General features: G+C 62.4%; 58 protein-coding genes and 1 tRNA gene. 28 read left to right on the forward strand and 31 right to left on the reverse strand.

The window, feature by feature from the left end; translation table 11 throughout:
• Positions 1–141: 141 nt before the first annotated feature.
• Positions 142–690 (reverse strand): flavodoxin family protein, encoded by a 549-nt coding sequence (locus ACFOKJ_RS11605; protein ID WP_390279738.1) that lies wholly within the window; start codon positions 688–690, stop codon positions 142–144.
• Between the two features lie 230 nt (positions 691–920).
• Between ACFOKJ_RS11605 and ACFOKJ_RS11610 the strand changes: the two genes are divergently transcribed.
• Positions 921–1,811 carry a LysR family transcriptional regulator gene (locus ACFOKJ_RS11610; RefSeq protein ID WP_390279739.1) on the forward strand — a complete coding sequence of 297 codons (891 nt, stop codon included), beginning with the start codon at positions 921–923 and terminating at the stop codon, positions 1,809–1,811.
• Positions 1,812–1,816: 5 nt separating this feature from the next.
• Positions 1,817–2,488 carry a hypothetical protein gene (locus ACFOKJ_RS11615; protein ID WP_390279741.1) on the forward strand — a complete coding sequence of 224 codons (672 nt, stop codon included), beginning with the start codon at positions 1,817–1,819 and terminating at the stop codon, positions 2,486–2,488.
• Between the two features lie 54 nt (positions 2,489–2,542).
• Here the strand turns inward: ACFOKJ_RS11615 and ACFOKJ_RS11620 are convergent, their stop codons facing one another.
• The gene (locus tag ACFOKJ_RS11620) at positions 2,543–3,112 is read right to left on the reverse strand and encodes a phasin family protein (RefSeq protein ID WP_390279743.1); all 570 of its coding nucleotides are present in this window, start codon (positions 3,110–3,112) and stop codon (positions 2,543–2,545) included.
• 370 nt (positions 3,113–3,482) lie between these two features.
• Between ACFOKJ_RS11620 and minC the strand changes: the two genes are divergently transcribed.
• From minC to ACFOKJ_RS11640, 4 genes are read left to right on the forward strand one after another with little or no spacing between them, the layout of a single operon-like run.
• Complete coding sequence (minC, locus tag ACFOKJ_RS11625) at positions 3,483–4,211, forward strand: septum site-determining protein MinC (protein WP_390279745.1); 729 nt, start codon at positions 3,483–3,485, stop codon at positions 4,209–4,211.
• 27 nt (positions 4,212–4,238) lie between these two features.
• Positions 4,239–5,051: a septum site-determining protein MinD gene (gene minD / locus ACFOKJ_RS11630; RefSeq protein WP_390279746.1), complete on the forward strand. Its 813-nt coding sequence runs from the start codon at positions 4,239–4,241 to the stop codon at positions 5,049–5,051.
• Positions 5,052–5,054: 3 nt separating this feature from the next.
• A complete protein-coding gene (minE, locus tag ACFOKJ_RS11635; protein ID WP_088966615.1) occupies positions 5,055–5,312 on the forward strand; it encodes a cell division topological specificity factor MinE in 258 nt (85 codons plus the stop codon).
• Positions 5,313–5,316: 4 nt separating this feature from the next.
• Positions 5,317–6,255 (forward strand): hydrogen peroxide-inducible genes activator, encoded by a 939-nt coding sequence (locus tag ACFOKJ_RS11640; protein ID WP_390279747.1) that lies wholly within the window; start codon positions 5,317–5,319, stop codon positions 6,253–6,255.
• A gap of 150 nt (positions 6,256–6,405) precedes the next feature.
• On the opposite strand, the gene ACFOKJ_RS11645 is transcribed toward ACFOKJ_RS11640, so the two are convergent.
• On the reverse strand, positions 6,406–7,557 hold the full coding sequence (locus ACFOKJ_RS11645) for an aminotransferase-like domain-containing protein (RefSeq protein WP_390279749.1): 1,152 nt from the start codon (positions 7,555–7,557) through the stop codon (positions 6,406–6,408).
• Between the two features lie 78 nt (positions 7,558–7,635).
• Between ACFOKJ_RS11645 and ACFOKJ_RS11650 the strand changes: the two genes are divergently transcribed.
• The gene (locus tag ACFOKJ_RS11650) at positions 7,636–8,079 is read left to right on the forward strand and encodes a MarR family winged helix-turn-helix transcriptional regulator (protein WP_390279751.1); all 444 of its coding nucleotides are present in this window, start codon (positions 7,636–7,638) and stop codon (positions 8,077–8,079) included.
• 100 nt (positions 8,080–8,179) lie between these two features.
• Here the strand turns inward: ACFOKJ_RS11650 and greB are convergent, their stop codons facing one another.
• The 13 genes from greB to ACFOKJ_RS11715 form a co-directional block, all read right to left on the reverse strand.
• On the reverse strand, positions 8,180–8,737 hold the full coding sequence (gene greB, locus ACFOKJ_RS11655) for a transcription elongation factor GreB (RefSeq protein ID WP_390279753.1): 558 nt from the start codon (positions 8,735–8,737) through the stop codon (positions 8,180–8,182).
• 235 nt (positions 8,738–8,972) lie between these two features.
• Positions 8,973–10,052 (reverse strand): 23S rRNA pseudouridine(2605) synthase RluB, encoded by a 1,080-nt coding sequence (gene rluB / locus ACFOKJ_RS11660; protein WP_390279874.1) that lies wholly within the window; start codon positions 10,050–10,052, stop codon positions 8,973–8,975.
• Between the two features lie 273 nt (positions 10,053–10,325).
• Positions 10,326–10,937 carry an SMC-Scp complex subunit ScpB gene (gene scpB / locus ACFOKJ_RS11665; protein ID WP_390279755.1) on the reverse strand — a complete coding sequence of 204 codons (612 nt, stop codon included), beginning with the start codon at positions 10,935–10,937 and terminating at the stop codon, positions 10,326–10,328.
• 90 nt (positions 10,938–11,027) lie between these two features.
• Complete coding sequence (locus ACFOKJ_RS11670) at positions 11,028–11,351, reverse strand: YnfA family protein (RefSeq protein ID WP_390279757.1); 324 nt, start codon at positions 11,349–11,351, stop codon at positions 11,028–11,030.
• A gap of 2 nt (positions 11,352–11,353) precedes the next feature.
• Positions 11,354–12,175, reverse strand: a complete 822-nt coding sequence (locus tag ACFOKJ_RS11675) for a segregation and condensation protein A (protein WP_390279759.1) — start codon at positions 12,173–12,175, stop codon at positions 11,354–11,356.
• Positions 12,176–12,597: 422 nt separating this feature from the next.
• On the reverse strand, positions 12,598–13,794 hold the full coding sequence (locus tag ACFOKJ_RS11680) for a tryptophan--tRNA ligase (RefSeq protein ID WP_390279761.1): 1,197 nt from the start codon (positions 13,792–13,794) through the stop codon (positions 12,598–12,600).
• A 27-nt stretch (positions 13,795–13,821) separates the two neighbouring features.
• Positions 13,822–14,460, reverse strand: coding sequence for a site-2 protease family protein (locus ACFOKJ_RS11685; protein ID WP_390279763.1), 639 nt, complete (start codon positions 14,458–14,460; stop codon positions 13,822–13,824).
• Between the two features lie 13 nt (positions 14,461–14,473).
• Positions 14,474–15,094: an L-threonylcarbamoyladenylate synthase gene (locus ACFOKJ_RS11690; protein ID WP_390279765.1), complete on the reverse strand. Its 621-nt coding sequence runs from the start codon at positions 15,092–15,094 to the stop codon at positions 14,474–14,476.
• 2 nt (positions 15,095–15,096) lie between these two features.
• Positions 15,097–15,975, reverse strand: coding sequence for a 3',5'-nucleoside bisphosphate phosphatase (locus tag ACFOKJ_RS11695; RefSeq protein ID WP_390279767.1), 879 nt, complete (start codon positions 15,973–15,975; stop codon positions 15,097–15,099).
• A 1-nt stretch (position 15,976) separates the two neighbouring features.
• Positions 15,977–16,180 carry an oxidoreductase-like domain-containing protein gene (locus ACFOKJ_RS11700; protein WP_390279769.1) on the reverse strand — a complete coding sequence of 68 codons (204 nt, stop codon included), beginning with the start codon at positions 16,178–16,180 and terminating at the stop codon, positions 15,977–15,979.
• Positions 16,177–16,392 carry an RNA-binding S4 domain-containing protein gene (locus tag ACFOKJ_RS11705; protein ID WP_390279771.1) on the reverse strand — a complete coding sequence of 72 codons (216 nt, stop codon included), beginning with the start codon at positions 16,390–16,392 and terminating at the stop codon, positions 16,177–16,179. The genes ACFOKJ_RS11700 and ACFOKJ_RS11705 overlap by 4 nt, the downstream gene beginning before the upstream one ends.
• A 238-nt stretch (positions 16,393–16,630) precedes the next feature.
• Positions 16,631–17,188, reverse strand: coding sequence for an AAA family ATPase (locus ACFOKJ_RS11710; RefSeq protein WP_390279774.1), 558 nt, complete (start codon positions 17,186–17,188; stop codon positions 16,631–16,633).
• A gap of 420 nt (positions 17,189–17,608) precedes the next feature.
• Positions 17,609–18,607 (reverse strand): asparaginase, encoded by a 999-nt coding sequence (locus tag ACFOKJ_RS11715; protein ID WP_390279776.1) that lies wholly within the window; start codon positions 18,605–18,607, stop codon positions 17,609–17,611.
• A 221-nt stretch (positions 18,608–18,828) separates the two neighbouring features.
• Between ACFOKJ_RS11715 and ACFOKJ_RS11720 the strand changes: the two genes are divergently transcribed.
• A tRNA-Gly gene (locus ACFOKJ_RS11720) sits at positions 18,829–18,902 on the forward strand.
• Positions 18,903–19,034: 132 nt separating this feature from the next.
• Positions 19,035–21,215 (forward strand): AsmA family protein, encoded by a 2,181-nt coding sequence (locus tag ACFOKJ_RS11725; RefSeq protein ID WP_390279778.1) that lies wholly within the window; start codon positions 19,035–19,037, stop codon positions 21,213–21,215.
• 122 nt (positions 21,216–21,337) lie between these two features.
• On the opposite strand, the gene ACFOKJ_RS11730 is transcribed toward ACFOKJ_RS11725, so the two are convergent.
• A complete protein-coding gene (locus ACFOKJ_RS11730; protein WP_390279780.1) occupies positions 21,338–23,308 on the reverse strand; it encodes a cation:proton antiporter domain-containing protein in 1,971 nt (656 codons plus the stop codon).
• Positions 23,309–23,400: 92 nt separating this feature from the next.
• On the opposite strand from ACFOKJ_RS11730, the gene ACFOKJ_RS11735 reads away from it, so the two are divergent.
• From ACFOKJ_RS11735 to ACFOKJ_RS11805, 15 genes are all read left to right on the forward strand, one after another.
• Entirely contained in the window at positions 23,401–24,381 is a 981-nt protein-coding gene (locus ACFOKJ_RS11735; RefSeq protein WP_390279782.1) for a KpsF/GutQ family sugar-phosphate isomerase, read from the forward strand.
• A 10-nt stretch (positions 24,382–24,391) separates the two neighbouring features.
• Positions 24,392–24,916, forward strand: a complete 525-nt coding sequence (locus ACFOKJ_RS11740; RefSeq protein ID WP_390279784.1) for a KdsC family phosphatase — start codon at positions 24,392–24,394, stop codon at positions 24,914–24,916.
• Positions 24,913–25,479, forward strand: a complete 567-nt coding sequence (gene lptC / locus ACFOKJ_RS11745; RefSeq protein ID WP_390279786.1) for an LPS export ABC transporter periplasmic protein LptC — start codon at positions 24,913–24,915, stop codon at positions 25,477–25,479. The genes ACFOKJ_RS11740 and lptC overlap by 4 nt, the downstream gene beginning before the upstream one ends.
• Positions 25,469–25,990, forward strand: a complete 522-nt coding sequence (gene lptA / locus ACFOKJ_RS11750) for a lipopolysaccharide transport periplasmic protein LptA (RefSeq protein ID WP_390279788.1) — start codon at positions 25,469–25,471, stop codon at positions 25,988–25,990. Before lptC ends, lptA begins: the two co-directional genes overlap by 11 nt.
• The gene (gene lptB, locus ACFOKJ_RS11755; RefSeq protein ID WP_390279790.1) at positions 25,987–26,715 is read left to right on the forward strand and encodes an LPS export ABC transporter ATP-binding protein; all 729 of its coding nucleotides are present in this window, start codon (positions 25,987–25,989) and stop codon (positions 26,713–26,715) included. The genes lptA and lptB overlap by 4 nt, the downstream gene beginning before the upstream one ends.
• Positions 26,716–26,721: 6 nt before the next feature.
• Positions 26,722–28,146, forward strand: coding sequence for an RNA polymerase factor sigma-54 (locus ACFOKJ_RS11760; RefSeq protein ID WP_390279792.1), 1,425 nt, complete (start codon positions 26,722–26,724; stop codon positions 28,144–28,146).
• A gap of 65 nt (positions 28,147–28,211) precedes the next feature.
• Positions 28,212–28,541, forward strand: a complete 330-nt coding sequence (gene hpf, locus ACFOKJ_RS11765; RefSeq protein WP_390279795.1) for a ribosome hibernation-promoting factor, HPF/YfiA family — start codon at positions 28,212–28,214, stop codon at positions 28,539–28,541.
• A 131-nt stretch (positions 28,542–28,672) separates the two neighbouring features.
• Positions 28,673–29,131 carry a PTS sugar transporter subunit IIA gene (locus ACFOKJ_RS11770; RefSeq protein WP_390279797.1) on the forward strand — a complete coding sequence of 153 codons (459 nt, stop codon included), beginning with the start codon at positions 28,673–28,675 and terminating at the stop codon, positions 29,129–29,131.
• Positions 29,124–30,080 (forward strand): HPr(Ser) kinase/phosphatase, encoded by a 957-nt coding sequence (hprK, locus tag ACFOKJ_RS11775; protein WP_390279799.1) that lies wholly within the window; start codon positions 29,124–29,126, stop codon positions 30,078–30,080. Before ACFOKJ_RS11770 ends, hprK begins: the two co-directional genes overlap by 8 nt.
• Positions 30,061–30,918, forward strand: coding sequence for an RNase adapter RapZ (rapZ, locus tag ACFOKJ_RS11780; protein WP_390279801.1), 858 nt, complete (start codon positions 30,061–30,063; stop codon positions 30,916–30,918). Before hprK ends, rapZ begins: the two co-directional genes overlap by 20 nt.
• Complete coding sequence (locus tag ACFOKJ_RS11785; RefSeq protein ID WP_390279803.1) at positions 30,915–31,289, forward strand: NusG domain II-containing protein; 375 nt, start codon at positions 30,915–30,917, stop codon at positions 31,287–31,289. The genes rapZ and ACFOKJ_RS11785 overlap by 4 nt, the downstream gene beginning before the upstream one ends.
• Positions 31,270–31,794 (forward strand): Gx transporter family protein, encoded by a 525-nt coding sequence (locus tag ACFOKJ_RS11790; protein WP_390279805.1) that lies wholly within the window; start codon positions 31,270–31,272, stop codon positions 31,792–31,794. The genes ACFOKJ_RS11785 and ACFOKJ_RS11790 overlap by 20 nt, the downstream gene beginning before the upstream one ends.
• Positions 31,784–32,398 (forward strand): flavin prenyltransferase UbiX, encoded by a 615-nt coding sequence (locus ACFOKJ_RS11795; protein ID WP_390279807.1) that lies wholly within the window; start codon positions 31,784–31,786, stop codon positions 32,396–32,398. The genes ACFOKJ_RS11790 and ACFOKJ_RS11795 overlap by 11 nt, the downstream gene beginning before the upstream one ends.
• Positions 32,395–33,882 carry an NAD(P)H-hydrate dehydratase gene (locus ACFOKJ_RS11800; RefSeq protein ID WP_390279809.1) on the forward strand — a complete coding sequence of 496 codons (1,488 nt, stop codon included), beginning with the start codon at positions 32,395–32,397 and terminating at the stop codon, positions 33,880–33,882. Before ACFOKJ_RS11795 ends, ACFOKJ_RS11800 begins: the two co-directional genes overlap by 4 nt.
• Positions 33,879–34,787 (forward strand): DMT family transporter, encoded by a 909-nt coding sequence (locus ACFOKJ_RS11805; protein WP_390279811.1) that lies wholly within the window; start codon positions 33,879–33,881, stop codon positions 34,785–34,787. The genes ACFOKJ_RS11800 and ACFOKJ_RS11805 overlap by 4 nt, the downstream gene beginning before the upstream one ends.
• 70 nt (positions 34,788–34,857) lie before the next feature.
• Here the strand turns inward: ACFOKJ_RS11805 and ispH are convergent, their stop codons facing one another.
• The 8 genes from ispH to ACFOKJ_RS11845 form a co-directional block, all read right to left on the reverse strand.
• The gene (ispH, locus tag ACFOKJ_RS11810) at positions 34,858–35,808 is read right to left on the reverse strand and encodes a 4-hydroxy-3-methylbut-2-enyl diphosphate reductase (protein WP_390279813.1); all 951 of its coding nucleotides are present in this window, start codon (positions 35,806–35,808) and stop codon (positions 34,858–34,860) included.
• Between the two features lie 88 nt (positions 35,809–35,896).
• Complete coding sequence (lspA, locus tag ACFOKJ_RS11815; RefSeq protein WP_390279815.1) at positions 35,897–36,406, reverse strand: signal peptidase II; 510 nt, start codon at positions 36,404–36,406, stop codon at positions 35,897–35,899.
• Positions 36,399–39,182 (reverse strand): isoleucine--tRNA ligase, encoded by a 2,784-nt coding sequence (gene ileS / locus ACFOKJ_RS11820; RefSeq protein ID WP_390279817.1) that lies wholly within the window; start codon positions 39,180–39,182, stop codon positions 36,399–36,401. Before ileS ends, lspA begins: the two co-directional genes overlap by 8 nt.
• Entirely contained in the window at positions 39,179–40,114 is a 936-nt protein-coding gene (locus tag ACFOKJ_RS11825; protein WP_390279819.1) for a bifunctional riboflavin kinase/FAD synthetase, read from the reverse strand. Before ACFOKJ_RS11825 ends, ileS begins: the two co-directional genes overlap by 4 nt.
• Positions 40,115–40,238: 124 nt before the next feature.
• Entirely contained in the window at positions 40,239–40,895 is a 657-nt protein-coding gene (locus tag ACFOKJ_RS11830) for an OmpA family protein (protein WP_390279821.1), read from the reverse strand.
• 243 nt (positions 40,896–41,138) lie between these two features.
• Positions 41,139–41,633: a DUF934 domain-containing protein gene (locus ACFOKJ_RS11835; protein ID WP_390279823.1), complete on the reverse strand. Its 495-nt coding sequence runs from the start codon at positions 41,631–41,633 to the stop codon at positions 41,139–41,141.
• Complete coding sequence (locus tag ACFOKJ_RS11840) at positions 41,617–43,275, reverse strand: nitrite/sulfite reductase (RefSeq protein ID WP_390279825.1); 1,659 nt, start codon at positions 43,273–43,275, stop codon at positions 41,617–41,619. The genes ACFOKJ_RS11835 and ACFOKJ_RS11840 overlap by 17 nt, the downstream gene beginning before the upstream one ends.
• Positions 43,276–43,335: 60 nt before the next feature.
• Positions 43,336–44,040, reverse strand: coding sequence for a phosphoadenylyl-sulfate reductase (locus tag ACFOKJ_RS11845; protein WP_390279827.1), 705 nt, complete (start codon positions 44,038–44,040; stop codon positions 43,336–43,338).
• Positions 44,041–44,149: 109 nt separating this feature from the next.
• On the opposite strand from ACFOKJ_RS11845, the gene cysB reads away from it, so the two are divergent.
• Positions 44,150–45,088, forward strand: coding sequence for an HTH-type transcriptional regulator CysB (gene cysB, locus ACFOKJ_RS11850; RefSeq protein ID WP_390279829.1), 939 nt, complete (start codon positions 44,150–44,152; stop codon positions 45,086–45,088).
• Positions 45,089–45,176: 88 nt separating this feature from the next.
• On the opposite strand, the gene fabG is transcribed toward cysB, so the two are convergent.
• Both fabG and ACFOKJ_RS11860 read right to left on the reverse strand, forming a co-directional pair.
• A complete protein-coding gene (gene fabG / locus ACFOKJ_RS11855; protein WP_390279831.1) occupies positions 45,177–45,917 on the reverse strand; it encodes a 3-oxoacyl-ACP reductase FabG in 741 nt (246 codons plus the stop codon).
• 301 nt (positions 45,918–46,218) lie between these two features.
• Positions 46,219–47,850: an ABC-F family ATPase gene (locus tag ACFOKJ_RS11860; RefSeq protein WP_390279833.1), complete on the reverse strand. Its 1,632-nt coding sequence runs from the start codon at positions 47,848–47,850 to the stop codon at positions 46,219–46,221.
• A 170-nt stretch (positions 47,851–48,020) separates the two neighbouring features.
• Here ACFOKJ_RS11860 and dapA point away from each other — a divergent pair, with 170 nt between their 5' ends.
• Both dapA and bamC read left to right on the forward strand, forming a co-directional pair.
• The gene (dapA, locus tag ACFOKJ_RS11865) at positions 48,021–48,896 is read left to right on the forward strand and encodes a 4-hydroxy-tetrahydrodipicolinate synthase (RefSeq protein ID WP_390279835.1); all 876 of its coding nucleotides are present in this window, start codon (positions 48,021–48,023) and stop codon (positions 48,894–48,896) included.
• Between the two features lie 16 nt (positions 48,897–48,912).
• A complete protein-coding gene (gene bamC / locus ACFOKJ_RS11870) occupies positions 48,913–50,037 on the forward strand; it encodes an outer membrane protein assembly factor BamC (RefSeq protein ID WP_390279837.1) in 1,125 nt (374 codons plus the stop codon).
• A 588-nt stretch (positions 50,038–50,625) separates the two neighbouring features.
• Here bamC and ACFOKJ_RS11875 read toward each other — a convergent pair.
• A complete protein-coding gene (locus ACFOKJ_RS11875) occupies positions 50,626–51,756 on the reverse strand; it encodes a ribosomal protein uL16 3-hydroxylase (protein WP_390279840.1) in 1,131 nt (376 codons plus the stop codon).
• Between the two features lie 136 nt (positions 51,757–51,892).
• Here ACFOKJ_RS11875 and ACFOKJ_RS11880 point away from each other — a divergent pair, with 136 nt between their 5' ends.
• The gene (locus ACFOKJ_RS11880) at positions 51,893–52,372 is read left to right on the forward strand and encodes an FKBP-type peptidyl-prolyl cis-trans isomerase (RefSeq protein WP_390279842.1); all 480 of its coding nucleotides are present in this window, start codon (positions 51,893–51,895) and stop codon (positions 52,370–52,372) included.
• 28 nt (positions 52,373–52,400) lie between these two features.
• Here the strand turns inward: ACFOKJ_RS11880 and ACFOKJ_RS11885 are convergent, their stop codons facing one another.
• The 3 genes from ACFOKJ_RS11885 to mgtE are packed head-to-tail and all read right to left on the reverse strand — an operon-like array spanning position 52,401 to position 55,381.
• Positions 52,401–53,120 (reverse strand): phosphatase PAP2 family protein, encoded by a 720-nt coding sequence (locus ACFOKJ_RS11885; protein ID WP_390279844.1) that lies wholly within the window; start codon positions 53,118–53,120, stop codon positions 52,401–52,403.
• Positions 53,120–53,935 carry a peptide chain release factor N(5)-glutamine methyltransferase gene (gene prmC, locus ACFOKJ_RS11890; protein ID WP_390279846.1) on the reverse strand — a complete coding sequence of 272 codons (816 nt, stop codon included), beginning with the start codon at positions 53,933–53,935 and terminating at the stop codon, positions 53,120–53,122. The genes ACFOKJ_RS11885 and prmC overlap by 1 nt, the downstream gene beginning before the upstream one ends.
• A 3-nt stretch (positions 53,936–53,938) precedes the next feature.
• Complete coding sequence (gene mgtE, locus ACFOKJ_RS11895; RefSeq protein WP_390279848.1) at positions 53,939–55,381, reverse strand: magnesium transporter; 1,443 nt, start codon at positions 55,379–55,381, stop codon at positions 53,939–53,941.
• Between the last annotated feature and the right edge of the window lie 170 nt (positions 55,382–55,551).

Raw genomic sequence — 55,551 nt, forward strand, 5'->3', positions numbered from 1 at the left:
GCTTCCAAAACAACGGCGGGGGCGTGAATGCCCCCGCGTTGTGAAAAAGCTGCCATCCCGTTACCCAACCAAACAGGTTCGATCTGCTAAGTGAACGGCATTAGGAGCATGCTCCGGCTTTTTTATGGCTTGCAACCAAGCTTACTTGGCGAATCGGCCGGCAGTCTGCGCCACGCGGGCGCCGAACAGGCGGGCGGACTCGAGGTCGGATGCATCCGGGGTGACCTCGGCCGGCGCGTTGTCGGTGCGGGTCATCAGGCCCAGCGAGCTGCCGTAGCGGTTGATCTGCGTACCGGTAACTCCGCCCGGCAACAGGCCGGTACCCACCCAGATCATGCTGTGCTGGGCAGCAAAGATCGACAGCTGCTGCAGGGTATTGAGCTTGTCACCGCTGGGGCTGTTGGATACGGTAAAACCGGCTGCGATCTTGTCTTTCCAGCCCTGGGTGTACCAGATCTTGGAACTGGCATCCATGAAGGCCTTGAAGCCGGCGGACACACTGCCCATGTAAGTCGGCGCGCCAAAGATGATGGCGTCGAATGCCAGCAACTCTTCCAGGCGCTCGCTGGCATCCTCGGCATTGAACAGTGCGACTTCGGCGAATTCGCGCGCACCGGCAGCGACTTCTTCCGCCACCTTGGCGGTATGGCCATAACCACTGTGATACACCACGGCAAGCTTGGTACTCATTCAATAATCCTTATATAACGATAGAACGAAGGCATAGCTGGCTTGCGGCCAACACGGAACCCACACGGCAATGCTGGCTTTAATTCAAAAAAACTGGATGCCGCACCAGTCGCCACACAAGCGGCAATCTGGCTAGCATCCTTGCCAAAAACCACTGTTGCGCAGTATAAAAACGTGCCTTCCGTATTCACAGCAGAACATTTTGATTTTTATTTTCAGAAAATCTGACAATGAAATTGACCCTTGATTCCCTGATGGTGCTGGATGCCATCGACCGTCGTGGCAGCTTTGCCGCTGCGGCCGAGGAGCTGTACCGCGTGCCATCTGCCATTACCTACAGCGTGCAGAAGCTGGAACAGGACCTGAATGTGCAGCTGTTCGACCGCAGTGGGCACAAGGCCAGGCTGACCTCGGCCGGAGAGCTGCTGCTGAAGGAGGGCCGCACGCTGCTGGATTCCGCGGCAATGGTGGAAAGCCGGGTCAAGACCCATGCCACCGGCTGGGAAGGTCAGCTGCGCATCGCCATGTCCGATCTGCTGCGTTTCGACGACATGCTGCAACTGGTCAGCGAATTCGACGCCCTGGGCGCCGATACCGAGTTGCGGCTGAGTCGCGAGGTGTTCGGCGGCACCTGGGACGCGCTGGTGGACAACCGTGCCGACCTGGTGATCGGCGCCACCGAAAACAGCCAGGGCGGCGTGTTTCACAGCAAGCCGATGGGCAAGGTGCAGTTCGTGTTTTGCGTGGCGCCGGACCACCCGCTGGCCGGCATGGAAGAGCCGATTCCGCAGCATGTGGTGCGCCGCTACCGGGTAGCGGTGGCTGCCGACACCTCGCGCAACCTGCCACCGCGCAGCATCTCGATACAGGAAGGTCAGCCACGGCTGACGGTGGCCAGCGTGGAGGACAAGATCGCCGCCCAGCGCGCCGGCCTGGGTATCGGCTATCTGCCGCTTTGCCGTATCCACGAGGATCTGGCCAGCGGGCGGCTGGTACTCAAGGAAGTAGAGGAAAAGCGCTCGCAGGTAGCGCTGCATTACGCCTGGAAGGAAAGCCAGCCCGGCCAGGCGCTAAGCTGGTTCATCAAGCGTCTGCAAAGCTTCGACTGGCACCTCAACTGACGTCAATGGCCAGCGACTCCAACTACCGTCATGCCCTGCTGCAGCGCCTGTCCGGCACTGCGCTGACGGTACGTGCCCCGGCTCGCAGCCACTGCCTGCTATGGCAGCAGCTGCGCATCCACTGCGGCACCATGCCGCTGGCAAAGCCCCCGCGCCTGCGGCCGGATCTGGAAATCAACAGCCCGTGGCAACCTCCAGCGGGAAATGGCGGCTTTGCGCTGCTGGTGGCCGGTAGCCGCCCCGCCCTGGAGCAGGCGCAGCCCTTGCTGGATGCGCTGGCGGTACAGCCTGGCGCCTGGTTGTACTGCGGGCCGCTGGGCGCCGCCAGTTTCTGCCGCCGGGTATTCGATGTGCTGTTCTACCTCACCGGCCCGCTACTGCTGCAACAAGCGCCGGGCAGCAGCCAGCCGCTAGACTGGCCCGCCCTGCTGCAACAGCAACAGCAATTGCTTACCCAGTTGGCCGCACTCTGCCGCGACTACCTGCAACAACAGGGAGCGGTAGCGATTGGCGAAGCAGAACAATGGCAGCTGCTTGCCGAATTCCAGCAGCCGCCTGCGCAGCAACAGCACTTTGCCCTCAATCTGGCGCAGTTGCTGCTGCTGGCCAACAATCTTGGCGAGAATGCGCGCCAGTTGCTGGAAACGGCCCTGGCCAGCATGCGCGCCCAGGCCTGAGACAAACGACAAAAAAGCCCGCCGAAGCGGGCTTTTTCATGACGACGATGGCAATCAGGCTGCCGGAGTCGCGGCCTTGCGTGCACGGCTGACAGCAGCAGTGGCAGCATTGGCGGAGGTTTTGGCGGCTTCCACGCTGGCTTCGGCGAAATCGCTGCCAACTTTCTTGGCGGTCTTGGACGCGGTTTCGAAAGCGGCATTGCCGGAGTTCACCAGGTTCTTCAGCACCTGCACGGCGGATTCGGAACCAGCCGGAGCGTGCTTGGCCAGACGGTCCAGCGCTTCCAGCACTTGCTTGTTGGTTTCGGCAACCTGCTCTTCCACGAAGGAAGTCAGCTCGGTCTGGGTAGCCACGGTGGCATCGTACACTTCACGAGCGGTAGCCAGAGTCTTGTCCAGATTCGGCTGCACCAGGCCTGCCTGGAATTCGGCCAGGCTCTTCGGATCCTTGATGCCGGTCAGCTGTTTCACGGTTTCAGCGTTTTCAGCCAGCACCTTGCGGGTGATTTCCAGCTGCAGGCTGGTCAGGCGTTCGGCGCTGGCCAGCATGATGGACGACAGACGAACGGCTTTGTCGAACTGGGCCTGACCGAAAGCGGACAATTCTTGTACGTTGGTAAACATGGAGTTAATCCTTTTCAGTTAATGAGAACTCAGCAGCAAAACCGTTGGTTCCTAATCGTTATACCTGCATGTTGCGTCGCAACAATTCGCATCATATATTGCAGCGCAGCAATGTCAAGTAGATTAGCAGCAACGGCGACCTAAGTGACTATTTTTGCAACAGCTTTGCCAACTCTGCAGCCTGCTGATGACAGCACCATGACAAACACCGCAATGTTGCTACGCAGTAGCGCGGCACTGTCGCGAAGCACGCAGTCGCGCGGATATGGCAACGATATGGATAAAACCGGCCGGGTCGCGTTGAAAGCACCAGGGCAAAGCTATACACTCGCCGTCATAAATTAAATCTATCTGTTAGCGAATTCCCACAATGAGCCACGCGGCCAACCTTTTTGATATCAAATCCGCCAGCCTGGACCTGCTGGCCATCCTGCTGCGCAGCAGCGACTGCGATGCACTGGCCGCCGCACTGGAGACCCGCTTTGGCAGCAAGGTGGACAGTAGCCAGAGCGAAGCCTTCCTGCTGGACCTGGACAGCATCGAGCAGCCTCTGACACTGGATCTGGCCCGCATCTGCGCACTGTTTCGCGCCAAGGGCATCGTGATCATCGCGCTGCGCCACCGCCAGCATGCAGTGGCGGCGCTGGCGCGCCAGCATGGCCTGGCTTTTGTCAGCAGCACCAGCAGCCCGCGCCAGAGCGAGTTGCCGATGGAAGCCCCGCCCCCCACTGCCACGGCAGCCCCGGAGACCGCCCCGCTAGCGGCCAATACCATGGTGATCGACCGCCCGGTACGTGCCGGCCAGCAGATCTACGCCAAGGGTGGCGACCTGGTGGTACTGGCCATGGTCAATGTCGGCGCCGAACTGATCGCCGATGGCAGCATCCATGTCTATGCCCCGCTGCGCGGCCGTGCGCTGGCCGGCGCCCGCGGCAACACACAGGCCCGTATCTTCGTGCAGAGCATGGAGGCCGAACTGGTCTCCATCGCCGGTGTGTACCGCACCATCGAACAGGCCCTGCCCGACAGCATCCAGGGCAAACCGGCACAGATTTACCTTGAGAACGAGCGCCTCGTGATGAGCGCGCTCGGTGCATAAGAACTCGCAAGTTAAGGAATCACCATCGTGGCAAAAATCATTGTTATTACTTCCGGCAAGGGCGGCGTAGGCAAGACCACCACCAGCGCCAGCTTTTCCTCTGGCCTGGCGCTGCGCGGTCACAAGACCGTGGTGATCGACTTTGACGTCGGCCTGCGCAACCTGGACCTGATCATGGGCTGCGAGCGCCGCGTGGTATATGACCTGATCAACGTGATCAATGGCGAAGCCAGCCTCAACCAGACCCTGATCAAGGACAAGCACTGCGACAACCTGTTCGTGATCCCGGCCTCGCAGACCCGCGACAAGGACTCGCTGACCGAGGAAGGCGTGGAGAAGGTACTGAAGGAGCTGGCCGACATGGGCTTCGAGTACATCATCTGCGACTCGCCGGCCGGTATCGAGAAAGGTGCGCTGCTGGCGCTGCTGTTCGCCGACGAGGCCATCGTGGTCACCAACCCGGAAGTTTCCTCGGTGCGCGACTCCGACCGCATCCTCGGCATTCTCGCTTCCAAATCGCGCCGCGCCATCGAAGGCCGCGAGCCGGTGAAGGAGCATCTGCTGCTGACCCGCTATGCACCGGGCCGCGTGGAAAAAGGCGAAATGCTGTCGGTGGATGACGTGAAGGAAATCCTGCGCGTCAACCTGATCGGCGTGATCCCGGAATCGCAGGCCATCCTGCAGGCTTCCAACTCCGGTACCCCGGTAATTCACCAGAAAGGTACCGACGCCGCTGAAGCCTATGGCGATGTGGTAGCGCGTTTCCTGGGCGAAACCCGCCCGATGCGCTTCCTCGAAGCCGAGAAAGTCGGTTTCCTCAAGCGTCTGTTCGGAGGCTAAGCCATGTCCCTCATCGATATGCTGTTTGGCAAACGCCAGAAAACCGCCTCCATCGCCCGCGAACGGCTGCAGATCATCCTGGCGCACGAGCGCAACGGCCGCAGCGCCCCGGACTATCTGCCGGCACTGCAGCGCGAACTGATGGAAGTGATCTCCAAGTACGTGGCGGTAAACCTGGACGACATCAAGGTACAGGTGGAGCGTCAGGACGACTTCGAAGTACTGGAAGTCAACATCGTGCTGCCGGAGCACCAGCGCTGACATCATGACCCTGACCGAATTGCGTTACATCGTGGCCGTGGCGCGGGAGCGCCATTTCGGCCGCGCCGCCCAGAGCTGCTTTGTCAGCCAGCCCACGCTGTCCATTGCCATCAAGAAACTGGAAGACGAACTGGGGGTGACCCTGTTCGAGCGTGGCGGTCAGGAAGTGGCGGTCACCGAGATCGGCGAGCGCATCATCGAGCAGTCGCAGCGCGTGCTGGAAGAAGCCGAACTGGTGAAACGCCTGGCCGGCGAGCACCAGAACGAGCTGGCCGGGCCGCTGAAACTGGGGGTGATCTTCACCATCAGCCCCTATCTGCTGCCCAGGCTGATTCCGGCACTGCGCATCCTGGCGCCGGACATGCCGCTGATCCTGGAAGAAAACTACACCGCGCGGCTGGCTGAGATGCTCAAGCGCGGCGAGGTGGACGCCATTATCGTGGCCGACCCGTTCGAAGAACCGGGCACCGAAGCCTACCCGCTGTACGACGAGAAATTCGTGGTGGCCACGCCCAAGGGGCATGAGTGGGAGAAGCGCAAGCTGGTGCGCCCGGAAGAGCTGCGCGACCAGAGCGTGCTGCTGCTGGCGCAGGGCAACTGCTTCCGCGACCAGGTGCTGCAGGCCTGCAACGAGGTGAGCAACCGCCAGCACCAGTCCGGCAGCCTGGCATCCATGGTGCAGGGCAGCTCGCTCAACACCATCCGCCACATGGTGGCCAGCGGCATGGGCATCACCGTGCTGCCGCAAACCTCGGTAGCGCCTGGCGACGAGAATCTGCTGTCGGTGATTCCGTTTGCCGAGCCGGCGCCACAGCGCCGCGTGTTGCTGGTGACCCGTCGGCAGTTCTTCCGCAAGAAGGCAATCCAGACCCTGCAGCAGGCGGTGTTCCGCTCCGGGTTGGGTGGCGTGACCATGCTGGAGGACGAGGCCGCGCTGGCCTGAGTGCCCTGCCAACGTTGAGCGCAACAAACAAAAAAGCCACCTTGCGGTGGCTTTTTTTGTGTAGGGCGGAAGCCGCACAGCGGCGTTCCGCCACATGCAGCCATCTTATCGACGGAACGCCCTGGCAAGCCGGGGCTTCCGCCCTACATCTCAGGCAGCGCGGATCACGCTGGCCAGGCGGGCGATGCCCTCCTCGATGCGCTCCGGCGATGCGTGGCTGAAGTTCAGGCGCAGGTGGCCAAGCCCCTGCTCCGGATTGGCGTAGAACGCCTCGCCCGGCATGAAGGCCACATTGTGCTGTTCGAGCGCCACTTTCAGTAGCGGGCGGGTGTCGCGCGGCTGTTTCAGCGTCAGCCAGAAGAACAGGCCACCCTGCGGCACCAGCCAGTCAGCGATATCGCCGAAATGTTTTTCCAGCGCGGCCTGCATCGCATCGCGGCCAACCTTGTAGCTCAGCTGCAGCTGTTTGAGATGATCCAGGTACTCGCCGCTTTGCAGCCAGCGGGTGTTGAACCACTGACCCAGACGGTTGGTGTGCAAGTCGGCAGCCTGTTTCAGGCGCACGAAATACGGGATCAGGTCCTTGCTGGCCACCAGGTAGCCGATGCGCAGGCCCGGCGCCAGCGTCTTGGAGAACGAACCGCAGTACACCCACGGTGCGTTCTTCAGGTGCGTTACCAGCGGCTTGGGCGCATCGCCGTCGTAAGACAGCGCACGGTATGGGTCATCCTCGATTACCGGCAGCTTGGCGGCATCGATCACCGCGGCCAGCTGCTGGCGGGTGGCCTCGGTATAACAGGCGCCGGACGGATTCTGGAAAGTCGGGATCAGGTAGGCCAGCTTGGCCTTGCTGGCGGCAATGGCTTGCTGCAGCGTGTCGGCAGACAGCTGGCCATCGTTCTGCTGCTGTACGGTGGTGATGTCGGCACCAAACAGCTTGAACACCTGCAGCGCGGCCAGGTAGGTCGGGCCTTCGGTAATCACCGGTGTGCCCGGATCGATGAACAGCTTGGCGGCCAGATCCAGCGCCTGCTGCGAACCGGACAGCACCAGTACCTGGGAGGCTTCCACATTCAGGTCGATACGCGCCAGTTCCTCTACCACGGCGGCGCGGAACTCCGGCTCGCCCTCACTGGTGCCGTATTGCGCCAGATGCGGCGGCACGCCGGAAAAATCCAGCTCGGGCAGACAAGAGGCGGCCGGCAGGCCACCGGCAAAGGAAATCACTTCCGGACGCTGCGCGGCGGCAAGAATCTCGCGAATCAGCGAGCCGGACAGACGTTCGACGCGTTCGGAAAACATGGTACTCTCCTTGGCTGACAGGTATGTTATAAGTCAAATTGTTTGACCAATCTAACGTCGATTGACGCAAACGTCAATATGCAAACTCAACTCTCCAACACCCTGCTGCGCGATGCGATGAAAGCCTTCTTTCACGCCTATCTCGCCTTTACCGACAAGCCGGACGAAATGCTGGCCAAACGTGGCCTGGCGCGCGTGCATCACCGCATCCTGTTCTTCGTGGCGCTGCATCCGGGGCTGTCGGTGAAAGACCTGCTCGGCTATCTGGATGTGACCAAACAGGCCATCAACATCCCGCTGCGACAGCTGATGGAAATGGGCCTGATCGCCGCCGGCACCGCCGCGCACGACAAGCGGGTGAAGGAGCTGCGACTGACCGAGGAAGGCCGCAAGCTGGAAGAAGCGCTGCACCGCGAGCAGGCCAAGCTGCTGATGCTGGCATTTGCCGAAGCCGGCGAGGACGCCACCCGCGGCTGGCTGGCGGTGAACCAGGCCATGGCCAAACACGCTATCGCGCCCTAAAACGCCTTGCGGCCAACGCTAAGGTTGGCCGCAAACAACAATAGCCCGGTAATTCCCGAACAGCCATGAAAATCCCGTCTTCCAGGCAAGCCGGCGTTTTTCATTCAATGCGCTGATAGCGCACCTCCAGCACCTCGATCTCCTCTTCCCCCTGCGGCCCTCGGAAATACACGGTATCGCCCTCGCGCGACTTCAGCAGCGTGCGCGCAATCGGCGAGATCCAGCTGATATGGCCCTTGGCCAGGTCGATCTCGTCCACGCCGACAATCGACAGCAACTGCTCGCTGCCATCGCCGCGGAGGATCAGCACCGTGGCGGAGAAGAACACCTGGTCGGTGGCTTCGCGCAGTTCCGGGTCCACTACCTCGGCGATTTCCAGCCGCTTGGTGAGAAAGCGGATGCGGCGGTCGATCTCGCGCAAGCGGCGCTTGCCGTACAGGTAGTCGCCGTTTTCCGAGCGGTCGCCATTGCTGGCCGCCCAGTTCACCACCTGGGTCATGTGCGGACGCTCTTCCTTCACCAGATGGTTCAGTTCCTGCCGCAGGCGGTGCCAGCCGGCCGGGGTGATGTAGTTCTTGCTGGCAGTCGGCAGACGCTGCTCGGCAGGCAGATCGTCTTCCTGCTCGTCATCGGATTCGCGGGTAAATGCCTTGCTCATCGTGCTTCCTTCCACACCACGGTATCTCCGCGGTCTACAAACAAAACGCCCCCAGCTTTTATCGTAGCTGGGGGCGTTTAGTGTAACGGGCACCTCGAAAAACTCCAGCTTTCGTCGCGACACTGCGTTGCTCGCGAAAAATTTCTCCTTACATATCAAACATATGCTGCGTCAAAATTTTTCGTTCGCGCCTTGTCTCGCTTAGAAATCCGGGTTTTTCGAGGCACCCTAACGCTTAGCGGGCGCGCTTGCCGCCGCGAGCCGGCAGTTCCTGGCCGGTAGCCGACAGCCCGGCCCACTTCATTACCGCGGCCACTTCCGCCTCGTTCAGCTCGTAGTACTGGCCGCGCTTCAGACGCGGTGGCAGCCCAATATTGCCGAAGCGCACGCGGATCAGGCGGCTGACGGTGAGACCGAAGTGTTCGAACATGCGACGCACTTCGCGGTTGCGGCCTTCGCGGATCACCACGTTGTACCAGCGGTTGGCGCCATCTTCCGCGCCGCCCTTCTCGCTAACGCGTTGGAACACCGCCGGGCCGTCTTCCAGCTCCACGCCCTTGGTCATCTCGGTCATCTGCTCGCGGGTCAGCTCGCCCAGCACGCGCACCGAGTATTCGCGGTCGAACTCGAAGCTCGGGTGCATCATGCGGTTGGCCAGTTCGCCACTGGTGGTGATCAGCAGCAGGCCGGAGGTGTTCACGTCCAGGCGACCAATGGCCACCCAGCGGCTGGATTTGGCCTGCGGCAGGCGGTCGAACACGGTAACACGGCCTTCCGGGTCATCGCGGGTAACGATTTCGCCTTCCTGCTTGTGGTACATGATGACGCGCGGCAGGCGGTCGGCCCACTTGAGCTTGATGTTGTCGCCCTTCACCACCACGCGATCACGCGGGCCTACCTTGTCGCCGATGCTGGCACGCTTGCCATTGACGGTAACAAAACCGGCCTCGATCCATTCTTCCATCTCGCGGCGCGAACCCACGCCAGAGGCAGCCAGCGCCTTCTGCAGGCGGATCGGCTCGATATCGTCCAGGTCGACGCGAGTTTCGCGCAGGCGCTGCGAACGGTCCACCACGTTCTGATTGGGCGCGCGCAGTGCCAGCTTCTTGGCGCGCGGCACCTTGGCGTGCGGCTTGGCACTGGCCGGGCTATCGCCAGGGCTGCGACGGGCCTGGCCGAACTCGCGGCTCGGCTGCTCGCTGGCAGCGGCCGGCATGGCGGCATTCTTGTTGCCGTAGCGGCGTTCGTGCTGCACCGGGGCCGGGGCAGTGGCGCCATCGGCGCGGCGACGCTTGTCGCTGCGCTCCTGCGGCAACTCGCGGCCAGCGTTGGCCGCAGGCTTGGCGCGCGGCGTTGCCGGGGCATTCAGCGGGCTGAGTGCGCGCGGGCCACGCGGGGCCTGCGGTTTACGGGACTGGCCGGACTCCTGGCCACGGACACGCGCCAGCGGCTGGCGCGAATTGTTGCGTTGTCCTTTAGACATTTGCTTGCTTCTTCCTGATTAGAGGCACCACGAAAACCGGGGACATCACTGTCAATGCCGGGTTGTCCGTGGCGCCCAAAGGGGTGGCGCATGCCGGAAGGCGCTCTAGCCTTCTTCTTCCACCCGGGGCGCCTCATCCACGAGGGGCTCTTCGTCGTCCCTTGCCGCAGGCGTTTCCGCGATCACCAGCGTGGCCAGTTCCGCCAGCGGCGGCAGGTCGCGCAGGGTGGCAAAACCCAGATCGTCGAGAAATTTGTGCGTGGTCGCATACAGACCGGGACGGCCGGGCACATCCTTGTGCCCGATGACTTCGATCCAGCCCCGCTCCAGCAGGGTCTGCATCACGCTGGTGGACACCGATACGCCACGTATGGCTTCGATGTCGCCGCGCGTTACCGGCTGTTTATAGGCAATAATGGCCAGCGTTTCCATCACCGCCCGCGAGTAACGCGGCGGTTTTTCCGGGGTCAGCCGGTTGAGGTAGGGGGTGAACTCGGCGCGGGCGCGAAAGCGCCAGCCGGAGGCGAGCTTGACCAGCTCGATACCCCTGCCCTTCCAGGCCTGCTGTATCTCGTCCAGGATGTCGTTGATCAGCGCCGCCTTCACGTCCTCGGTGAACAGCTTTTTCAGCTGATGCACGGTCAGCGGCTCCTGCGCGGTAAGCAGCGCAGTTTCCAGCACGATCTTGAGGTAGGAAAGGTCGGTAATGGTCGACATGACAGCCCCGGTACGGGCGCAGCAAAACGGAAGGTGCGGATTTTACATGATTTTTTGCCAGCTAGCTGACCTGTGCGCAGGCAAAAGCAACTAGGTGCGTGGCGCAAACATGATCACCGCCATCCCCGCCAGACACAGCGCCACGCCGCCGACATCCCACACCGTTGGCCGCACGCCGTCCACCCACCACAGCCACAGCAAGGCCACGCTGACATACACCCCGCCGTAGGCGGCGTAGATGCGGCCGGAGGCATCCGGGTGCAGGGTAAGCAACCAGGCGAACAGCGCCAGGCTGGCCGCTGCCGGCAACAGCAACCAGGGCGAGCCATCCCGCTTCAGCCACAGCCACGGCAGGTAGCAACCGAGGATTTCGGCGCAGGCGGTAACGGCAAACAGCAGCAAGGTACGCAGCATGTTCACACCAGCGCCAGCCGCACGTAGATCGGCTGGTAGGGCTCGTCCTGGCTGACGCGGATCATGCCCTCCTTCACCAGCTCCAGCACGGCGATGAAGTTCACCACCAGGTGCGGCACACCCTTGTGGATATCGAACAGCTCCTCGAAGGCCACGTAGTCGCGGCCATCCAGGTAGCGAACGATCCAGCTCATCTGCTCGCGTACCGACAGCTCGTCTTTTTCCACTTTGTGGTGACGGTTGTGCTTGGCACGCGACAGGATGGCCAGCCAGGCCTGGCGCAGGTCCAGCGGGCTGACTTCCGGCAGCCGCGTTTCCGCCGACTGCTCCACCAGCACCGCCAGCCAGGCGAAATCGCGGTCGGCCTGCGGCAGCTTGTCCAGCTCCAGCGCCGCCAGCTTCATCTGCTCGTACTCCAGCAGCCGGCGCACCAGCTCGGCACGCGGGTCGTCCGGGTCTTCCGCGCCGTCTTCCAGCGGCGGGCGCGGCAGCAACAACCGCGACTTGATCTCGATCAGCAGCGCCGCCATCAGCAGGTATTCCGCCGCCAGCTCCAGCCGCCCGCCGCGCATGGCGTCGACATAGCCCATGTACTGCGCGGTGACCTCGGCCATCGGGATGTTGAGCACGTCCAGGTTCTGCTTGCGGATCAGGTACAGCAGCAGATCCAGCGGGCCTTCGAAGCTCTCCAGGATCACCTGCAGCGCATCCGGCGGAATGAACAGATCCTGCGGCACTTCCAGCACCGGCTGGCCGAACACGTGCGCAATCGGCACGCCGGCAGGCAGTTCGGGCGGGGTGAGCTGGAAATCGGGATCGGTCATGGTGATTCTGGGCAAAAACTAAGCGTGGAGACTTTACCGTAGATACTGTCTTGGTGGTCACGCTGACAAAGCATGCGGCCAACGTTGTGAAGCGCCAGACTGCCCTACGGGGAGCGCCGGTCAAAACGGTGTTCGCCAGGTTTTAAGACGGCACTTGAGCCGTTTGACGTTAGCAAACGGCGAATTGCCGGCGCCTGGCGAATGCCTTTTTGGCCGGGGTTTCGCGGACCATTAGGGCGAGCGGGGTCGCGAGGGGGCGGCGGTACGCCCCCTGGCCCGTCCGCCGGGCGGAACCGGCAACTTCAAACAGCATCCGCGCAGCGGATACAAAACCAGACGCGGTAAACGTTGGGCTTCGCTACGCTCAACCCAACCTACGTGTGACAGGCAGTGCCCACCCGAGGCCCTAGCGGACAGCAGGCTTAATACCCCAGCCCCATCGCCTCGCGCACATCGTTCATGGTGGCGCGGGCCACTTGCTCGGCGCGGGCGTTGCCATCGGCCAGGATGTCCTGCACCAGCTTGGGGTTGGTCAGGTATTTCTCGGCGCGCTCGAACATCGGCTGCTGCTCGCGCACCACCGCGTCGATTACCGGCTGCTTGCAATCCAGGCAGCCGATGCCGGCGCTGGTACAGCCGGCCTTCACCCATTCCTTGGTCTCGCCGCTGCTGTACACCTCGTGCAGCTGCCATACCGGGCATTTTTCCGGGTTGCCGGCGTCGGTGCGGCGCACGCGCGCCGGGTCGGTGGGCATGCCACGGATCTTCTTGGACACCACTTCCGGCGCTTCGCGCATGGTGATGGTGTTGTTGTAAGACTTGGACATCTTGTGGCCGTCCAGCCCCGGCATCTTGGAAGCGGCGGTGAGCTTGGCCTCGCACTCCGGCAGGATGGTCTTGCCCTTGTTTTCCAGCCAGCCCATCAGCCGTTCACGGTCGGCGGCGCCCAGGTTCTGACTGCCGGCCAGGATCTCGTGCGCCTGTGCCAGCGCCTCGGCGTGACCGTCCTGCAGGTAGGCGGTGCGCAGCTGTTCGAACTGCTTGCCGGCCTTGCCGATCTTCTTCACCGCGGCTTTCGCCAGTTCCTCGAAGTTCGGCTCGCGGCCGAACATGTGATTGAAGCGGCGTGCCACTTCGCGGGTGAGTTCGATGTGCGGTACCTGGTCTTCGCCCACCGGCACCAGGCCGGCCTTGTAGATCAGGATGTCGGCAGCCTGCAGCAGCGGGTAGCCGAGGAAGCCGTAGGTGGTGAGGTCCTTGTGGCTGAGTTTTTCCAGCTGGTCCTTGTAGGTGGGTACGCGTTCCAGCCAGCCCAGCGGGGTCACCATCGACAGCGCCAGGTGCAGCTCGGCATGCTGCGGCACCTTGGACTGGATGAAGATGGTGGATTTTTCCGGATCCACGCCGGAGGCCAGCCAGTCGATCACCATCTCGTTGATGGACTTGCCGATGATGGACACGTCGTCGAAGTTGGTGGTCAGCGCATGCCAGTCGGCCACCATGAAGAAGCATTCATGGCTATGCTGCAGTTCTACCCAGTTCTTGATCACGCCGTGGTAGTGGCCAAGGTGCAGGCTGCCGGTGGGGCGCATGCCGGAGAGGATACGGTTGGCAAACATGAAGTCGATTCCGGTTGATTGGTGTGCTCAGAGCAACTGCCCGAGCAGATTGAAAACGAAGTTGGTGAACGGCCGCAGAATGGGCGACAGCAGGCCGGTAAACACCAGCGCCAGCAAGATCCACATGCCGTAGGGTTCCAGTTTGGAAAAGCTGTAGGCCTGGCGCGGCGGCAGCAGGCTTTCCACGATGCGGCCGCCGTCCAGCGGCAGGATCGGCATCAGGTTGAGCACCATCAGCACCACGTTGATGCCGATGCCGGCCTGGCTCATCAGCGCCAGCGGCTCGCTGTAGCTGTTATCCATTACGATGGCCAGCTTGAGCAGCAATACCCACATAATGGCCATCAACAGGTTGGCCGCAGGGCCGGCGGCTGCCACCAGGCGCATGCCGCTGCGTGGCTTGCGCAGGTTGCCGAAACGCACCGGCACCGGCTTGGCCCAGCCGAACAGGAAGCCGCCCAGCACCAGGCTGATCAGCGGCAGCAGCACGGTGCCCACCGGGTCGATGTGGCGCAGCGGGTTCAGCGACACGCGGCCCAGACGCTCGGCGGTATCGTCGCCGCACAGCTTGGCCACGTAGCCGTGCGCGGCTTCGTGCAGGGTAATGGCGAACAGCACCGGCAGTGCGTACACCGAAATTTTCTGAATGATGTTGAGTTCGTCCAAGGTCCGTTTCCTTTTACAAGCCAAGTCTGGCCGGGTCGCCCTTGCCGCGGCGGATCAGCTCCACGCCGTCGGTCATGTCGATCACGGTGGTGGGCTCGGTGCCACACCAGCCTCCATCGATTACCAGATCCACCAGATGTTCCAGCCGCTCGCGGATTTCATACGGGTCGGTCAGCGCCTCTTCGTCACCCGGCAGCAGCAGGGTACAGGACAGGATCGGCTCACCCAGCTCTTCCAGCAGCGCCAGCGCCACCGCGTGCTCCGGTACCCGCAGGCCGATGGTGGCGCGCTTGGGGTGCAGGGTGCGCTTGGGCACCTCGCGACTGGCTTCCAGAATGAAGGTGAAGCTACCGGGAGTGGCCGCCTTCAGCTGGCGGAACTGCGCGTTGTCCACCCGGGCATAGGTGGCCAGCGACGACAGGTCGGCACATACCAGGGTGAGATGGTGCTTGAGGTCGATCTGGCGGATGGCCAGCAGCCGCTCCATCGCCTTCTTGTCGCCCAGGTGGCAGCCCAGCGCATAGCAGGAGTCGGTGGGGTACACCACCACGCCGCCATCGCGGATGATCTTGGCTGCCTCGCGGATCAGCCGCGCCTGCGGCGTTTCCGGGTGGATCATGAAAAACTGCGCCATGTTCAGTCTCCGCTGGCCGGCGCGGCGGCCGGTTGATGTATGCGTGCGGCCAACGGCTCCCAGATCGGGCGGCAGATCGGCGGCAGGTTTTCGGTGTAGCCGACATCGCGACCGCCCTCGCCTGGGGCGTGGAAGTCGCTGCCGGCGCTGGCATACAGGCCGAACTTCTGCGCTACCAGCGCGAATTTCAGCATGTCGTCCAGGCTGTGGCTGCCGCTGGACACTTCAATCCCCTCGCCACCAGCATCGCGGAACTCGGTTACCAGCCGTTCGATCAGCGTGCGGCCCATGTCGTAGCGGCCGGGGTGAGCAATCACCGCCATGCCGCCAGCGGCGCGTATCCACGCTACCGCGTCCTGCAGGCTGGCCCAGCGGTGCTTCACATAGCCGGGCTTGCCTTGCGCCAGGTATTTGCGGAACACCGCCTTCACGTCCTTCACCACCCCGCTTTGCACCAGGAAACGGGCAAAGTGGGTGCGGCTGATCATCTCCGGGTTGGCCGCAAACTGCATGGCGCCATCGAAGGCGCCGGCGATGCCCACCTTTTCCAGCGCCGCCGCCATCAGCTGTGCGCGCTCGATGCGCCCCTGGCGGATGCTCTGCAGCCCGGCTACCAGCTCGGGGTTGGCCGGGTCCACGCCCAGGCCGACGATGTGCACGGTATGGCGCTCTTCCCAGGTTACCGACACCTCAACCCCGGCCAGGAACGGCACGCCGCAGGCAGAGGCCGTGGCCGCCGCCTCGGCAAAGCCGGCGGTGCAGTCGTGATCGGTCAGCGCCAGCAGCGTGGCGCCGCGCTCGGCGGCGCGGCGGACCACCTCGGCCGGCGGCAGGCCGCCATCGGAAGCGGTGGAATGAAAATGCAGATCAACGGTGGCCATGTCAGCCTTCCTGCCGCGCCTGGCGCACGGCCTCGCGTGCCTGCCAGTCGGCCAGCTTGCGGCGGTAATCCTGCACCGCGGCGTTATAGGTGTCCCAGATGCACGGGTCGCAGCCGCTGCCGCAGCACATGTCGTCAGTCGGCACTTCCGGCGCTTCCGGCATCGGGTCGAAATCGTCGTCGCCGACGATCAGCGGCTGGCTCACGCTGCCACCACGCTGATTTCGAAACCATCGCCGCTCACCACCTGACCGGCACGGATCTTGTTGGTCTTGCGCAGCTCCACCTGGCCGTCCACCAGCACATTGCCCTCGGCAATGAAGTGCTTGGCCTGACCGCCGGTATCGCAGACACCGCAGGTTTTCAGCAGATCGCACAGCGGAATGTAGTCGCCCTGCAGGGCGTAGCTTTCTTTCATCACGGTTGTTCACACCTGTTTGCCGGCTGCGGCCAACGTTTTTCACAACGTCTTTTGACAGCCTTGTGAGCCGCTTGTGGACAAGACACACAAGCCGCTGATTTATCGATAAATTTCCAGGCTGCTCAAAAAACAGGCAACCAGGTTTTGCAATCCACATCCGGTCTGGACAGCCTTGTGAGCCGTCTGTGGACAAGTTGTCCAAGTCATTGAGTCAGCATGGCAATCCGCCAGTTGCTCAAAAAACAGGCAAATGCGGCAGCAAAACCCGCAGCTGCGGCCACACCGCTGCCACTCGTGCCTGCCGGCTGCCATGCACTACCCGGTAATCCACAGCGGCGGCATCCAGCGCGGCGCGATACAGGCCGAACAACCAGTCGCGTTGCGCGGGGTGGCTGCGCAGCGGGTCGTACTGCCACGGTATGTCCGGTGCAGCCAGCAGGGTCAGCGCGTAGTCCTGCGGCCGGTTCAGCTGCAGCAGCGCTTCCTCGGCCTGGCCGAACGCCACTTCCGCCCAGATGCGGCAGGTCAACACCGTGCTGTCGCACAGCAGTAACCGTGCCTGCCCGCCCAGCGCCGCTTCGGCAGCCAGTTGGCCGCGGGCAATGGCCAGCACATCGGCCGGCGTGGGGCGGTATTCGCGGCTGGTGTAATACTCGCGGGCGAATTCCGGTACCACCGCCACCGATACCCCGTGCTGCAGCAGTGCCGCGGCCAGATCGGCAGCCAGCGTGCTTTTACCGCAAGATTCCGGGCCGACAATGGCGATACGCAGGCATTGAACTGACTCTGACATAGCCCGCCATTATAGCGTGCCAAGCCCCCGCCACGGCGCTTGTCCACAACAGGTCGCCTCGAAAAACCCAGATTTCTAAGCGAGACAAGGCGCGAATAAAAAATTCCGACGCAGCATATGGCTGATATGTCAGGAGGAATTTTTTGTGAGCAACGCAGTATCGCAACGAAAGCTGGCGTTTTTTCGAGGTGCCCAACAGAATGCAAAACGCCCACATCCTATGGGAGCAAGGATGTGGGCGCGTTGTGGAAAAGCGGCTTAAGTCATTGATGACACAGCTTGCTTTTATAGATGCCTGTTTTTTAAGCAGCAAGCAGTGGATTATCCAGCATCGTCTTGCATAGCACTGTGAGCCGTTTGTGGATAAGCACGGCAAGTGGCTGATGCCGCAAGGCAAAAACCAGTCTGCCTATTTTTTACTCAATCCAGTGTGATTTCCCCCACCAGATCACGCCCAAACGCAGCACGGATCTCGGCTGTGGACAGACCCTGCGACAGCAGTACCAGCAGCTTGGCCTGCGCCGCCTCCGGCGTCATGTCGCCACCGCTTACCGCGCCGGCCTGCGCCAGCGGCTGGCTGGCGGCGTAGGCGCCCACTTCCACCGCGCCGCGCGGGCATTGCGTCAGGTTCACCACCACGCAGCCGGCGGTGCTGGCGGCGAGTATGCCGTCCAGCAGTGCCGGCTCTTCCGGGGTGTTGCCATTACCGTAGGAGAACAGCAGCGCGCCATGCGGTACCTCTGCGGCCAACCAGCGACCGAACGCAGCCGCCATGCCGCCTGGCAGCAGGAAGCCGCTGCGGATGTCATGTTCTTCCTGCGGCAGCACGGCGCGGAATTCGCCGCTGCCGCGACGCCACTGGCTGCGGTACCAGTGCGCCTCGATACCAAAGCGCGCCAGCGGCGCGGCGTTGGGGCTGTCGAAGCCGGCAAAGCTGGTGGCATCCACCTTGCGGGCGCGGCAGCCGCGCAGCAGTACGTTGTCGAAGGCAATCGCCACTTCGTGCAGCTCCGGCTGGCAGGCGGCCTCGATCGCCACGCCGACATTGCTCCAGCCATCGCTGCGCGGGTGCACCAGCGGCAGCTGCGAGCCGGTAACGATCACCGGTTTTTGCAGGTTCTGCAGCGCGAAAGCCAGCACGCTGGCGGTGTAGGCCATGGTGTCAGTGCCGTGAATCACCACGAAGCCGTCGTAGCGTTCGTAGGCGGCGGCGATGTCGGCCACCAGCTGGCGCCAGTGGCCGATAGTGATGGCGGAGGAGTCGATCAGCTGCGGGTACTCCACCACGTCCCAGCTCACGCCGTCGCGCGCCAGGCGCTCCAGCTGGCGCGGCAGGTAGCCTGCCACCGGTGCCAGCCCCTGCGGGGTGTAGTCCATGCCGATGGTGCCACCGGTATACAGGATGAGCAGTTTGCTCATGCATATCTCCTTGTAGTGCTTGGGCACGGTGGCCACGAAACGGTACCGGCAAGCGGCGGTGCGGTTTCGTGGTGATCGTGCCATTGATGTGGAAAACGGCTGATTGCATACGAAATACAATCAGCCAACCTTACCATGCGCCCCTCATGCCACCAAGCACCCGCCAAGGGCGCCACGTTGCACAGCCGGGGCGGCATGCGTATACTCGCGCTTCACCTGACGCGGGTGTAGCTCAATGGTAGAGCAGAAGCTTCCCAAGCTTACGACGAGGGTTCGATTCCCTTCACCCGCTCCACCCCGCCTTTATACCGAGTCTGCCCCACCGCACGCCATTCGCCGCCATGCCGTTTGTTTGCTGCAGTTGCTGGCCGCCATGCCGTGAACGGGCGGATGCCTGACAGACGCCAACCGGGATGGAAACTGCACAATGAAATGGAATTCCGGCCGCCTGTGGCTGAAAGTGTCGGTGTACACGGTATTGCTGCTCGGCACCCTGCTGGCCATGGCGCTTACCCTGTTCTTCCTGCGCTTTGACAGCCAGAGCGTACGCACCAACCTGCAGCGCTCGCTGGCGGATACCCAGCGCACCATCACCATCAATGGCTCGGTGCTGCCGATGATCTTCCCCTCTCCCGGCCTGTCGCTGGGCGATGTCAGCATCAGCGAACCGGGCAACAGCACCGAGTTTGCCCGCATCGGCGAGATCCAGGCCCGGCTGGCATGGATGCCGCTGCTGTTCGGCGAACTGGAGATCACCCACCTGTCGCTGCGCGACAGCAACTTTCGCGTGCTGCGCCAGACCGATGGCAGCCTGAGCTTTGCCGACCTGCTGCGCCGACGCAAACCCAGCCGCTTCAAGCTGAACCTGGACACCATGGCGCTGCGCGGCACCAGCATCCTGCTGTCCGACCGCGTCAACGGCGTAAACAGCAAGCTGGAAGAAGGCAGCCTGGATATCGACGGCCTGCGCAGCGAGGCACGGCTGTCGTTTGGTGGCCGGCTACTCACCGGCAACCGCGTGTTCAGCCTGGCAATGCAGGCGCCGTTCACCCGCCAGGACGACCAGGTCAGCATCGACCAGTTCTCGGCGCTGGCCATCAGCAGCACCGACAAGCTGGGTGAAGTACGACTGAAAGCCGAAGGCGGGCTGAAGCTGAACTTCGGCAACCTGCTGGCCAGCGGCGAAAACCTCAAGCTGACACTGGACACTTCGCAGCCCAAGGGCCATGCCGAGGTGCTGCTGCCAGCAGTGAACGCCAGCCTGTCCGAGCTATCCACCGCTGCCGCCAGCATCCACGGCCGGGTCGACTATGCACGCACCCAGTATCACTTCAGCAGCCAGCTGGCCGATGTGCATCTGAACCGCGACGGTGCCTTTGCCAGCCAGATGCAGAGCAAGCTGTCGTGGCTGGTCGGGCCGCATTCGCTGCAGATGACGCTGCAGGCGCCGCTGGCCCTGAACAACTACAACCTGCTGCGCCTGCAACCGCTGACGCTGACCAGCCAGCTGAAAACGCCGATCCTGCCGCGCGGCCAACTGCAGGCTTCGCTCAACGGCGCCCTTGATGGCGACCTGTCGGCCAGCCGCCTGAACCTGCGGGTAGCCGGGCAGCTGGATGGCGCCGCGCTGGCGGCCACCGCCACCCAGTACGGTTTCATCGCCCCGCGCCATGAAGTCACGCTGTCGGTAGGCAAGCTGGATCTGAACCGCTACCTGCCGGAAACCCCGGCCGGCCAGACCGTGGCGCTGTTCCAGAACAATACCCCGCTGAAGCTGGACTGGCTGGCGTTCCTGGACATGACCGGCAAGCTGAACATCGGCGAGCTGTCCATGGGCCGCTTCCGCATCCGCAATATCGGCGCCAACGTCAACATGCGCCCGGACAGCCTAGTGCTGGACAACCTCAGTGCCGACATCTACGACGGCTCGCTGAAAGGCTCGCTGCACCTGCAGCGCGACAAGGAACCACGGCTGCAGGTATCGCAGCAGCTGCTGGGCATGCAGATCCGCCCGCTGATGCAGGATCTGTTCGACTTCGGCCGGGTAGAAGGCGCCGGCAATGGCTGGGTGGAGCTGGATGCGCACGGCAATTCGCTGGCGGCGCTGCGCGACACGCTCAGCGGCAAGGTGGCGGTGCGGCTGGAAAAAGGCGCGCTTACCGGCATCGACCTGGCGTCAGCACTGCGCAACCTGCCGGCCGAGCTGAAAGACTGGAACATGACCGCCAAGGCCGATCAGAAGACCACCTTCTCGCAGCTGCACGCCGCATTCGAGCTGGAAAACGGCGTGGCGCGCAGCCAGGACCTGCAACTGGCCTCATCGCTGGTGAACGTCAACGGCGGCGGCAAGATCGACCTGCCACAGAACATCGTCGACTACACCCTGAATGTGCGCGCCAATCCCCGGGCCTTCCGCCAGCTGGGCGGAGTGAACATCCCGCTGAAAATCACCGGCCCGCTGAACCAGCCGGTGTATGCACTGGATTTCAACTCCATCATCAAGGGCAAGAAAACCCAGGGGGAGAAACAGCAGGCATTGAAGCAGGAACTGGGCAAGCAGATCACCAGCATCCTGCCGCCCACTCCGCAGCGCGAAGGCCGCAAGTAACCCCCAGGCAGCGGAGCGGCCATCGATGTGAGCCCCAGCAACAGTCAGGCCCCGGCGCAGTGCGCAGGGGCCTGATTACTTTGCTTACATGCGGCCAACCCGGCCGGCCGCAAGGCTGCGGCTTAGCCGCCCTGCAACAGCAGGCTCTCCGCCTGCATCAGCGGCGCCGGCTTGCCCAGCAACACCAGCACATCGTCTTCTTCCAGTTCGAAATCGCGACTCAGCTCGGTATAGCGGCTGCTGCCACGGCGCACCGCCTTGATCTGCACCCCCAGCTCCAGCAATGGCAAACTGCCCAGGTGCATGCCGATGGCGCTGGCGCCCGGCAGCAGTTGCACGCTCAGCAAGCGCTCCAGCTGCGCCTCATCGATGCCGTCCACCTCGTCGGAAGCTCCGCGGAAGAAGCCCTTGAACAGGTCGTAGCGCTGCTCGCGCACGGTGCGGATACGGCGCAGCACGCGGTTCAGCGGCACACCCAGCACCATCAGCGCATGCGAGGCCAGCATCAGGCTGCCTTCCATCACCTCCGACACCACCTCGTCGGCGCCGGCGGCGCGCAGCTGCGCCATGTCGGTATCGTCGATGGTGCGCACGATCACCGGCAGGTCGCGGCGCAGCTGGCGCACCACGTCGATGATGCGCTCCGAGGCATGGGTATCGGCAAAAGTAATCACCATCGCCTTGGCACGCATCACCCCGGCCGCCATCAGCACCTCGCGCTTGGCGGCATCGCCGAACACCACCGCGTCGCCCGCCTCGCCGGCCTCGCGCACCCGTTCCGGGTCCAGATCCAGCGCGAAGAAGGCAATCTGCTCGCTTTCCAGCAGCCGCGCCAGGTACTGGCCGCTACGACCATAACCGCACACGATCACATGCTCGTTCTTGAGCATGCTCTGCACCAGGATCTGGTGCAGGTCCAGCGACTGCATGGTCCAGTCCTGCTTGATCAGCTTCTTGCTGATGCGCTCGGCATTCTGGATCAGCAGCGGCGCAATCAGCATCGACAGCAGGATGCCGGCAATCGCCGCCTGCTCCAGCTGTGGCGCCAGGAGGCCCAGGTTGCCGGACAGCGACAACAGCACGAAACCGAACTCGCCGCCCTGCGCCAGCGCCAGGCCGGCCTTCAGCGCATCCTTGTTGCGCTGGCCAAAAGCACGCCCCAGTGCCCACACCACCGCCAGTTTCAGCGGAATCAGCAACGCCAGCATCAGTAGGATGCTGGGCCACTCGACCAGCAGCACCCCCACATCCAGCCGCATGCCGACAGTAACAAAGAAGAAGCCCAGCAGAATGTCGCGGAACGGCTTGATGTCATCCTCTACCTGGAAACGGTATTCGGTTTCCGAGATCAGCATGCCGGCCACGAAGGCGCCCAGGGCAAGCGACAGGCCGGCCAGCTGGGTGATCAGCGCCACCCCCAGGGTCACCAGCAGTACATTGATCATGAACAGCTCGCCGGAGCGCTGCCGCGCCACCAGGTGGAACCAGCGCCGCATCAGCCTCTGGCCAAACACCAGCAACAGGCTGAGCACCAGCACCACCTTGACCAGCGCCAGCCCCAGGTCCAGCCACAGGTTGCCGGCGTTGGCCGCAAATGCCGGCAGCAGGATCAACAGCGGCACCACGGCGATATCCTGGAACAGCAACACCCCCATCGCCAGCTGGCCATGCGGCTGCGGCAGCTCCAGCCGCTCGGACAGCAGCTTGCTGACAATTGCCGTCGACGACATCGCCAGCGCTGCCGCCACGGCAAAACCACTCAGCGCCGAAGCGTGCAGGCTGCCGATCAGCCCGCCCACCAGCAGCATGCTCAGCAGCACCTGCGCCAGCCCGACGCCGAACACCAGGTGACGCATGGCCTTGAGCTTGGCCAGCGAGAACTCCAGGCCAATGGAAAACATCATGAACACGATGCCGATTTCGCCCAGGAACTCGGTTTCCGGCCCTTCCGGCACCAGATGCATCACCCCGGGGCCGGCCAGAAAGCCCACCACCAGATATCCGAGCATGGCCGGGACGCGCAGTTTGCGGCAGGCGGTTACCGCCAGCACCGCCACCAGCAACACCATCACTACAGGGAACAGGGAATGCATCGTGTCGGGAAACTCCTGGCGCTTTACCGCGCCCAAGCAAAAATTGCACCTACGGGACTGGGCCCGATTATAAGCTGATATAATTACCTTCTATGGATATTGCGCTCAAACAACAGCGTCTTGCGCTGGCACGCGAGGTGTTGCACACCGAAGCCGACGCCATCATCGCCCTGTCCGATCGGCTGGGTGATGACTTCCTGGCTGCCCTGGCACTGATACTGCAATGCAGTGGCCGCGTGGTGGTAACCGGCATCGGCAAGTCCGGCCACATCGGCAACAAGATCGCCGCCACGCTGGCCAGCACCGGCACACCGTCGTTCTTCATGCACCCGGCCGAAGCCGCGCATGGCGACCTGGGCATGCTCACCGAGCAGGATGTGCTGCTGGCGCTGTCCAACTCCGGCGAAAGCGCGGAAGTGGTGGCCCTGCTGCCGGCAATCAAACGCCGCGGCATTCCCATCATCGCCATGACCGGTCGGCCGCAATCCACGCTGGGGCGCGAAGCCACCGTGCACCTGGATGCGGCGGTGGAAAAGGAAGCCTGCACCCTGGGGCTGGCCCCCACCACCAGCACCACCGCCGCGCTGGCGCTGGGCGATGCCTTGGCGGTAACGCTGCTGGATGCGCGCAATTTCAAGCCGGAAGACTTCGCGCTGTCGCACCCCGGCGGCAGCCTGGGCCGCCGCCTGCTGGTACACATCAGCGACCTGATGCACAGTGGCGATGCGCTGCCGCAGGTATCGAGCGGCAGCTCGCTGAAAGAGGCGCTGCTGGAAATGACGCGCAAGGGTCTGGGCATGACCGCGGTGGTCGATGCCAGTGGCAGGCTCATCGGCATCTTTACCGATGGCGACTTGCGCCGCACACTGGACCAGACGCTGGACCTGGCCGGTCTTGCCATCGACGACGTGATGACGCGCAACCCGCGCACCATTGCGGCCAACCTGCTGGCGGTGGAAGCCGTCAAGGAAATGGAGCGCCGCAAGATCAACGGCCTGCTGGTGGTAGATCAGCAAGGCCGCCTTGCCGGCGCACTGAATATGCACGACCTGCTGAAGGCAGGCGTGGTTTAGGACCAGAACGATGCACCCGATTACCGAACTGGCCAAGCCGGTCAAGCTGCTGATCATGGATGTGGATGGCGTGCTCACCGACGGCCGCATCTTCATCACCGCCAGCGGCGAAGAGCTGAAGGCCTTCAATACCCTGGATGGCCACGGCCTGAAAATGCTGCAGTCCACCGGCGTGCAGCTGGCCATCATCACCGGCCGCGCCGCGCCCGGCGTAGCCCATCGCGCCCGAGGTCTGGGCATCGATCACTACTATGAAGGCGTGCACGACAAGCGCGCGGTATTTGCCGAGCTGCTGCAGAAAACCGGGCTGGATGCCAGCCAGTGCGCCTACATCGGTGACGACGTGGTGGACCTGCCGGTAATGTCGCGCGTCGGCTTTGCCGTGGCAGTGCCGGACGCGCCCAGCTTCGTGCGCCAGCACGCCCACTTTGTCACCGGTTGTGGCGGCGGCAACGGCGCGGTGCGCGAGCTGTGCGAACTCATCCTGCAGGCGCAGGGCAACTACGAACGCCTGATGGCGGCCTACCTGGCATGAAAACCCGCGCCGGCAAACTGTTCCCGCTGGGCCTGCTGCTGGGCATGGGCCTGCTGACCTCCTGGCTGGATATCCTCACCCAGTGGCAACAGCCGGCGCAGCGCGTACTCAACCCCAACCAGCCGGAATACACCATCGAGCAGGTCAGCGCCAAGCGCTTCGACGAGCAGGGCCGGCCTTGGCAGCAGTTGCACGCCGCCAGCATGTGGAAGCTGCCGCAAGCCGAAGCCGTGCATTTCACCGCGCCCGACCTGCAGCAATTCCAGCAAGGCACACCCGACTACCGCATCACCGCCAGCAGCGGCAGCTACCGCAAGTCGCTGGACATCGCCGATTTCAGCGGCCAGGTGCACCTGCAGCGCGCCAGCCAGAACGGCAAGGCGCCGATGCATCTGTATACCGAGGCGCTGCGCCTGGACAATCGCCAGCAACTGGCCTCCAGCCAGGTTGCCGTGCGCCTGGACTATGGCAGCTCGCAGATACGCAGTGTCGGTCTTATCTACAATCACCAAGCCGGACAGCTCAAGCTGCTGTCCCAAGTAAGGATGCACTATGTGCCATAACCTGAAGCTCGCCCTGCTGCTGGCTCTCAGCTGCGTTGCGGCCAACGTTCACGCCGAAAAAGCCGATAGCGGCAAGCCCATCGAACTGGCCGCCGACCGCGGCTCGCTGGATCAGAAACAGGGCATCAATATCCTGGAAGGCAATGTGGTAGCCACCCAGGGCACCCTCAGCATGCGCGCCGACAAGACCATCGTCACCCGCGATGCACAGGGCAACCAGACCCTGCAGGCCTTCGGCAGCCCGGCCACCTTCCGCCAGAAGGTGGATGGCAAGAATGAATACATCGAAGGCCAGGCCAGCCGTGTCGACTACACCAGTGCCAGCAACCTGGTAATTCTCACCGGCAAGGCACGCGTCAAGCGTGGCCAGGACCTGGTGACCGGCGAGCAGATCACTTACAACACCGTCAGCGAGGTGTACCAGGTAATGGGCAGCACTCCGAGCGCCAGCGGCACCCCCAAGGGCCGCGTCACCGTGATCCTCCAGCCCAAGCCGCAGGACAAGCCATGACGCAAAGCCGCCTGTCCATCCAGCATCTGAAGAAGACCTTCAAGAGGCGCACCGTGGTGCAGGACGTGTCGATGGACATCGCCAGCGGCGAAGTCATCGGCCTGCTGGGCCCCAACGGCGCCGGCAAGACCACCAGCTTCTACATGGTGGTAGGGCTGATTGCCGCCGATGCCGGCAGCATCACGCTGAATGGCGAAACCATCACCCACCTGCCCATCCACAAGCGCGCACGGCTGGGGCTGGGCTATCTGCCGCAGGAAGCCTCCATCTTCCGCAAGATGACGGTGGAAGAAAACATCCAGGCAGTACTGGAGGTGGCCGGCTTCAGCGGCGAGCTGCTGGACAAGGAGCTGGAACTGCTGCTGGACGACCTCAACATCGGCCACCTGCGCGAAAGCAATGCCATGGCGCTGTCCGGTGGCGAGCGCCGCCGCGTGGAAATCGCCCGCGTGCTGGCTACCCGCCCGCGTTTCATCCTGCTGGATGAACCATTCGCTGGCGTGGACCCGATCGCGGTGATCGACATCCAGAAGATCATTTCCTTCCTCAAGGAACGCGGTATCGGCGTGCTGATTACCGACCACAACGTGCGCGAGACGCTGCGCATCTGCGACCGTGCCTACATCATCTCCGAGGGGCGCGTGCTGGCATCCGGCCTGCCCACCGAGCTGGTCAGCAACGAACAGGTGCGCCAGGTCTACCTGGGCGAGCACTTCCACTTGTAAAGCGGCATGAAACAGACACTGCAACTCAAAGTCAGCCAGCACCTGACCCTGACCCCGCAATTGCAGCAGTCGATCAAGCTGTTGCAAATGTCCACCCAGGATCTTTCCACCGAGCTGGAACGCTACCTGCTGGAAAACCCGCTGCTGGAACGCGCCGATAGCGATGGCCCGGCCGAGCACGAGCAGCAGGCAGCGGCGGCCAGCGACACTCCCGCCGACAGCAGCAGTAGCGAGGAAGCGCCGCGTGAACGCGAGCGCGAGGAAATGGACCTCAGCGACTGGGGCAGCGGCGGTGGCGGCAGCGGCAGCCGCGATGACGACGACGAATTCGACCCCATCCTCAACACCCCCTGTCGCCCCACCCTGCGCGAGCACCTGGCAGCTCAGATCGGCGAACGTCCGCTGAGCCGCCGCGACAGCGCGCTGCTCACCCTGCTGATCGACGAGCTGGACGAAGACGGCTACCTCACCACCCCGCTGGACGAGTTTGCCGCCAGCCTGCCGCTGGAACTGGACATCGATACCGACGAGCTGGAGTACCTGCGCAAGCTGCTGCTGCAGTTCGAGCCGGTAGGGCTGGGCAGCCGCGACCTGGCCGAATTCCTGCAGCTGCAGTTGGCCGCATTGCCGGCTACTGCCCCATCACGCGAGCTGGCGCTGACGCTGGTGCGCGAACACCTGGCCCTGCTGGGCAACCGTGACTACGTGCGGCTAAAGAAGCTGCTGGCCGTTGGCGAAGCCGAACTGCGCGCGGCCCACCAGCTGATAGCCACCCTGCGACCGCGGCCAACCAGTGGCTTCGACCAGGGCGATACCCACTACGTGGTGCCGGATATCCATGTGATTCGGCGCAACGGTCGCTGGATTGCCCAGCTCAACCGTGGTGCCTTGCCGAAACTGCAGGTAAATCAACTGTATGCCGGCATGCTGCAGCAGCGAGACAGCAGCCACAACCTGGGCGGGCAACTGCAGGAGGCGCGCTGGCTGGTAAAAAACATCCAGCAGCGGTTTGACACTATTCTGAAAGTGTCGGAAGCTATCGTTGACAGGCAACAGGCGTTCTTTGAACACGGCGAAGTGGCCATGCGCCCATTGATTCTGCGCGATATCGCGGATGAACTCGGGCTGCATGAGTCGACGATTTCCAGGGTAACCACCCAGAAGTATCTGCTGTGCAGTCGAGGCCTGTTCGAGCTCAAATACTTCTTCGGCAATGCGCTGGAAACCGATAGCGGTGGCGAATGTTCCGCCACGGCGATCAAGGCGCACATCCGCCAGATCATCGATGCTGAAGACAGCAAGAAACCGCTGTCCGACAGTGCCATCGCCGACCGTCTCACGGCACAGGGCATACAGGTTGCCAGGCGCACCGTAGCCAAGTATCGTGAAGCTATGCAGATACCGCCAGTTAACCTTCGCAAAGCACTTTAACAACGAGTGCGAAGAAACCCCGGTACGGCCAGCCCGACCGTGCCGTTCACAGAAGGAGTCAGGGTATGAACCTCAAAATTACCGGTCTACACCTCGAAGTTACCCCGTCCCTGCGCGAGTTCATCGAGAGCAAACTGGAACGCATCACCCGCCATGTCGATAACGTGATCGGCATCACCGTGACGCTGTCCGTGGATAAACTGGTACAAAAAGCGGAGGTCAATGTGCATCTGGCAGGCAAGGACATTCACGTGGAGGCAACCGATGCCGACATGTACGCCGCCATCGATGCCCTGATGGACAAACTGGACCGTCAGGTACTCAAGTTCAAGGAAAAACAGGGGGAACATCGTAGCGCAGCGCCGCAGGCCAATGCCGCCGACGCCGCCCTGTAAATCAGGATGACAGCAAGATGACAACGGGAGCCACAGGCTCCCGTTTTTGCTGGCCACAACCACCCGCGTTGCTATGGAAAATGCCGGACTCAGCGTAGAATGGCCGACGTTTTTCTGCCCCCACAGACATCATGAGCTTGATCGGCAAAATACTTCCCCTGTCCCATGTTCTGGCCGACCTGGAAATCTCCAGCAAGAAGCGCCTGTTCGAACAGATTGGCCTCTTGGTAGAGAACAGCTTCGGCATTGCGCGCAGTGACGTGTTCGACAGCCTGTTCGCCCGCGAGAAGCTGGGCTCCACTGGCCTGGGCCAGGGCGTGGCCATTCCGCATGGCCGTATCAAGGGCCTGAAGGAAGCCACCGGTTTCTTCGTGCGCCTGAAAACGCCGATTCCGTTCGAAGCGCCGGACGGCAAGCCGGTAAACCTGCTGTTCGTGCTGCTGGTACCGGAACAGGCCACCGACCTGCACCTGCAGGTGCTGTCCGAGCTGGCGCAGCTGTTCTCCAGCCGCAGCCTGCGCGAAAAGATGTGCTGCGCCGACAACCTCACCCTGCACGCCATGCTTTGCGAAGACAGCTCCCATGCCTAATGTCACGGTCCGCCGCCTGTTTCAGGACAATCAGCACAAACTCAACCTTAGCTGGGTAGCCGGCAAGGCCGGTTCCGACAACCTGATTTCCAACGACGAGCAGCGGCCAACCCAGGCGCTGGTCGGTCACCTGAATTTCATTCACCCCAACCGGGTGCAGGTGCTGGGCCTGGCCGAGGTGGAATACCTGGACAAGCTGGAGCAGGCCGCCGCGCGTACCGCGCTGGACCAGCTGTTCCACAAGACCATGGCGGTGGTGATCGTGGCCAACGGCCAGACCGTGCCCAAGCTGCTGCAGGACTACTGCCAGAGCCACAGCGTGCCGCTGATGAGCACGCCGCTGGAAAGCCCCTACCTGATGGACGTGCTGCGCATCTACCTGGCGCGCGCACTGGCGGTTTCCACCGTGATGCACGGCGTATTCCTGGATGTGCTGGAAATCGGCGTGCTGATCATGGGTGACTCGGCCATGGGCAAGAGCGAGCTGGCGCTGGAGCTGATCTCGCGCGGCCACGGCCTGGTGGCCGACGACGCGGTGGAACTGTACCGCATCGGCCCGGAAACGCTGGAAGGCCGCTGCCCGCCACTGCTGCGCGACTTCCTGGAAGTGCGTGGCCTGGGCATCCTCAATATCCGTACCATCTTTGGCGAGACAGCGGTACGCCCGAAGAAAGTACTGAAGCTGATCATCCAGCTGATCAAGGCCAACGACCAGGCGATGCAGGCACTGGATCGCCTCAACATCCAGTCGGAAACCCAGGACATCCTCGGCGTTACCGTGCGCAAGGTAATCCTGCCGGTAGCCGCCGGCCGCAACCTAGCGGTGCTGGTGGAAGCCGCAGTGCGCAACTACATCCTGCAGCTGCGCGGCATCGACAGCACCCGCGAATTCATAGACCGTCACACCAACCTGCTCCGGGACCAGGAACATGCAGCTGATCCTGATTAGCGGCCTGTCCGGCTCCGGCAAGTCCGTCGCGCTGCGCGTGCTGGAGGATGCCGGTTACTACTGCGTGGACAACCTGCCGGCCACCATGCTGGCCGATGCCATCGCGCTGTACAGCGAATTTGGCTACCAGCACATCGCCATCAGCGTCGATACCCGCTCGGCGCCAACGTTGGCCGCACTGCCGCAGGTGGTGAATCAGCTCAAGGCCGGCGGCACCGACGTGCGCCTGTTGTACCTGGAGGCCACCAGCGAAGTGCTGGTGAAACGCTTCTCCGAGACCCGGCGCCGCCACCCGCTGTCCGGCAACCGCCTGACCGTGGAAGAATGCATCCAGCTGGAACGCGAGATGCTGGAGCATATCGTCGACCTGGGCCACCGCATCGACACCAGCAACCTGTCGGCCAATGCACTGCGCAGCTACGTGAAGGTGCTGGCCGAGGCCGACAGCAGCCGGCTGACGCTGGTATTCGAATCCTTCGGCTTCAAGCACGGCATTCCGCTGGATGCCGATTTCGTGTTCGACGTGCGCTGCCTGCCCAACCCCTACTACGACGAAAAGCTGCGCCCGCTCACCGGCCGCGACCAGGCGATCTGCGACTTCTTTGCCGGCGAGGCGGAGGTGGCGCAAATGCAGCAGGATATCGCCAGCTTTCTGCAGCGCTGGCTGCCGCGCTTCAAGCAGGACAACCGCAGCTACGTCACCGTCGCCATCGGCTGTACCGGTGGCCAGCATCGCTCGGTGTATCTGACCGAACAGCTGGCAGCCGCCTTTGCCGACGAGCAGGTGCTGCTGCGTCACCGCCAGCTGGATGGGCGCAGCAGCGACAGCCATAAATGAGCTGGCGCTGGCCGCGCCTGAAACCGGGCGACTGGCTGCTGCTGCTTGGCCTGTCCGCGCTGTGTCTGCTCAGCTTCCAGCGGCTCTGGACCACATCCGCCAGCGGTGAAGTCCAGCTGAGCGAGGCCGGTCGCGTGGTGCTGCGCTGGCCGCTGCGGCTGGATCGGCGCTTTGCACTGCATGGCCCGCTGGGCGTCACCAGTGTGGAAATACGCGCCGGACGTGCCCGCATTGCCAGCGACCCCAGCCCGCGCCAGTACTGTGTGCGCCAGGGCTGGATCAGCCGCCCGGGCGAAATCGCGCTGTGCCTGCCTAACCGCACCGCCATCAGCATTGCCGGAGGTCAGCACGATGACACCCTGGCCTACTGAACTCATCGCCAGCCGGCACGACCACCAACTGGCACGTCTTGCCGCTGCCGGTATCGCCCTGGCGCTGCTGGATGCCGCCCTGCCCAGCCCGCTGCCCGGCATCAAACCCGGGCTTGCCAATATCGTTACCCTGTATACGCTGGAAACACTGGGCTGGCGCGCCGCGATGTGGGTGAGCCTGCTGCGCATCGCCGGCGCCGGGCTGCTGCTGGGCAGCCTGTTTACCCCCGGTTTCTGGCTGAGCCTGGCTGGCGGCGCTGGCAGCCTGCTGCTGTTGGCCGCATCGCTGCTGCTGCCGGCACGCGGCTTCAGCGTGGTCAGCCGCAGCCTGCTGGCGGCCTGCGGCCATCTGGCCGGACAATTGCTGCTGGCGCGCGGCTGGCTGATTCCGCACGATGGCATCTGGCTGCTGCTGCCGCCACTGCTGACCGCGGCCACCATCACCGGCCTGCTCAATGGCCTGCTTACCCTTACCCTGCTGGAGTCCGCCACGGATGAAACCTGACACCGTTACCGTTGCCCTTACCGGTGCCTCCGGCCTGCCCTACGGCCTGCGCCTGATCGACTGCCTGCTCGCCGCCGGCGTGCGGGTGTGGGTGCTGTACTCGCAGGCGGCACAGGTGGTGGCGCAGCAGGAAATGCACCTCACCCTGCCCTCGCGCCCGGCCGAGCTGCAGCAATGGTTGGCCGCACGCTACCAGCCGGCGGATGGCCAGCTGCGGGTGTTCGGCCGCGAGGAATGGTTTGCGCCGCCGGCCTCGGGCTCGAACCCGGCCGACGCCATGGTGATCTGCCCGTGCTCGATGGGCACGCTGGCGGCAGTGGCGCAGGGCATGAGCGACAACCTGATCGAGCGCGCCGCCGATGTCACGATCAAGGAAGGCCGCAAGCTGGTACTGGTGCCGCGCGAAACCCCGCTGTCCGCCATCCACCTGGAAAACATGCTCAAGCTGGCGCGACTCGGCGTCTGCATCCTGCCACCCTCGCCCGGCTTCTATACCCACCCGCAGAGCGTGGATGACATGGTGGACTTCGTGGTCGCCCGCATCCTGGACCAGCTGCGCGTGCCGCAGCAACTGCTGCCCCGCTGGGGCGAGGAGCGCGCATGAACCCGCACACCGACATGCTCGATCTGCCCGCCCTGCGCCAACTGGAACTGGCCGCCGATGCCGCCGGGCTGGCGCTGATGCAGCGTGCCGCCGACAGCATTGCTGCCTGGGTACAAAAACATTACCCGCCGGCCAGCCGCATCCTGGCGGCAGTGGGCCCCGGCAATAACGGCGGCGACGCGCTGTTCGCCGCCTGCCGCCTGCGCCGTGCCGGCTACCAGGTGGAAGTGCTGCTGCCCGTGCCCGGCAACGCTGCGGTGCAGGCCGCGCTGGCTGAGTGGCAAGCGTTGGGCGGCAGCGTGCGGCCAACCCTGCCGACGGGCATCAGCGCGCTAGTGCCGGAACTGCTGCTGGACGGCCTGTTCGGCGTCGGGCTGGCACGGCCGCTGGAGGGAGAATGGCTGCACCTGATCGCGCAGCTGAACAGCCTGCCCTGCCGCAAGCTGGCCATCGATATCCCCAGCGGGCTGGATGCCATGCGCGGCCAGCCGCAAGGAGCCGCCTTGCAGGCCAACGTTACCCTGAGCTTTCTGTGCCCCAAGCCCGGCCTGTATACCGCCGCCGGCCCCGACCACTGCGGCGAGGTCATCATTGATGATCTGGCCTGCCCGCCCACGCTGTACCCGCCAACCGCCGGCACCCTGGCGCTGCCGGATGCCAGCGTGCTGCGCCGCAAGCGTGATTCGCACAAGGGCAGCCACGGCGTGCTCAGCATCATCGGCGGCGCACCGGGCATGACCGGCGCCGCGCTGCTGGCCGGTCGCGCCGCGCTGGCCATGGGTGCCGGCAAGATCTTCGTACACCCGCTGGACCTGGCCCTGACGCTGGACCCGCTATGCCCCGAGCTGATGCTGCGTCCGTGGCAGCACAATCTGCTGATTCCGGAGAACCACCAACTGGTGGTTGGCCCAGGACTTGGCTTGAGCGACCAGGCACATGCCGCACTGAGCCGTGCGCTGCTGCACCCAGGCAGCCTGCTGCTGGATGCCGACGGCCTGAACCTGCTGGCCGCCGATCATGGCCTGCAGCAGCTGCTGCAGCAACGTAGCGGCACCACCATCCTCACCCCGCACCCCACCGAAGCCGCGCGCCTGCTGGACAGCGATACCGCCAGTGTGCAGGCCGACCGCGTCGCCGCTGTGCGCGAGTTATCGCAGCGTTTCGACTGCGTGGTGCTGCTGAAAGGATGTGGTACCCTGCTCGCCCGCTACGGCCAACCCTATCGCCTGCTGACCCGCGGCAGCCCGTCGCTGGCAGTGGCCGGCCAGGGCGATGTGCTGGCTGGCGCCATCGCCGCGCTGCTGGCGCAGGGCATGGCGCCGCTGGATGCCGCCCACCTGGCCGCCGATGTGCATGCCAGCGCCGGCGAACATTACAGTGCGCAAGCCGGCGGCCCCATCGGCCTGAGTTGCCAGCAATTGCTACCCCTGATGACACATGAGCTGAACCACCGCGTCGCCAGCTCCGGAGTTCCACCGTTTTGAAGCAACAAAGTAAAGCCTATCTGTTCGGTCTGTCCGCCGTACTTGCCTGGTCCACCGTCGCCACCGCTTTCAAAATCAGCCTGCAGCACCTGAGCCCGGCGCAGCTGCTGCTATACGCCAGCGCGTTCTCGCTGCTGTCGCTGCTTACCATCCTTGGCTGGCAGCGCCGGCTCGGCGAGCTGCTGCCGGCGCTGCGTCGCCACTGGCGCCGCTCGCTGCTGCTGGGTGCGGTGAATCCCTTCGTCTACTACCTGATTCTGTTCCAGGCCTATGCGCTGCTGCCGGCGCAGGAGGCGCAAGCGCTGAACTACACCTGGGCGCTAACCATGACCCTGCTGGCGGTACCGGTGCTGGGGCAGCGCCTGCGCGCGCAGGACGCCATCGCCGCCGTGGTGTGCTACGGCGGGGTACTCACCATCGCCACCCGCGGCGCGCCGTTTGCGCTGCAGTTCAGCAACCTGCCGGGGGTGGGCTTCGCGCTGCTGTCCACCCTGCTATGGGCCGGCTACTGGCTGTTCAATACCCGCGACGAGCGCGAACCGGTAATCGGCCTGACGCTGAACTTCCTGCTGTCGCTGCCGCTGACGCTGCTGTGGTGCGCGCTCACCGGCGAGCTGCACGCCGTGGCCTGGCAAGGCATCGCCGGCGCCGCCTACGTGGGCATGCTGGAGATGGGTTTCACCTTCGTGCTGTGGCTGTCTGCCATGAAGCTGACGCAAAGCACCGCGCGCATCGCCAACCTGATCTTCCTGTCGCCGATGCTGTCGCTGTTCCTGATCAATCTGCTGCTGGGCGAGCCCATCCTGCCCAGCACTCTGGTCGGGCTGGGGCTGATCCTGGGCGGGCTGCTGCTGCAGAAGCTGCCAGTACGGCGGCCTGCGGAAACAGTCAGCAAAGACGACTGACGCCCCCCATAAACAAATGCGGCCAACCTTGATTGCCAAGGTTGGCCGTATTGTTTTCCAGCGTAGCGAATCAGGCCGCGCTGCCCGCCTTCGGCTCACGCAAGCCCGGTGGCAGTGCAAAAATGATGTGCTCTTCCACGCCGTCCAGCTCGCTGACATTGTCTGCACCATAGGCCTTGATCTGCTCGATCACCGCCTGCACCAGCACTTCCGGCGCGCTGGCGCCAGCGGTCACACCCACCTGCTGCTTGCCGGTAAACCATTCCGCCTTGAGCAGGCTGGCGTTGTCCACCATGTAGGCATCCACGCCGCGCAGCGCTGCGACTTCGCGCAGGCGGTTGGAGTTGGAGCTGTTGGGCGAACCCACCACGATGACGATGTCGCACTGGTCGGCCAGTACTTTCACCGCGTCCTGGCGGTTCTGCGTGGCGTAGCAGATGTCGTCCTTCTTCGGGCTGTGAATCGCCGGGAAGCGCGCCTTCAAGGCCTCGATGATGTCGCGGGTCTCGTCCACCGACAGCGTGGTCTGGCTGACATAGCTCAGCGCCTGCGGATTCTGCACCTGCAACTTGGCCACGTCGGCCACGGTTTCCACCAGGTACATGTGGTCGTCCACCTGGCCCATGGTGCCTTCCACTTCCGGGTGGCCGGCGTGGCCGATCATGATGATCTCCATGCCGGACTGGTGCATGCGCTTCACTTCCACGTGCACCTTGGTCACCAGCGGGCAGGTGGCGTCGTATACGGTCAGCCCCAGCGCCTCGGCCTCCTGCCGTACCGACAGCGGTACGCCGTGGGCGGAGTAGATCAGCGTGCTGCCGGCTGGCACATCCTTCAGTTCCTCGATGAACACCGCGCCCTTGGCACGCAGGTTCTCCACCACGAAACGGTTGTGCACCACTTCGTGACGCACGTAGATCGGCGCGCCGTACAGCTCCAGCGCGCGCTCGACGATGGCGATGGCGCGGTCCACCCCGGCGCAGAAGCCGCGCGGGTTGGCCAGCATGATGGTTTTCGTCATCGGAATGTCCTTTGAGGGAGTGGGGGTCGAGAGTGGGACTGGAGCCGGTGGCGGCCAAACTTGGCCGCACACCGCTACTCCCCACTCCCTACTCCCGATGCTTCAGAGAATCCAGCACCATCAGCGCCGCACCGACGCAGATGAAGCTGTCGGCCACGTTGAACGCCGGGTAGTACCAGCTGTGCTGCCAGTGCACCTGAATGAAATCGATGACATGGCCGTGGATCATGCGGTCGATCACATTGCCCAGCGCACCACCGATGATGAACGACGCCGCCAGGTTCATCAGGCAGCTGAACTGCCCCTTCACGATGTTCCAGCCCAACCAGCCGGATACGCCGAAGGCCAGCAGGGTAAAGAAGTACTTCTGCCAGCCGCCTGCACCGGCGAGAAAGCTGAACGCCGCCCCCGGGTTGTACAGCAGGGTGAAGTTCAGCACACCGGGGATGACTTCGCGCTGCTCGCCGAACTGGTAGCTGCCGTTGAAGTAGATCTTGGTGAGTTGATCCAGCACGATCACCAGCAGCGCGATGCCAAACCAGCGCAGGCTGCGCTTGGCGGCCGATTCACCGGCCGCCACAGAACACGCTTTAAGCATGAACACGCGCCTCGCCTGCACCGTCGATGTTGTCCACACAGCGGCCGCACACGGTTTCATGGCCGGCATGCGCGCCGACATCGGCACGGTAATGCCAGCAACGCTCGCACTTGGCGTGCTCGGACGGCGCAACTGCAATGCTGGTCTCGGCACCTTCGCTCAGGTTCACGCGCGACACGATCAGCACGAACTTGAGGTCATCGCCCAGGCTGGCCAGCTGCTGGTACAGCTCGCCGGCGGCAACCACGTCCAGCTCGGCCTGCAGCGAGGAACCCAGTTTCTCGGCACTGCGCAGCGCCTCGATCTGCTTGTTCACTTCGGCGCGGAAGTCGCGGATCGCCTGCCACTTGGTCACCAGCGCTGCCTCGCTGCCGGCGGCCGGGTTCGGGAACTCGTGCCACACGTGGAACAGCGGGGTTTCTTCCTCGCTGCCCAGCAGCACCTGCCAGGCTTCGTCGGCGGTGAAGCACAGTACCGGCGACAGCAGCAGCAGCAGGCTGCGGGTGATGTGGTACAGCGCGGTCTGCGCACTGCGGCGGGCATGACTATCGGCCTTGGTGGTGTACAGGCGGTCTTTCAGCACGTCCAGGTAGAAGGCGCCCAGGTCTTCCGAGCAGTAGTTCACGATCTCCTGCATGGCGTGGTGGAAGGCGTAGCGCGGGTACAGCTCGCCAGTCACCTTCTCCTGCATTTCCTTGGCCATCATCAGCGCGTAGCGGTCGATCTCGGCCAGGCGCTCGTACGGCACGGCGTTTTCCATCGGGTCGAAGTCCGACAGGTTGGCCAGCAGGAAGCGGATGGTGTTGCGCAGGCGGCGGTAGCTCTCGGTCACGCGCTTGAGGATCTCGTCGGAGATCGCCAGCTCGCCGGAGTAGTCGGTGGAAGCCACCCACAGGCGCAGGATGTCGGCACCCAGGGTGTCGTTCACCTTCTGCGGCGCCACCACATTGCCCTTGGACTTGGACATCTTCATGCCCTTGCCGTCCACCACGAAGCCGTGGGTGAGCAGCTGCTGGTACGGGGCGCGGCCGATGGTGGCGCAGCCGGTGAGCAGCGACGACTGGAACCAGCCGCGGTGCTGGTCGGAGCCTTCCAGGTACAGGTCGGCTGGCCAGGCCAGTTCCGGGCGCTGCTTCAGCACCGCGAAGTGGGTGGAGCCAGAGTCGAACCACACGTCCAGGGTGTCGCTGAGCTTGCGGTAGTTGGCCGCATCGTCACCCAGCAGTTCAGCCGCATCCAGGCTGAACCAGGCTTCGATGCCCTGCTGTTCGATGCGCAGCGCCACCTGTTCCAGCAGCGCGGCGGAATCCGGGTGCAGCTCGCCACTTTCCTTGTGCACGAAGAAGGTCATCGGCACGCCCCAGTTGCGCTGGCGCGATACGCACCAGTCCGGGCGGTTGCCGATCATCGCTTCCAGACGGGCACGGCCCCAGGCCGGGAAGAACTCGGTGCTGTCCACGGCCTGCTTGGCGCGCTCGCGCAGCACCTGGCCGTCGTTGCCGGCCTTGTCCATGCCGATGAACCACTGCGCGGTGGCACGGAAGATGATCGGGGTCTTGTGGCGCCAGCAGTGCGGGTAGCTGTGCAGCAGCTTGTCCTGGTGAATCAGGGTGCCCTGCTCAGCCAGGGTTTCGATCACTTTCGGGTTGGCTTCCCATACCGACAGGCCGGCAAACAGCTCGGTAGTGCTCTTGTAGCGGCCGTTGTCGGCTACCGGGTTATCCACCGCCAGCCCGTACTGCTGGCCGACCTGGAAGTCTTCCAGGCCGTGCGCCGGCGCGGTGTGCACCAGGCCGGTACCGGCATCGGTGGTCACGTGGTCGCCACAGATGATAGGCACTTCGCGGCTGTAGAACGGGTGCTGCAGGCGGATCAGGTCCAGCTGCTCGCCCACGGTTTCGCCCAGCACTGTTGCGCCTTCAAAGCCGTAGCGCTTCAGCGCCGACTCGGCCAGCTCCTTCACCAGGATCAGCTTGCCCTTGGGGGTGTCGATCAGCTGGTAGGTAAGGCTGGCACTGACAGCAACGGCCTGGTTGGCCGGCAGCGTCCATGGCGTGGTGGTCCAGATCACCGCGTAGGCGTCATCCAGGCTGCCCGACAGGCCGAAGGCTGCGGCCAACTTGTCGCCGTCCAGCACGCGGAAGCCGACGTCGATGGCCGGCGAGGTCTTGTCCTCGTACTCCACCTCGGCCTCGGCCAGAGCGGAGCCGCACTCGATACACCAGTGCACCGGCTTCTCGCCCTTCATCAGGTAGCCGTTTTCATAAACCTTGCCGAGGGTGCGCACAATGTCGGCCTCGGTCTTGAACGCCATGGTCAGGTAGGGGTTGTCCCAGTCGCCCAGCACGCCCAGGCGGATGAAATCCTTCTTCTGGCGCGCGATCTGCTCATAGGCGTACTCGCGGCACAGCTCGCGGAACTTGGCCGCTGGAATGTCCTTGCCGTGCAGCTTTTCCACCATCAGTTCGATCGGCAGACCGTGGCAATCCCAACCCGGCACGTAAGGTGCATCGAAACCGGACTGGGTCTTGGAGCGGACGATGATGTCCTTCAGTACCTTGTTGACGGCGTGGCCGATGTGGATGTCGCCGTTGGCGTACGGCGGGCCGTCATGCAGGATGAACTTGGGACGACCGGCCGCGATCTGGCGCAGCTTCTGGTAGCGCTGCTGCTCCTGCCAGCTTTTCAGCCAGCCCGGTTCACGTTTGGCCAGGTCACCGCGCATCGGAAACGGGGTGTCCAGCAGGTTTACGGTCTTGCGGTAGTCGATGCTCATGCCTGATCTCGTTGCAAACTGTTCAAATAGGTTCTGGCGCTGGCGGCATCGTGGTCGATCTTGGCCACCAGCTCGTTCAAATCGTTAAAGCGCTGTTCATCCCGCAGCTTGTGCAGGAAATGCACGGTCAGACGCTGACCGTACAGATCGCCGTGGAAATCGAACAGGTATACCTCCAGCTTGTAGTGCTGGCTGTCGGTCACGGTCGGGTTCTTGCCCAGGCTTGCCACGCCGCCCAGCCGACCGGCCGGGGTATCCACCTGTACCACGAACACGCCTTCCAGCGGCGGGCGGCGGTGCGGCAGATGCACGTTGGCGGTGGGGTAGCCGATAGTGCGCCCCAGCTTCTGCCCATGCATCACCTTGCCGGATACCTGGTAGGGGCGCCCCAGCAGGCGGGCGGCGCTATCCAGATCGCCTGCGGCCAACCTGTCGCGCACCAGGGTGCTGGAAGCACGCTCGCCGGCCACCAACACCGATGGCATCGCTTCGGTAACGAAGTCGCTACAGGACTGCAGCAATTCGAAATTGCCCTTGCGGTCGGCACCGAACTGGAAATCGTCGCCGATCAGCAGATAGCGGGTTTGCAGCTCTTGCAGCAGCACCTGCTGTACGAAGTCTTCCGCCGCCATGCGCGAAAAAGCATGGTTGAAGCGGTAGATGAACACGTAATCGACGAGGTTGCCCTGGGCAAGGAACTGCAGCTTGTCGCGCAGCACAGACAGCCGCGCCGGCGGCTGGCCCCTGGCAAAGAATTCACGTGGATGCGGCTCGAAGGTCAGCAGCGCCGTGGGCAGACCACGGGCATCAGCCTCTTCGCGCAGACGAGCCAGCATGCGTTGATGCCCCAGGTGCACGCCATCGAAATTGCCTATGGTCAAGGCACAGGGCGGCAGGTCGAAACGGCAGGGACTTCCCAGAAACGCACGCATGGTTGCACAAAAACTAGGTAAAGGGCGATTTTAACCAGCCAACCGGCACAACGCCAGTAAAACGCCCAAACAAAAAGCCCCGGCGAACCGGGGCTTTTGTACTGAAGATCAGCGATTTAGCCGATTACTTCACTTCTTCCTGCTTGGCAGTTTCAACAGTTACGTCGAAACGGCGATCGCCAGCCAGGCAAGCGATCAGATCTGCACGCTTCTTGAACTTCTTGGCAGTGCATTCTGCGGTCAGCTTGGCTTCGGATTCGCCCTTGCCGATAGCAGTTACCTTGTCGGACGGTACGCCAGCAGCCACGAAGTAATCCTTCACAGCATTAGCGCGCTTGTCAGACAGGTTCTGGTTGTACTTCTCGGAACCCAGGTAGTCAGTGTGACCGGTAACGGTAACAGCCTTCAGCATGCTGTCAGACTTCAGGCTGTTGGCCAGGTCGTTCAGTTGCTGGTTGCCTTCGATGATCTTGGCACTGTTGAATTCGAACAGGCCTTCAGCAGACAGGCTTACGTTCTTGGTCACGTACTTCGGCGCCATCGGGGCCGGAGCCGGAGCAACCGGAGCAACGGCAACGGCCGGAGCGCGGTCGCCACATTCAACCAGGCCGTCACGAGCCTGATCGTAAGTGGTCGGCAGGCGCCAGCATTCGCCGTAGCCATTTTTCACCACGTTCTGTACGTGGCCATCAATGGAATAACCTTGGTTCGGTGCAGCAACGGCTGCAGCAGACAGCAGCAGGGAAGCAAGCAGGGCGCTCAGTTTGATCGATTTTTTCATGTTGGATCCTCTAAATTGATGCAAGCATCATGGGGGAGAGCCTGCTATTTAACACAGACTGAAAAATAGCAGGTGAATTCCGGGCATCACGCCTGCGTCTGGAAGTAAAACGCATCCTGCGTGAATATAGAAAACCGAACAGCTACATGTCAATGTCGCATTTTTAAATAATCATAAAAAAAGCAACACTTTGACATGTGATTCTATCGATAATAGCCACTATAGTTGCCGGAAAACGACACCTCAATGCGAAACGCGCCGCTTCAGCAACGGTACCGGTTTGAGGACTGTCCCCTGATATTGTTCGCTGAAATCGGCCAGCCCATCCAGCGCCTCTGTCGCCGAGCGATCCTCGCGGATCGCAAACGCGTCAAAGCCCACCTGCGCCATATAGGACAGCTGATCTCGCAGGACATCGCCCACAGCACGAAGTTCCCCGGCATAACCGAGTCGCTCCCGCAGGGTGCGGGCAATACTGTAGCCGCGACCATCGGCAAATGCAGGGAAGTCGATGGCGATCAGCTGCAGACTACCCAGATGCTCCTGCAATGCCAGCGGGTCGCTATCCGGAGACAACAGCACGGCCAGCCCTCCCTGGTGGCCGGCGGCGGCAACCTGCAGGAAACGCTGCAGCGGCAGAATCACGTCGTCACTGGCAGCAAACACGGCTTCGGCGTCGCGCAGCAGCTGCCAGCTGTCGTCGACAATCAGCTCGCCACGTTTAATCAAGTTTTGCATATACACGCTCCCTGAACGGTTCCAGGCCGATACGGCGCACGGTCTCGATAAAACGCTCACCCGCGAGACGTTGCTCAAGGTAAAGCTTCATGATTTTTTCAAATGCGGTCGGTACGTCTGCCTGGGCAAAGGACGGGCCGATCACCTTGCCAATGGCGGCCTGGTTGCCCTGGCTGCCGCCGAGCGTGATCTGGTACCACTCCTCACCGTTCTTGTCGACGCCGAGAATGCCGATATTGCCAATATGGTGATGACCACAGGCGTTCATGCAACCAGAGAAGTTGCAGTCGATATCGCCCAGATCAAACAGGTAATCGAGGTCGTCGAACTTGCGCTGGATCGCCTCCGCCACCGGAATGGAGCGGGCATTGGCCAGCGAACAGAAATCGCCGCCCGGGCAGCAGATGATATCGGTCAGCAGGCCGATGTTCGGCGTGGCAAAGCCATGCTCCTTTGCCAGCAACCATACCTGGTACAGATCGCTTTCCTTCACGTCCGGCAGAATCAGGTTCTGTTCGTGCGCCACGCGCAGCTCACCAAAGCTGTAGCGGTCGGCCATATCGGCAGCCACGTCCATCTGCGCAGCGGTGATGTCACCCGGCGGCACGCCGGTTTTCTTCAGCGACAGCACCACCGAGCGGTAACCGGCCTGCTTGTGGCCGTGAGTGTTGCGCTCCAGCCAGCGGGCAAACGCAGGTTCAGCCTGCTGTTTTGCAACGAATTCAGCCGGGTTGACCGCAAGCGTTTCATAGGCCGGGTCGGTAAAGAAGGCGGCGTAGTAGGCCACGTCGGCATCGCTGAGGGTGGACGGGCCGTCCTTCAGGTGCAGCCACTCGTCTTCCACCTTGGCGGCAAATGCTTCCACCGTCATCGCCTGCACCAGAATCTTGATGCGTGCCTTGTACTTGTTGTCACGGCGACCAAAGCGGTTGTACACGCGCAGCACCGCATCCAGGTAAGTCAGCAGATGGCGGGGGGGCAGGAATTCGCGCACCACCTTGCCCACCATCGGGGTACGGCCCAAGCCGCCGCCGACAATCACGCGGAAGCCGACTTCACCGGCATCATTGCGCACCACGTGCAGGCCAATATCATGTACCCAGGTAGCGGCACGATCCTGCTGGCTACCGGATACCGCGATCTTGAACTTGCGCGGCAGGTAGGCGAATTCCGGGTGCAGCGTGCTCCACTGGCGGATGATCTCGCAGTAGGCGCGACCATCGATCAGTTCATCCGCGGCCACGCCGGCAAAGGCGTCGGTGGTGGTATTGCGTACACAGTTACCGGAAGTCTGGATGGCGTGCATTTCCACTTCGGCCAGTTCAGCCAGAATGTCAGGCACGGTTTCCAGCGCCGGCCAGTTGAACTGGATGTTCTGGCGGGTAGTGAAGTGGCCATAGCCCCGGTCATAAGTACGGGCAATGTGCGCTAGCTTGCGCAGCTGGGTACTGTTGAGGTGACCATAAGGAATAGCGACACGCAGCATCGGCGCATGGCGCTGGACATACAGGCCGTTCATCAGGCGCAGCGGGCGGAACTCGTCCTCGCTCAGTTCGCCAGCCAGGAATCGCCTGGTCTGATCGCGAAACTGGGCTACCCGTTCGCGCACCAGGCGGTGGTCCACTTCATCGTACTTGTACATGCAGAAACTCTCTTTGTCAGCCTGGCCGCCGAATGCGGCCAACCTTAGGTTATTCCGGGCTTACTCGGGACGCTTGAGCGGACTGGCCTTCACGTGCAGGCCGCATTCTTTGCTGTCGGGGTTTTCCCACCACCAGCGGCCAGCACGGATATCCTCGCCCACCGCGATCGGGCGGGTACAGGGCGCACAGCCAATGGACGGCACATGCTTGTCGTGCAGGCTGTTGTACGGCACGTCATTTGCGCGGATGTATTCCCACACCTCTTTCTCGGTCCAGTCCAGCAGCGGGTTGAACTTCATCAGGCCGTTATCAGCGTCGAATTCGGCTTCCGGCAGATCGACGCGGGTCAGCGACTGCTGGCGGCGCAGGCCGGTGATCCAGCCATCCAGCCCTGCCAGTGCACGCTTCAGCGGCTCGATCTTGCGAATGTGGCAACAGCCCTTGCGCAGCTCCACACTATTGTAGAAGGCATTAATGCCGTTCTGGTTCACATAGGTCTCCAGCGCGGCGGCGTCCGGGTAGTACACGCGCACCGGGTTGGCCGGATAGCGTTCGCCCACCTTCTGCATCAGGTCGTAGGTTTCCACCGGCAGGCGCCCGGTATCCAGACTGAAAATGCCGATAGGCAGCTGCAGAGTGGCGATCAGGTGGGTCAGCACCATGTCTTCGGCACCAAAGCTGTTGGCCAGCGCCACCTTGCCATGTTTGGCGGCAATGTCTTTCAGCAACGCTTCGGTATGGGCGAGCTTGTCGGCAAGGCTCATCGGGTACTCCAGGGCGTGGGTGTAGAGTGTGCGATGGTAGCCAAAGCCTTTAATTCCGAAAAGAATATTGTGTTAGTATTTAATTACTAACGGTTTTAAAGAGGCGCCCATGAAACTCCAGCAACTACGCTACCTGGTAGAAGTCGCCAAGCAGGGTCTGAACGTATCGGAAGCTGCCGAAAAGCTGCACACCTCGCAGCCCGGCATCTCCAAGCAGATCCGCCTGCTGGAGGACGAACTGGGCATCCAGGTATTCATCCGCAACGGCAAGCGCGTAGTGGCGGTGTCGGAGCCGGGCAAGGAGGTGCTGCGCATTTCCGAGCGCATTCTGCGCGAGGCGCAGAACCTGAAACGCGTAGGCGAGGAGTTTTCGCGTGAGGCCGAGGGTGCGCTGACCATCGCCACCACCCACACCCAGGCACGCTACGCACTACCGAAAGTCATCACCGCCTTCGTGCAGCGCTACCCCAAGGTACGGCTGTCGATCAAACAGGGCAGCCCGACACAGATCTGCGACATGGTGGTTTCCGGCGAGGCGGATCTGGCCATCGCCACCGAGGGCATCTCGCTGTACAAGGAACTGGCGATGCTGCCCTGCTACGAGTGGAACCGCAGCGTGGTGGCACCGCAAGGGCACCCGCTATTTTCGCTGGACCATCCGCTGACGCTGGCCGACATCGCCAGCTACCCCATCATCACCTACGATTTTGCCTTTGCCGGCCGCTCCAAGATCAACCAGTCCTTCCACGATGCCGGGCTCAGCCCCAACGTGGTGCTCACCGCCATCGATACCGACGTGATCAAGACCTATGTGCGCCTGGGTCTGGGCATCGGCATTATTGCCAGCATGGCATTCGAGCCAGGACAGGATCAGGGGCTGGCCGCACTGGACGCCGGCAAGCTGTTCGAACCCTCCACCACCAAGATCGGCATCCGCAAGGACGCCTACCTGCGCGGTTATGCCTATACCTTCATCGAGCTGTTTGCCCCGCACCTGACCCGCAAGGCGGTGGATGGCGCGCTGCATCACAGCGAAGACGAGGCATAAGCCCCCACCCAGGGTTGGCCGCAAGGGCGGCCACAGCCAAAATGAAAACGGGGCCAATGGCCCCGTTTGTCATGGTTCTGGCACACGCTTACAGCGTCAGACCACCAGTCACTTCGATGGCGGCACCGTTGATGTAGCTTGCTTCGTCAGAAGCCAGCCAGGCATATACGTTGGCGATTTCTTCCGGCTGTGCCATACGCTTCATCGGTACCTTGTCTTCCATGGCCTGGATTACCTTCTCCGGCATGGACTTCAGGATCGGAGTGGCAACAAAACCCGGGCATACCGCGTTGGCGCGAATGCCTTTCTTGCCCAGCTCCTTGGCCCAGGTCTTCACGAAACCGATCACGCCGAACTTGGAGGCAGCGTAGTTGGTCTGGCCGAAGTTGCCGTACACGCCAACCACGGAAGACGCGTTCAGGATCACGCCGGCGCCCTGCTCGATCATGGTGTCCACCACGGCCTTGGTACAGTTGTAAACGCCCTTCAGGTTGATGTCGATTACCTTGTCGAACTGGTCTTCGGTCATCTTGATCAGCTGCGCATCCATCACGATACCGGCATTGTTGACCAGAACGTCAATGCGCCCGAACTGGGTCTTCAGCGCGCCAACCATATCGGCAATCTGGGACTTGTCGGTAACGTCAACCTTGTAGCCAACCGCCTCGGCGCCGCTGGCTTTCAGTTCTTCCACCACGGTATTCACCGCATCCAGATTGATGTCGCATACAGCAACAATCGCGCCTTCCTTGGCGAATTTTTCGGCAGTGGCCTTACCGATACCACTGGCACCACCGGTAATGATGGAGACTTTCCCTTTCAAGCGCATATTTCTTCCTTTGCTGATTTGCAGGCGACCCGATAGTCGCGACCGGTCGTGTCCTCCACCACCGACCCTCGAGATAGCTATCCCTGTTCTTAATCTGTCTTTTCTGTTTGTTATGCCGGTTGGCAGGGGCAAAATTATTGCACCGCACAACCTATCGTGCGGTGCAATATAGCGCATGCTTGCCGCGAAGGTAAAGCAATCGCTCTAGCAGCTTTACCCTTACTGTCAGCAGTGTGGCAACTTGGGCGCAACATGCAAAAAGGGTGGCCAAGGCCACCCTTTTTGCGCTTCGCATAAAGCCTTATTCCAGGCCCTTGCTGGCCAGGTAATCCTCGTAATTGCCGGTGTAGTAGTCGTAACCACCCTTACCATCCAGTTCGATGATGTGAGTCGCCAGCGAGCTCACGAACTGACGGTCATGCGATACAAAAATCAGGGTGCCCCGGTACTTTTCCAGCGCCATGTTCAGCGCTTCGATGGACTCCATGTCCATGTGGTTGGTCGGTTCATCCATGATCATCACGTTCGGCTTCTGCAGGATCAGCTTGCCGTACAGCATGCGGCCCTTCTCACCACCAGACAGCACGCGCACAGCCTTTTCCACATCATTGCTGCCGAACAGCAGACGCCCCAGCGTACCGCGGATCACCTGCTCGTCGTCGCCTTCCTGGCCCCACTGGCGCATCCACTCGGTCAGCGTCCAGTCAGAATCAAAGTCTGCCTCGTGATCCTGGGCAAAGTAGCCCACCTGGGCCTTTTCCGCCCACTTGATGCTGCCGCTGTCCGCGGTAACGCCCTCGGCGAACTGGGCTTCGAAAGCACCGGCCAGCAGTTTCACCAGGGTGGATTTACCGGCACCGTTGGGGCCGATGATGGCCAAGCGCGCACCGGCTTCCAAAATGAAGCTCAGGTTCTTGAACAGCACCTTGTCGCCATAAGCCTTGTTGACGCCGGAAACATCCACCGCCTGGCGATGCAGCTTCATCTTGTCGTCCATCTCGAAGCGGATGAACGGGCTCTGACGGCTGGATGGCTTCACTTCCACCATCTCGGCCTTCAGTTTGTCCACCTGCTTCAGACGGCTGGTGGCCTGGCGGGCCTTGGACTTGTTGGCCGAGAATCGGGCTACGAATTCTTGCAGATCCTGAATGCGCTCCTTGGCCTTGGCATTGGAGCTGAGCTGACGTTCACGCGCCTGGGTGGAGGCGATCATGTAGTCGTCGTAATTACCCGGGTAGATGCGGATGGTGTTGTAGTCCAGATCCGCCATGTGAGTACACACTTCATTCAGGAAGTGGCGGTCGTGCGAAATGATGATCATGGTGGAGTTGCGCTCGTTCAGCACGTGCTCCAGCCAGCGAATGGTGTTGATGTCCAGGTTGTTGGTCGGTTCGTCCAGCAGCAGGATGTCCGGGTTGGAGAACAGCGCCTGTGCCAGCAGCACGCGCAACTTCCAGCCAGGCGCCACTTCGCTCATCGGGCCGAAGTGCTGCTCCACCGGAATGCCAACGCCCATCAGCAGCTCACCGGCGCGCGCTTCGGCGGTGTAGCCGTCGTACTCGGCAAACTTGGCCTCCAGTTCGGCAGCGCGCATGTAGTCGTCTTCAGTGGCTTCCAGATTGGCGTAGATGGCGTCGCGCTCACTCATCGCCGCCCACATTTCCACGTGCCCCTGCAGCACCACGTCGATCACGCGCTGATCTTCGTAGCCAAACTGGTCCTGGCGCAGCTTGCCCAGGCGCAGGCCGCTCTCGATCGCGACTTCACCGCTGGTCTGCTCCAGGTCTCCGCCGAGGATTTTCATGAAAGTGGACTTGCCGGAACCGTTGGCACCGATCAGGCCATAGCGGTTGCCTTCGCCAAACTTCACGGAAACCTTGTCGAAAAGCGGCTTGGCGCCGAACTGCATGGTAATGTTGCTTGTCGTAATCACGCGGCTAATTCCTTATACCAGTCTCTGATGTGTACCGGAAAACCGTGCATTTTAGCACAAAGCTCCTAACAATCAGCGGCTTGCGCGCAGCGCGTATTGCTTGCGCCCCGCAAGCGGAATTCCGCTACAATCAGCCATCTCCATTCAACTTTATCCAGATAGGCAGACCCATGCTTACCGGCAGCCTTGTTGCACTGGTCACCCCGATGTTCGAGGACGGCCAGGTCGATTTCGAATCGCTCAATCGTCTCGTAGATTTCCACATTGCCAACGGTACCGACGGCATCGTGGCGGTTGGCACCACTGGCGAATCCGCCACGCTTGCCGTGGAAGAGCACATCAAGGTGGTAGCGGCCACGGTGAAACATGTCGCAGGGCGCATTCCCGTTGTGGCAGGTACCGGCGGCAATTCCACTTCGGAAGCCATCGAGCTTGCCCGCCTGGCCAAGAGCGCCGGCGCCAGCCAGACCCTGTCGGTAGTGCCCTACTACAACAAGCCGACCCAGGAAGGCATTTACCAGCACTTCCGCGCCATTGCCGAAGCTGTGGACATTCCGGTAATCCTGTACAACGTACCGGGCCGTACCGTGGCCGACATGAGCAACGATACCGCCCTGCGTCTGGCGCAGATCGACAACATCGTTGGCCTCAAGGATGCCACCGGCGACATCGGCCGTGCCTGCGATCTGGTACTGCGTGCGCCTTCCGATTTTGCGCTGTACTCCGGCGATGACGCTACCGGCATGGCCTTCATGTTGTGCGGCGGCCATGGCGTGATTTCGGTTACCGCCAACGTTGCCCCACGCCTGATGAGCGACCTGTGCAAAGCCGCACGTAGCGGCGAAACCCGCACCGCACGCAACATCAATGACAAGCTGCAAGGCCTGCACAAGCAGCTGTTCATCGAACCCAACCCGATTGCCCCCAAGTGGGCCATGCACCGCCTGGGCCTGATGCCAGCCGGCTTGCGCCTGCCGCTGACCCCGCTGACTGCAGGTTCCGCACCCGTGGTAGAAGCCGCCATGCACCAGGCTGGCGTACTGTAACCAGTTGAACATGCCCATGAACAAGACTCTGATTAGCAGCCTGCTCTGCGCCAGCCTGATGTCCGCCTGCGCCAGCAGCAATCCGGATAGCAAGTACGATTTCAAATCCGACAGTCCCAAGGCCAAGGTCGGGCTGGAGGTTCCTCCCGACCTGAGCATGCCGCGCCAGCAGGATCGCTACCCGCTGCCAGCCAGCACCAGCGCCCTGGCACAACAGCAGGCAGCGGCCGCGCAAGCAGGTAAACCGGCAGGCAACAGCCAGGTCTTGCCGCAAACTAGCGGCAACGCTGCCATGGAACGCGCCGGCAGCCAACGCTGGGTAAGCGTGAAAGACAAATCACCTGCAGAACTATGGCCGCTGCTGAAAGCCTTCTGGCAGGACAATGGCTTCGTGATCCAGACCGAAGATCCGGAAATCGGCTACATGGAAACCGACTGGGCGGAAAACCGCGCCAAGCTGGGTACCAGCGCCATTCGCAACCTGCTGGAAAACGTCGGCCTGGGCTCGGTGATGTCCACGCCGGAGCGCGACCGCTTCCGCATCCGCCTGGAAAAGAATGGCAACGGCAGCGATGTATTCTTCAGCCACCGCGGCATGTATGAAATCTACATCAGTGAAGAAAAACGGGAAACTCGCTGGCAGCCCCGCCCTGCCGATCCGGAACTGGAAGCAGTCTTCCTGGAACGCTTCCTGGTGCGCCTCGGCGTGGATGAAAAAGTCGCCGCACAGCAGACCAAGCAGGCCACGCCAGACACTGCCAGCAATAAGGCCAGCATCGTTGACGGCAGCATCCTGCTGGCCGACGGCTTCGACCGTGCCTGGCGCCGTGTCGGCCTTGCCCTGGAACATAACGGCCTGAGCATTACCGATCGCGATCGCTCGCTTGGCATGTATTTTGTTCTGCCAACTGAAGATGATGCCCAGGCCAAGCAAAAGTCGGAAGGCGGCTTCTGGAGCAGCTTGGCATTCTGGCGCAGCGATGACAGCAAGGCAGAGGGCACCCACCCCAGCCTGCGTGTCAAACTGAGCGCTCAGGGCGACAACCAGGTCAAGATCGAATTGCTGAATGACAGCAATGCCCAGTGGCCAAGCAAGCAGAAAGAACTATTGCTGCAGAAAATGGCGGCCGAGCTGAACTAAGCCAATGCCATCAATAAAAAAGCCCGCATGCGCGGGCTTTTTTATTTCCTGCCAGCACCACAAGAAGTACAGGCAACAAAAAACCGGCCCGAGGGCCGGCTTTTCTGGCAATCACTATTAAGTGATTACTGAGCAGCGGAAGCGTCAGCCGGAGCGGAAGCGTCAGCAGCCGGAGCGGAAGCTTCAACCGGAGCGGAAGCTTCAACCGGAGCGGAAGCCTCAACGGCCGGAGCGGAAGCTTCTACCGGGGCTTCTTCTTTTTTGCCGCAAGCGGACAGAGCAACGGCCAGCAGGGCAGCAACGAGGAGCGACTGTTTCATTTGTTTATTACCTTTGAAAGTAGGTTGAACAAGACGTCTGGTTCACCACATCCTCAGCAAAAGCGCTTACTAGAGAAAGCAGTGGAGATACTGTCAGTGGGCGAGATTGTAGCACGAATAAAATTGCTGAGAAGGGGGTAGCAAGTAATTTATTGCAGATATTTCGCAAACCAATGTTGCATAGCAGCAAACAGCACTTGGCACCCCAGCCTACCAACAGAAATTTCTTCGCTTTCGATCCCGCCAGGATATTGGCATGTTACAGCAATCAGCGGGCCAATGGTAGCGGATACCACCAGCCGGCAAGGTATCCTTCGTACAGCATCGGCAACATCGTGTCTTTTATCTGCCCGGCTTCCAGGCAGCGGGCATTGGCAAAATGTTGCCAAGCGGACAGGTCTGCCTGTTCACATTCCAACACACTTCCGTTGCAGTACAGCATGTCATTGCAATAAAGAATCTGGCTTTTCAAATCCAGCTCTATCCCATTCGCCAGGGACATTTCAGTGAACGCATCCTCGTCCAGCTCCTCTTCCGGCGCATCGTAAAATACATGCGGCTTGGGCTCGGTCAGGTAATGGCCAAGAAAATCGGCAACGGTATGCTCATCCCAGCGAATCTCGCTCAGCATGCGGCCAACCTGTTGCACCATTTCGCTGCTGATGCGCGCCGGATCTGGCTGGCTGCGCAGATCCGGGTCGGCATAGCGGCCATCCATGCACACCCGGTCCTGCAGATACACCAGGAACTCGGTCGCAAGTTCCTGCGCTGTCGGTGCCCTAAAGCCAATGGAATAGGTCATGCCGGGCTCCAGCGCCACACCGTGGTGGGCACATTTCGGCGGCAGATACAGCATGTCGCCATGCTCCAGGATGAACTCCTGCTCCGGGCGGAAATCCTGCAGCACCTTGATCGGCGCATCTTCGATAAAGCGTTCGTCCTGCTGGGTGGATATCTGCCAGCGCTTGCGCCCGCCTACCTGCAGCAGGAATACGTCATAGGAATCGAAGTGCGGCCCTACCGTCCCACCTGGCGGCGCGTAGCTGATCATCAGATCGTCCAGCCGCGCGTAGGGGATAAAGTCGAAGCGCCACAGTATCTCGGCGAGATGCGGCAGATGGTGATTCACGTTCTGCACCAGGATGGTCCAGTCGCTGGCCGGCAGGCGCTTGAAGCGCGATGGACGGAATGGTCCGCGCTCCAGCTTCCACTGGCCATTGCGGTATTCGATCAGACGCGATTCGACATCCTCGTGACAAGCCAGCTCGGACAACACGGCAAAGTCGGCCGGCGCACCGACCTCTTTCAATGCTCCGCGAATCAGCAGCGGCTGTTTGTGCCAGTAGTCACGCAGGAAGGTTTCGGCAGTCATGCCGCCCAGCAGGTCAATCGGTTTCATGGCAATTTCTCGGTATGCCAGCAGGCAATGGTTTACAATATCAACAGCGTTTTTGCCGGAGTCTGCAGCATCTACCGCCATCGCGGTATGTGATGTCGCAAACTTCCCTCTATTTTTCTTACGACGGTACCGCCTCATGCAAATCGTTAAAAACTCGGTTGTAACCATCCACTACGAGATGTACGACGCCGACAACAACCTGCTCGACAAGACTGAAGAGCCGATCGCCTACCTGCATGGCGGCTACGATGGCATCTTCCCGATGGTGGAAGAAGCCCTGCACGGCAAAGCCGTGGGTGAGTCCATTACCGTTACCATGAGCCCGGACGATGCCTTTGGCGAGCCGGAAGAAGAGCTGATCCGCGTTGAGCCGCTGGACGCTCTGCCGGAAGATGCCCAGGTTGGCATGATGTTCGAAGCCGACGATCCGGAAACCGGCGACATCATCCTGTTCCGTGTCACCGACGTAGCCGACGGCAAGGCCGTACTGGATGGCAACCATCCGCTGGCCGGCCTGACCATCCGTTTTGTGGCTACCGTTGCCGAAGTGCGCCCGGCCAGCCAGGACGAAATCACCCATGGCCATGCCCATGGTGAGCACGGTCACCACCACTAAGCCGCAAGGCTAGCCGACAAAACGGGGCTCAGGCCCCGTTTTTGTTTTGCCGCCAGACCAATGCGGCCAACAGCAACACCAGCAGGTTGTAGCCAAGATAGGACTCGTTGACGAGGCCACGCTGCAGCTTCCACAGCGCCACGGCCACAGATACCAGCAGCAGCAATTGCAGTAGCGCACGCGTCCAGCGCCACGTCCACGGTGGAACCAGACCGGCCAGCGCGACCAATGCATAACCCACAGCCGCACCAGCCAGCACATCCTGCGGCCAGTGCACGCCGATAGCCAGCCGCGACAGACACACCAGCAGCACCAGCGCCAGCCCGCTCAGCTGCCACGACAGCGCCCGCCCGGCCAGCAGCAAGCCACTCAGCAAGGCCGCGGCCATGGCATGACCGGATGGAAAAGCGCCATTCGCCGGCAATACATCCAGCAAGCGCACACTGCCAGCAGGCAGGACCAGCGACGGCCGCGGTTCGGCAAAACTGGCCTTGAGCAAAATGGCAGCGGCGATCCCGGCCAGCACCGCTAATACCGTGCGTGCAAGCAGCTGCGGCTGCCGCGATACCTGCCACAGCAGCACGGCGATCACCAGTGTCCACTCGCCCAGCATGCTCAGCAGGCGCCAGCACACAGCCGGCAACCACTGCAAGCCGTGGTGCAAGGTCAGAAACAGCGACTGGTTGCTGGCAGAGAACACCATCAGGGCCAGCAGCATGGCAAACAGCAACGAGAGGCGCCATGCCATCACGGCCGCTGCCCCAAAGTAACGCGATCCACCCCCGCCAGATCCTGCAATGTCGCCACCTGCTGCAGGCCGGCAGCCTGAAACAGGGCGCGACACGCCGCCCCCTGATCGTAACCGTGCTCCACCAACAGCCACCCCCCCGGCAGCAAACGCTCCGGTGCCGCCGCAGCAATCGCGCGCAGGCACGCCAGACCATCGCTCTCATCAGTCAGCGCCATGCGCGGTTCGAAGCGCACATCGCCCTCGGCCAGATGATGGTCATGTTGTTCGATATACGGCGGATTGCTGACGATGGCATCGTAGTGCGCGTCTTGCGGCAGCGGTGCCAGCCAGCTGCCGTGATAGAACGTAACACGGGCAGCAAGGTTGGCCGCATTGTGCCGGGCCACCACCAGCGCCTCCGGCGACAAGTCCACTGCGGACAGCTGCCACTGCGGCGCTTCCAGCGCCAGCGTGCAGGCAATGATGCCGCTACCGGTACCCAGATCCACCACCCGGGCCTGGCGCTCGCGGCCAAGCTTGTCCAGCGCCGTTTCCACCAACAATTCGGTTTCCGGCCGGGGAATCAATACTGCCGGCGACACGGCAAAATCGCGACCATAAAACTCGCGTTGTCCCAGCAGGTAGGCCACCGGCTCACCAGCCAGCCGCCGTGCAGCCAGTGCCTGATAAGCCAGCCATTGCGCCACGGGCAGTTCGTCGTGCCCGGCCGACACCATGGCGGCGTGACTCAGGCCGGTAATGTGCGCCAGCAGCATGCGCGCCTCCAGGCGCGGCAACGCGGCATGGCGCAGGGCTTGATTGATGGTTGGCATGGCTTACAACAAGAACAGGCTGGCAAGGCCAAGGAAAATGAAAAAGCCGCCGGAATCGGTGCAGGCGGTAATCAGCACGCTGGAACCTACCGCCGGATCCTTGCCGAAACGCTCCATCATGGTCGGAATCAGCACTCCCATGCTGGCAGCCAGCATCAGGTTCAGGGTGGTTGCGGCCAACATCACCAGCCCCAGCGAGAAGTTGCCGTACATCATCCACGCCAGAATGCCGAGCACACCGCCCCACACCAGCCCGTTGATCACGCTAACCCCCAGCTCCTTGCGCCACAAGCGCTGCGCCTGACCGGGCTGCAATTGCCCCATGGCCAGCGCCCGCACGATCATGGTGATGGTCTGGTTGCCGGAGTTGCCACCAATACCGGCCACAATCGGCATCAAGGCCGCCAGCGCCACCAGTTTCTCGATGGAGCCTTCGAAGGCGCCGATCACGCGGCTGGCGACAAAAGCGGTACACAGATTGATGGCCAGCCACGACCAGCGGTTCTTCACCGAGTCGATCACCGGGGCAAACAGGTCTTCCTCTTCCTTCAGGCCGGCCAGGTTCAGCGCCTCGGTGTCCGACTCTTCACGAATCACGTCCACCATCTCGTCCACGGTCAGGCGGCCGATCAGCACGCCGTGCTCGTCCACCACCGGAGCGGTCACCAGATCATAGCGCTCGAAAGCCAGCGCGGCATCCACCGCCTCTTCTTCCGGGCTGAAGCTCACCACTTCGGTCGCCATGATGTCGACCACCAGTGCATCCGGATCGGAGATCAGCAGCTTGCGAATCGGCAGCACGCCCTTGAGCACGCCCTCTTCGTCGGTAACGAAAATCTTGTCGGTCTGATGCGGCAGCTCGTCGAAACGGCGCAGGTAGCGCAGCACCACCTCGCAGCTGACATCGGCGCGGATCTTCAGCAACTCGAAGTCCATCAGCGCACCAACCTGGTGCTCTTCGTAGGACAAGGCGGACTGCAGCTGCTGCCGCTCTTCCTCGTCCAGGCCGCCCATCACCTCGTACACCACCTGGCGTGGCAGGTCGGCGGCCAGGTCGGCCAGCTCGTCGGCGTCCAGCTGCTCGGCGGCGGCAACCAGCTCGTGTTGCTCCATCGACTCGATCAGCGACTCGCGCACCGCATCGGAGACTTCCAGCAGGATGTCGCCTTCGTCCTCGCTGTCCACCAGATCCCACACCATCAGGCGGTCTTCCAGCGGCAGGGCTTCCAGGATGTAGGCGATATCGGCAGGGTGCAGCCCCTGCAGCTTCTGCTCCAGCTCGGCCAGGTTCTGACGATGGACCAGCGATTCCACCAGGTCATGCCGCGGCATGTCCTGACGATGGACGAGATCTTCCACCAGGTGCTGGCGCTCAAGCAGCCGTTGCACCTGAAGCAGGTTTTCCTGCAGACGATCGGTAGGTTGTTTCTTGTCGACAACCGTCATGCACGTCTCCTTCCGCCCTGGGCGGAAAGCGCGCGAGCACTCCGGCAAAAGGCGGGGTTATTGCTCAGCCAGACTGGCTGCTAAAAAGTAGGAATAGTGAAAACTGGGTAAGTCCATGAGTTAAACCGCGCTCCTTGCGCAGCGCATCACGAAAGAGGCGCGCATTGTAA

The organism is Vogesella amnigena (assembly GCF_042648905.1).
Taxonomy (GTDB): domain Bacteria; phylum Pseudomonadota; class Gammaproteobacteria; order Burkholderiales; family Chromobacteriaceae; genus Vogesella; species Vogesella amnigena.

Coding starts and splice junctions, on each gene's coding strand:
- ACFOKJ_RS11875 (WP_390279840.1), bottom strand. CDS start 51,756: ATGAAACCGATTGACCTGCTGGGCGGCATGACTGCCGAAACCTTCCTG.
- ACFOKJ_RS11695 (WP_390279767.1), bottom strand. CDS start 15,975: ATGGCCACCGTTGATCTGCATTTTCATTCCACCGCTTCCGATGGCGGC.
- mgtE (WP_390279848.1), bottom strand. CDS start 55,381: ATGACGGTTGTCGACAAGAAACAACCTACCGATCGTCTGCAGGAAAAC.
- ACFOKJ_RS11615 (WP_390279741.1), top strand. CDS start 1,817: ATGGCCAGCGACTCCAACTACCGTCATGCCCTGCTGCAGCGCCTGTCC.
- ACFOKJ_RS11650 (WP_390279751.1), top strand. CDS start 7,636: ATGCAAACTCAACTCTCCAACACCCTGCTGCGCGATGCGATGAAAGCC.
- ispH (WP_390279813.1), bottom strand. CDS start 35,808: ATGACGAAAACCATCATGCTGGCCAACCCGCGCGGCTTCTGCGCCGGG.
- ACFOKJ_RS11715 (WP_390279776.1), bottom strand. CDS start 18,607: ATGAGCAAACTGCTCATCCTGTATACCGGTGGCACCATCGGCATGGAC.
- ACFOKJ_RS11680 (WP_390279761.1), bottom strand. CDS start 13,794: ATGTTTGCCAACCGTATCCTCTCCGGCATGCGCCCCACCGGCAGCCTG.
- ACFOKJ_RS11620 (WP_390279743.1), bottom strand. CDS start 3,112: ATGTTTACCAACGTACAAGAATTGTCCGCTTTCGGTCAGGCCCAGTTC.
- cysB (WP_390279829.1), top strand. CDS start 44,150: ATGAAACTCCAGCAACTACGCTACCTGGTAGAAGTCGCCAAGCAGGGT.
- rapZ (WP_390279801.1), top strand. CDS start 30,061: ATGCAGCTGATCCTGATTAGCGGCCTGTCCGGCTCCGGCAAGTCCGTC.
- ACFOKJ_RS11725 (WP_390279778.1), top strand. CDS start 19,035: ATGAAATGGAATTCCGGCCGCCTGTGGCTGAAAGTGTCGGTGTACACG.
- ACFOKJ_RS11800 (WP_390279809.1), top strand. CDS start 32,395: ATGAACCCGCACACCGACATGCTCGATCTGCCCGCCCTGCGCCAACTG.
- ACFOKJ_RS11760 (WP_390279792.1), top strand. CDS start 26,722: ATGAAACAGACACTGCAACTCAAAGTCAGCCAGCACCTGACCCTGACC.
- ACFOKJ_RS11670 (WP_390279757.1), bottom strand. CDS start 11,351: ATGCTGCGTACCTTGCTGCTGTTTGCCGTTACCGCCTGCGCCGAAATC.
- minC (WP_390279745.1), top strand. CDS start 3,483: ATGAGCCACGCGGCCAACCTTTTTGATATCAAATCCGCCAGCCTGGAC.
- ACFOKJ_RS11705 (WP_390279771.1), bottom strand. CDS start 16,392: ATGAAAGAAAGCTACGCCCTGCAGGGCGACTACATTCCGCTGTGCGAT.
- prmC (WP_390279846.1), bottom strand. CDS start 53,935: ATGCCAACCATCAATCAAGCCCTGCGCCATGCCGCGTTGCCGCGCCTG.
- ACFOKJ_RS11740 (WP_390279784.1), top strand. CDS start 24,392: ATGCACCCGATTACCGAACTGGCCAAGCCGGTCAAGCTGCTGATCATG.
- fabG (WP_390279831.1), bottom strand. CDS start 45,917: ATGCGCTTGAAAGGGAAAGTCTCCATCATTACCGGTGGTGCCAGTGGT.
- hpf (WP_390279795.1), top strand. CDS start 28,212: ATGAACCTCAAAATTACCGGTCTACACCTCGAAGTTACCCCGTCCCTG.
- ACFOKJ_RS11645 (WP_390279749.1), bottom strand. CDS start 7,557: ATGTTTTCCGAACGCGTCGAACGTCTGTCCGGCTCGCTGATTCGCGAG.
- ACFOKJ_RS11710 (WP_390279774.1), bottom strand. CDS start 17,188: ATGTCAGAGTCAGTTCAATGCCTGCGTATCGCCATTGTCGGCCCGGAA.
- ACFOKJ_RS11770 (WP_390279797.1), top strand. CDS start 28,673: ATGAGCTTGATCGGCAAAATACTTCCCCTGTCCCATGTTCTGGCCGAC.
- ACFOKJ_RS11845 (WP_390279827.1), bottom strand. CDS start 44,040: ATGAGCCTTGCCGACAAGCTCGCCCATACCGAAGCGTTGCTGAAAGAC.
- scpB (WP_390279755.1), bottom strand. CDS start 10,937: ATGTCGACCATTACCGACCTTTCCTACCTCAAGATCGTGCTGGAAACT.
- greB (WP_390279753.1), bottom strand. CDS start 8,737: ATGAGCAAGGCATTTACCCGCGAATCCGATGACGAGCAGGAAGACGAT.
- minE (WP_088966615.1), top strand. CDS start 5,055: ATGTCCCTCATCGATATGCTGTTTGGCAAACGCCAGAAAACCGCCTCC.
- ACFOKJ_RS11675 (WP_390279759.1), bottom strand. CDS start 12,175: ATGACCGATCCCGATTTCCAGCTCACCCCGCCCGAACTGCCTGCCGGC.
- ACFOKJ_RS11690 (WP_390279765.1), bottom strand. CDS start 15,094: ATGGCGCAGTTTTTCATGATCCACCCGGAAACGCCGCAGGCGCGGCTG.
- ACFOKJ_RS11605 (WP_390279738.1), bottom strand. CDS start 690: ATGAGTACCAAGCTTGCCGTGGTGTATCACAGTGGTTATGGCCATACC.
- lspA (WP_390279815.1), bottom strand. CDS start 36,406: ATGCTTAAAGCGTGTTCTGTGGCGGCCGGTGAATCGGCCGCCAAGCGC.
- ACFOKJ_RS11835 (WP_390279823.1), bottom strand. CDS start 41,633: ATGCAAAACTTGATTAAACGTGGCGAGCTGATTGTCGACGACAGCTGG.
- ileS (WP_390279817.1), bottom strand. CDS start 39,182: ATGAGCATCGACTACCGCAAGACCGTAAACCTGCTGGACACCCCGTTT.
- ACFOKJ_RS11730 (WP_390279780.1), bottom strand. CDS start 23,308: ATGCATTCCCTGTTCCCTGTAGTGATGGTGTTGCTGGTGGCGGTGCTG.
- ACFOKJ_RS11785 (WP_390279803.1), top strand. CDS start 30,915: ATGAGCTGGCGCTGGCCGCGCCTGAAACCGGGCGACTGGCTGCTGCTG.
- lptB (WP_390279790.1), top strand. CDS start 25,987: ATGACGCAAAGCCGCCTGTCCATCCAGCATCTGAAGAAGACCTTCAAG.
- ACFOKJ_RS11830 (WP_390279821.1), bottom strand. CDS start 40,895: ATGAAAAAATCGATCAAACTGAGCGCCCTGCTTGCTTCCCTGCTGCTG.
- ACFOKJ_RS11790 (WP_390279805.1), top strand. CDS start 31,270: ATGACACCCTGGCCTACTGAACTCATCGCCAGCCGGCACGACCACCAA.
- bamC (WP_390279837.1), top strand. CDS start 48,913: ATGAACAAGACTCTGATTAGCAGCCTGCTCTGCGCCAGCCTGATGTCC.
- ACFOKJ_RS11735 (WP_390279782.1), top strand. CDS start 23,401: ATGGATATTGCGCTCAAACAACAGCGTCTTGCGCTGGCACGCGAGGTG.
- hprK (WP_390279799.1), top strand. CDS start 29,124: ATGCCTAATGTCACGGTCCGCCGCCTGTTTCAGGACAATCAGCACAAA.
- lptA (WP_390279788.1), top strand. CDS start 25,469: ATGTGCCATAACCTGAAGCTCGCCCTGCTGCTGGCTCTCAGCTGCGTT.
- ACFOKJ_RS11825 (WP_390279819.1), bottom strand. CDS start 40,114: ATGCGTGCGTTTCTGGGAAGTCCCTGCCGTTTCGACCTGCCGCCCTGT.
- ACFOKJ_RS11840 (WP_390279825.1), bottom strand. CDS start 43,275: ATGTACAAGTACGATGAAGTGGACCACCGCCTGGTGCGCGAACGGGTA.
- ACFOKJ_RS11795 (WP_390279807.1), top strand. CDS start 31,784: ATGAAACCTGACACCGTTACCGTTGCCCTTACCGGTGCCTCCGGCCTG.
- dapA (WP_390279835.1), top strand. CDS start 48,021: ATGCTTACCGGCAGCCTTGTTGCACTGGTCACCCCGATGTTCGAGGAC.
- ACFOKJ_RS11610 (WP_390279739.1), top strand. CDS start 921: ATGAAATTGACCCTTGATTCCCTGATGGTGCTGGATGCCATCGACCGT.
- ACFOKJ_RS11640 (WP_390279747.1), top strand. CDS start 5,317: ATGACCCTGACCGAATTGCGTTACATCGTGGCCGTGGCGCGGGAGCGC.
- ACFOKJ_RS11885 (WP_390279844.1), bottom strand. CDS start 53,120: ATGGCATGGCGCCTCTCGTTGCTGTTTGCCATGCTGCTGGCCCTGATG.
- lptC (WP_390279786.1), top strand. CDS start 24,913: ATGAAAACCCGCGCCGGCAAACTGTTCCCGCTGGGCCTGCTGCTGGGC.
- ACFOKJ_RS11880 (WP_390279842.1), top strand. CDS start 51,893: ATGCAAATCGTTAAAAACTCGGTTGTAACCATCCACTACGAGATGTAC.